This window comes from Vibrio sp. G-C-1 (assembly GCF_021728015.1).
In the GTDB taxonomy this organism is placed as follows: Bacteria; Pseudomonadota; Gammaproteobacteria; order Enterobacterales; family Vibrionaceae; genus Vibrio; species Vibrio splendidus.
Map to the genome: position 1 here is coordinate 1 of NZ_JAKKCR010000018.1, position 57,671 is coordinate 57,671.

At 45.5% G+C, this 57,671-nt stretch carries 49 protein-coding genes (1 of these 49 running past the window's edge); 21 read left to right on the forward strand and 28 right to left on the reverse strand.

Going from position 1 to position 57,671, the window contains the following annotated elements; translation table 11 throughout:
- Positions 1–350: 350 nt before the first annotated feature.
- Positions 351–1,646 carry a two-component system sensor histidine kinase EnvZ gene (gene envZ / locus L3V36_RS21225; protein WP_017080818.1) on the reverse strand — a complete coding sequence of 432 codons (1,296 nt, stop codon included), beginning with the start codon at positions 1,644–1,646 and terminating at the stop codon, positions 351–353.
- 308 nt (positions 1,647–1,954) lie between these two features.
- Entirely contained in the window at positions 1,955–2,674 is a 720-nt protein-coding gene (ompR, locus tag L3V36_RS21230; protein WP_004735642.1) for a two-component system response regulator OmpR, read from the reverse strand.
- A 178-nt stretch (positions 2,675–2,852) separates the two neighbouring features.
- Here ompR and greB point away from each other — a divergent pair, with 178 nt between their 5' ends.
- Both greB and L3V36_RS21240 read left to right on the forward strand, forming a co-directional pair.
- On the forward strand, positions 2,853–3,335 hold the full coding sequence (greB, locus tag L3V36_RS21235) for a transcription elongation factor GreB (RefSeq protein ID WP_208775647.1): 483 nt from the start codon (positions 2,853–2,855) through the stop codon (positions 3,333–3,335).
- 721 nt (positions 3,336–4,056) lie between these two features.
- Complete coding sequence (locus L3V36_RS21240) at positions 4,057–6,387, forward strand: Tex family protein (RefSeq protein WP_208775646.1); 2,331 nt, start codon at positions 4,057–4,059, stop codon at positions 6,385–6,387.
- 153 nt (positions 6,388–6,540) lie between these two features.
- Here L3V36_RS21240 and L3V36_RS21245 read toward each other — a convergent pair whose 3' ends face one another.
- Both L3V36_RS21245 and bioH read right to left on the reverse strand, forming a co-directional pair.
- The gene (locus L3V36_RS21245) at positions 6,541–7,014 is read right to left on the reverse strand and encodes a hypothetical protein (RefSeq protein ID WP_004735616.1); all 474 of its coding nucleotides are present in this window, start codon (positions 7,012–7,014) and stop codon (positions 6,541–6,543) included.
- Between the two features lie 339 nt (positions 7,015–7,353).
- Positions 7,354–8,130, reverse strand: a complete 777-nt coding sequence (bioH, locus tag L3V36_RS21250; protein WP_102448465.1) for a pimeloyl-ACP methyl ester esterase BioH — start codon at positions 8,128–8,130, stop codon at positions 7,354–7,356.
- A gap of 93 nt (positions 8,131–8,223) precedes the next feature.
- On the opposite strand from bioH, the gene L3V36_RS23980 reads away from it, so the two are divergent.
- The 5 genes from L3V36_RS23980 (at position 8,224) to L3V36_RS21275 (ending at position 13,796) form a co-directional block, all read left to right on the forward strand.
- Complete coding sequence (locus L3V36_RS23980; protein WP_198593266.1) at positions 8,224–8,937, forward strand: ComF family protein; 714 nt, start codon at positions 8,224–8,226, stop codon at positions 8,935–8,937.
- Positions 8,938–9,046: 109 nt separating this feature from the next.
- Positions 9,047–9,631, forward strand: coding sequence for a Fe-S biogenesis protein NfuA (gene nfuA / locus L3V36_RS21260; RefSeq protein WP_004735612.1), 585 nt, complete (start codon positions 9,047–9,049; stop codon positions 9,629–9,631).
- 313 nt (positions 9,632–9,944) lie between these two features.
- A complete protein-coding gene (gene nudE, locus L3V36_RS21265) occupies positions 9,945–10,496 on the forward strand; it encodes an ADP compounds hydrolase NudE (protein ID WP_017079321.1) in 552 nt (183 codons plus the stop codon).
- Positions 10,497–10,532: 36 nt separating this feature from the next.
- Positions 10,533–11,360 (forward strand): 3'(2'),5'-bisphosphate nucleotidase CysQ, encoded by an 828-nt coding sequence (gene cysQ / locus L3V36_RS21270; protein WP_004735610.1) that lies wholly within the window; start codon positions 10,533–10,535, stop codon positions 11,358–11,360.
- A gap of 228 nt (positions 11,361–11,588) precedes the next feature.
- The gene (locus L3V36_RS21275; protein WP_102448464.1) at positions 11,589–13,796 is read left to right on the forward strand and encodes a VWA domain-containing protein; all 2,208 of its coding nucleotides are present in this window, start codon (positions 11,589–11,591) and stop codon (positions 13,794–13,796) included.
- Positions 13,797–13,875: 79 nt separating this feature from the next.
- Here L3V36_RS21275 and L3V36_RS21280 read toward each other — a convergent pair whose 3' ends face one another.
- The 12 genes from L3V36_RS21280 to gspC form a co-directional block, all read right to left on the reverse strand.
- Positions 13,876–14,655: a type II secretion system protein N gene (locus L3V36_RS21280; RefSeq protein WP_102448463.1), complete on the reverse strand. Its 780-nt coding sequence runs from the start codon at positions 14,653–14,655 to the stop codon at positions 13,876–13,878.
- Between the two features lies 1 nt (position 14,656).
- Positions 14,657–15,145: a type II secretion system protein M gene (locus tag L3V36_RS21285; RefSeq protein WP_017081685.1), complete on the reverse strand. Its 489-nt coding sequence runs from the start codon at positions 15,143–15,145 to the stop codon at positions 14,657–14,659.
- 20 nt (positions 15,146–15,165) lie between these two features.
- Entirely contained in the window at positions 15,166–16,395 is a 1,230-nt protein-coding gene (gene gspL / locus L3V36_RS21290; RefSeq protein ID WP_102448462.1) for a type II secretion system protein GspL, read from the reverse strand.
- Positions 16,364–17,413 (reverse strand): type II secretion system minor pseudopilin GspK, encoded by a 1,050-nt coding sequence (gspK, locus tag L3V36_RS21295; RefSeq protein ID WP_102448461.1) that lies wholly within the window; start codon positions 17,411–17,413, stop codon positions 16,364–16,366. Before gspK ends, gspL begins: the two co-directional genes overlap by 32 nt.
- A complete protein-coding gene (gene gspJ, locus L3V36_RS21300; protein WP_208775649.1) occupies positions 17,397–18,164 on the reverse strand; it encodes a type II secretion system minor pseudopilin GspJ in 768 nt (255 codons plus the stop codon). Before gspJ ends, gspK begins: the two co-directional genes overlap by 17 nt.
- Before the next feature lie 40 nt (positions 18,165–18,204).
- Positions 18,205–18,600 (reverse strand): type II secretion system minor pseudopilin GspI, encoded by a 396-nt coding sequence (gspI, locus tag L3V36_RS21305; protein WP_017086958.1) that lies wholly within the window; start codon positions 18,598–18,600, stop codon positions 18,205–18,207.
- Positions 18,587–19,180, reverse strand: a complete 594-nt coding sequence (gspH, locus tag L3V36_RS21310; RefSeq protein WP_081230936.1) for a type II secretion system minor pseudopilin GspH — start codon at positions 19,178–19,180, stop codon at positions 18,587–18,589. Before gspH ends, gspI begins: the two co-directional genes overlap by 14 nt.
- Before the next feature lie 117 nt (positions 19,181–19,297).
- The gene (gspG, locus tag L3V36_RS21315) at positions 19,298–19,741 is read right to left on the reverse strand and encodes a type II secretion system major pseudopilin GspG (protein ID WP_004735601.1); all 444 of its coding nucleotides are present in this window, start codon (positions 19,739–19,741) and stop codon (positions 19,298–19,300) included.
- 88 nt (positions 19,742–19,829) lie between these two features.
- The gene (gene gspF, locus L3V36_RS21320; RefSeq protein WP_004735600.1) at positions 19,830–21,050 is read right to left on the reverse strand and encodes a type II secretion system inner membrane protein GspF; all 1,221 of its coding nucleotides are present in this window, start codon (positions 21,048–21,050) and stop codon (positions 19,830–19,832) included.
- A gap of 1 nt (position 21,051) precedes the next feature.
- Positions 21,052–22,554 (reverse strand): type II secretion system ATPase GspE, encoded by a 1,503-nt coding sequence (gene gspE, locus L3V36_RS21325; protein ID WP_004735599.1) that lies wholly within the window; start codon positions 22,552–22,554, stop codon positions 21,052–21,054.
- A complete protein-coding gene (gspD, locus tag L3V36_RS21330) occupies positions 22,554–24,578 on the reverse strand; it encodes a type II secretion system secretin GspD (RefSeq protein ID WP_102448458.1) in 2,025 nt (674 codons plus the stop codon). Before gspD ends, gspE begins: the two co-directional genes overlap by 1 nt.
- 41 nt (positions 24,579–24,619) lie before the next feature.
- Positions 24,620–25,516, reverse strand: coding sequence for a type II secretion system protein GspC (gene gspC / locus L3V36_RS21335; RefSeq protein WP_029222215.1), 897 nt, complete (start codon positions 25,514–25,516; stop codon positions 24,620–24,622).
- 317 nt (positions 25,517–25,833) lie between these two features.
- Between gspC and hslR the strand changes: the two genes are divergently transcribed.
- The 4 genes from hslR to L3V36_RS21355 all read left to right on the forward strand — a co-directional run bounded on the left by hslR (position 25,834) and on the right by L3V36_RS21355 (position 31,213).
- A complete protein-coding gene (gene hslR / locus L3V36_RS21340; protein ID WP_017090220.1) occupies positions 25,834–26,220 on the forward strand; it encodes a ribosome-associated heat shock protein Hsp15 in 387 nt (128 codons plus the stop codon).
- Positions 26,221–26,238: 18 nt separating this feature from the next.
- Complete coding sequence (gene hslO / locus L3V36_RS21345; RefSeq protein ID WP_017086961.1) at positions 26,239–27,132, forward strand: Hsp33 family molecular chaperone HslO; 894 nt, start codon at positions 26,239–26,241, stop codon at positions 27,130–27,132.
- Positions 27,133–27,469: 337 nt separating this feature from the next.
- Positions 27,470–29,095: a phosphoenolpyruvate carboxykinase (ATP) gene (gene pckA, locus L3V36_RS21350; RefSeq protein WP_004735593.1), complete on the forward strand. Its 1,626-nt coding sequence runs from the start codon at positions 27,470–27,472 to the stop codon at positions 29,093–29,095.
- A gap of 153 nt (positions 29,096–29,248) precedes the next feature.
- A complete protein-coding gene (locus L3V36_RS21355; protein WP_237296715.1) occupies positions 29,249–31,213 on the forward strand; it encodes an AsmA family protein in 1,965 nt (654 codons plus the stop codon).
- A 58-nt stretch (positions 31,214–31,271) separates the two neighbouring features.
- Here L3V36_RS21355 and L3V36_RS21360 read toward each other — a convergent pair whose 3' ends face one another.
- From L3V36_RS21360 to L3V36_RS21370, 3 genes are read right to left on the reverse strand one after another with little or no spacing between them, the layout of a single operon-like run.
- Positions 31,272–32,207, reverse strand: a complete 936-nt coding sequence (locus tag L3V36_RS21360; protein WP_017079333.1) for a bifunctional GNAT family N-acetyltransferase/hotdog fold thioesterase — start codon at positions 32,205–32,207, stop codon at positions 31,272–31,274.
- Positions 32,208–32,223: 16 nt separating this feature from the next.
- Entirely contained in the window at positions 32,224–32,658 is a 435-nt protein-coding gene (dtd, locus tag L3V36_RS21365; RefSeq protein WP_102448456.1) for a D-aminoacyl-tRNA deacylase, read from the reverse strand.
- A complete protein-coding gene (locus L3V36_RS21370; RefSeq protein ID WP_208775645.1) occupies positions 32,630–33,571 on the reverse strand; it encodes a virulence factor BrkB family protein in 942 nt (313 codons plus the stop codon). Before L3V36_RS21370 ends, dtd begins: the two co-directional genes overlap by 29 nt.
- Positions 33,572–33,776: 205 nt before the next feature.
- Here L3V36_RS21370 and L3V36_RS21375 point away from each other — a divergent pair, with 205 nt between their 5' ends.
- Positions 33,777–34,418 (forward strand): DUF2959 domain-containing protein, encoded by a 642-nt coding sequence (locus tag L3V36_RS21375; RefSeq protein WP_208775644.1) that lies wholly within the window; start codon positions 33,777–33,779, stop codon positions 34,416–34,418.
- Positions 34,419–34,438: 20 nt separating this feature from the next.
- Entirely contained in the window at positions 34,439–34,969 is a 531-nt protein-coding gene (locus L3V36_RS21380) for an AAA family ATPase (protein ID WP_102500173.1), read from the forward strand.
- Positions 34,970–35,310: 341 nt separating this feature from the next.
- On the opposite strand, the gene typA is transcribed toward L3V36_RS21380, so the two are convergent.
- Complete coding sequence (gene typA / locus L3V36_RS21385; RefSeq protein WP_017079337.1) at positions 35,311–37,143, reverse strand: translational GTPase TypA; 1,833 nt, start codon at positions 37,141–37,143, stop codon at positions 35,311–35,313.
- A gap of 564 nt (positions 37,144–37,707) precedes the next feature.
- Between typA and glnA the strand changes: the two genes are divergently transcribed.
- From glnA to L3V36_RS21410, 5 genes are all read left to right on the forward strand, one after another.
- The gene (glnA, locus tag L3V36_RS21390) at positions 37,708–39,117 is read left to right on the forward strand and encodes a glutamate--ammonia ligase (RefSeq protein WP_004735585.1); all 1,410 of its coding nucleotides are present in this window, start codon (positions 37,708–37,710) and stop codon (positions 39,115–39,117) included.
- A gap of 226 nt (positions 39,118–39,343) precedes the next feature.
- On the forward strand, positions 39,344–39,913 hold the full coding sequence (locus L3V36_RS21395) for a DUF4124 domain-containing protein (protein WP_208775643.1): 570 nt from the start codon (positions 39,344–39,346) through the stop codon (positions 39,911–39,913).
- A gap of 168 nt (positions 39,914–40,081) precedes the next feature.
- Positions 40,082–41,158 carry a nitrogen regulation protein NR(II) gene (glnL, locus tag L3V36_RS21400; protein WP_017079339.1) on the forward strand — a complete coding sequence of 359 codons (1,077 nt, stop codon included), beginning with the start codon at positions 40,082–40,084 and terminating at the stop codon, positions 41,156–41,158.
- Between the two features lie 122 nt (positions 41,159–41,280).
- Positions 41,281–42,684 carry a nitrogen regulation protein NR(I) gene (gene glnG / locus L3V36_RS21405; RefSeq protein ID WP_017081697.1) on the forward strand — a complete coding sequence of 468 codons (1,404 nt, stop codon included), beginning with the start codon at positions 41,281–41,283 and terminating at the stop codon, positions 42,682–42,684.
- A 109-nt stretch (positions 42,685–42,793) separates the two neighbouring features.
- Positions 42,794–45,412: an EAL domain-containing protein gene (locus L3V36_RS21410; RefSeq protein ID WP_208775642.1), complete on the forward strand. Its 2,619-nt coding sequence runs from the start codon at positions 42,794–42,796 to the stop codon at positions 45,410–45,412.
- 91 nt (positions 45,413–45,503) lie between these two features.
- Here the strand turns inward: L3V36_RS21410 and hemN are convergent, their stop codons facing one another.
- From hemN to L3V36_RS21435, 5 genes are all read right to left on the reverse strand, one after another.
- Positions 45,504–46,895, reverse strand: coding sequence for an oxygen-independent coproporphyrinogen III oxidase (gene hemN / locus L3V36_RS21415; RefSeq protein ID WP_004735579.1), 1,392 nt, complete (start codon positions 46,893–46,895; stop codon positions 45,504–45,506).
- A 346-nt stretch (positions 46,896–47,241) separates the two neighbouring features.
- Positions 47,242–47,730, reverse strand: coding sequence for a DUF2489 domain-containing protein (locus tag L3V36_RS21420; RefSeq protein ID WP_017079341.1), 489 nt, complete (start codon positions 47,728–47,730; stop codon positions 47,242–47,244).
- Between the two features lie 6 nt (positions 47,731–47,736).
- Entirely contained in the window at positions 47,737–48,294 is a 558-nt protein-coding gene (gene yihI, locus L3V36_RS21425) for a Der GTPase-activating protein YihI (RefSeq protein WP_004735577.1), read from the reverse strand.
- A complete protein-coding gene (locus tag L3V36_RS21430) occupies positions 48,294–48,932 on the reverse strand; it encodes a class I SAM-dependent methyltransferase (protein ID WP_004735576.1) in 639 nt (212 codons plus the stop codon). Before L3V36_RS21430 ends, yihI begins: the two co-directional genes overlap by 1 nt.
- A gap of 557 nt (positions 48,933–49,489) precedes the next feature.
- Positions 49,490–50,107 carry a c-type cytochrome gene (locus L3V36_RS21435; protein ID WP_004735574.1) on the reverse strand — a complete coding sequence of 206 codons (618 nt, stop codon included), beginning with the start codon at positions 50,105–50,107 and terminating at the stop codon, positions 49,490–49,492.
- Between the two features lie 148 nt (positions 50,108–50,255).
- On the opposite strand from L3V36_RS21435, the gene yihA reads away from it, so the two are divergent.
- Both yihA and L3V36_RS21445 read left to right on the forward strand, forming a co-directional pair.
- The gene (gene yihA / locus L3V36_RS21440) at positions 50,256–50,915 is read left to right on the forward strand and encodes a ribosome biogenesis GTP-binding protein YihA/YsxC (RefSeq protein ID WP_004735573.1); all 660 of its coding nucleotides are present in this window, start codon (positions 50,256–50,258) and stop codon (positions 50,913–50,915) included.
- Positions 50,916–51,145: 230 nt separating this feature from the next.
- Positions 51,146–51,745, forward strand: a complete 600-nt coding sequence (locus tag L3V36_RS21445) for a hypothetical protein (protein WP_017081700.1) — start codon at positions 51,146–51,148, stop codon at positions 51,743–51,745.
- A gap of 507 nt (positions 51,746–52,252) precedes the next feature.
- Here L3V36_RS21445 and polA read toward each other — a convergent pair.
- The 3 genes from polA to hemB form a co-directional block, all read right to left on the reverse strand.
- The gene (gene polA / locus L3V36_RS21450) at positions 52,253–55,066 is read right to left on the reverse strand and encodes a DNA polymerase I (RefSeq protein WP_104215058.1); all 2,814 of its coding nucleotides are present in this window, start codon (positions 55,064–55,066) and stop codon (positions 52,253–52,255) included.
- Between the two features lie 678 nt (positions 55,067–55,744).
- The gene (locus tag L3V36_RS21455) at positions 55,745–56,179 is read right to left on the reverse strand and encodes a GNAT family N-acetyltransferase (protein WP_061023652.1); all 435 of its coding nucleotides are present in this window, start codon (positions 56,177–56,179) and stop codon (positions 55,745–55,747) included.
- 78 nt (positions 56,180–56,257) lie between these two features.
- Positions 56,258–57,301, reverse strand: a complete 1,044-nt coding sequence (gene hemB / locus L3V36_RS21460; RefSeq protein ID WP_017081703.1) for a porphobilinogen synthase — start codon at positions 57,299–57,301, stop codon at positions 56,258–56,260.
- Between the two features lie 207 nt (positions 57,302–57,508).
- Here hemB and L3V36_RS21465 point away from each other — a divergent pair, with 207 nt between their 5' ends.
- Positions 57,509–57,671 carry the beginning of a TatD family hydrolase gene (locus L3V36_RS21465; RefSeq protein WP_017079345.1) on the forward strand. 599 nt of this gene lie beyond the right edge of the window, so the window shows 163 of its 762 coding nt (coding positions 1–163); the start codon lies at positions 57,509–57,511; the stop codon falls past the right edge of the window.

The following is a 57,671-nucleotide window of genomic DNA, read 5'->3' on the forward strand; positions in this document are numbered from 1 at the left end:
ATCTTCAATGGTCTCGTGTGCCATTGCTAATTCTTGTTCAAGCATAAAAAAATCCCCATCAACGTTGTTGATGGGGATTATCTGCTAACTGCAAGATCGTTCAAGTCTTCTTAAACGATCGGCATTATCCCTTAAGGAAGCCTTTTTAGTGTGCGTTACTTTCATCAAGCAAGAGCGAGATTCCCTATTCGCTCGTTCCTCACGATAGGGAATGACGATCAAAGCAAACTTTCATCATCAAAGTCCATGGTTAGCAATTCGTCATCCTCGAGAGGGAAGAATGACCGAGTCGGGGATCTCTATACCGCTCCCCGAACCGACCCCGTCGCCATAATGCAGACTGATGATATTTAAGGCTTCACAGGGAAACTGATCTGCGCTTTTAAACCACCTTCACTACGGTTATTAACCACTACCGCACCTTGGTGTTGGCTGACAATACGTTTCACAATCGCCAAGCCTAAGCCGGTACCTTCACTACCACGAGCGGTATCACCCCGCGTGAACGGTTCAAACAACTTGCCGACTTGGTCTTGCGGGATCCCAGGGCCATTATCTTCAACGGTCACCCAAGCCAATTTATTATCGGCCGTCATGCCAGTCGATACCTTGACCCAACCATTGCCATAGCGCAGCGCATTCACCACTAAGTTACTCACGGCACGCTTCATCGCGATCGGGTTACCTAGCGCAGGCTTCATCGATTCTGGAATATCGGTTTCAATTTGTACCTCGTAGCCACCTTCCGAGCTAGAAACTTCTCGGGCAATATCATCGACAAATACCTCTTGGAATGAATCTCGATCAACGGGCTTTAGGTAATCCATAAACTGGCTGATGATCTCATTACACTCTTCGGTATCACTGATGATTCCTTCCGCTAAATAGCTATCTTCTGGCGACATCATCTCGGTCGCTAAGCGAATACGCGTTAACGGAGTACGTAAATCATGACTGATACCTGCCATCAACAAAGCGCGGTCTTCTTCGAGTTCTTGGATACCTTTCGACATCTGATTAAAGGCTCGAGTTACCGAGCGGATCTCTTGCGCACCTTGCACTGGCAATGGTGGTGGAATATCACCACGCCCCACACCTTGGGCGGCTTTCTCTAGCGCTATCAAAGGCCGGTTTTGCAAGCGAATGAACAGCCAGCCACCCGCGACAATCAACATCGCCATGATCAGGCTGTTACGGAACAGAGGCGCAAAGTCTTCTTCTTGCAGCTCAGACAGAGGAATACGAATCAAGGAGTTAGGCAGCTGCGCGATGTCCATCCACAACACGTAGCTCTCTTTGCCTAAAATCAGCCGTACTTCGGTTTCAGAGCCCAACTCTTTAGTCATCTCCTCACTCATCAGATCGATTGCTACTGCATGGTAATACTCACCCGCAGCTTCGCTGTCCTTGGCGTGAACCGTCACTCCTAGCTGCTCAAGCACACGTTGACGCAGTGGCGCATCAATCTCGATATCACTGCCTTGATCCAAGACGAGGTTTAGCTCGTGAGCCAGAATCTTATTAAACTGCTGCAAACTCGGCATCAATGCATAGTTAAACACCGCGTAATAAGAAAAGATTTGGCTAGCAACCAACAAGGTTAAAAAGAGCACTATCGACTGAGTAAAGGAGCTACGTATGCGCATAGAAGACCTAAAGTGAGGGATGATAAAGGGATATAGTGGGAACTATAGCTGTAATACCAATCACAGTAAGTAAATGATCATAAATAGCGCCGGAAAAAGGCTTGAGAACAAGGCAGCAATTTTTGATAAGTAGTTATTCTACAATCAAAATTTCTAACGAAGTTATCGAGCGTTTTAACAAGCTAGGATGAGCAGTTATTTACTACGATTGGTATCTCTCATTGTGCTGAATACAAAACGGGCCATCGCATATTAATGAGATGACCCGTAAATAAAGAATTCTGAATCACAGAACGAGCAAAGCGAGATTACACAGCTTTGCCATCTGGAACGAATACATAACCCAAGCCCCACACCGTTTGGATGTAACGAGGTTTACTTGGATCTTCTTCAACTAGACGACGCAGACGTGAAATCTGAACATCGATAGAACGCTCCATCGCTGAATATTCACGGCCACGAGCCATGTTCATCAGCTTATCGCGAGACATTGGCTCACGAGCATTTGTCACCAATGACTTAAGTACCGCAAATTCACCTGAGGTCAGAGGCATTGGCTCTTCACCACGGAACATTTCACGTGTACCTAGGTTCAAGCGGAACTCACCAAAGGCAACCACAGATTCTTCCGTGCTTGGCGCTCCCGGAGCTTCAATCACTTGGCGGCGCATTACCGCTTTGATACGAGCAAGCAGTTCACGCGGGTTAAATGGTTTTGGCAGGTAATCATCAGCACCCACTTCCAAGCCCACAATGCGATCCACTTCATCACCCTTTGCCGTCAACATAAGGATAGGCAGCGAGTTGTTTGCGTTTCGTAGACGACGACAGATCGATAGACCATCTTCGCCCGGCAACATTAAATCCAATACCATCAAGTGAAAATTTTCACGGGTTAACAGGCGGTCCATCTGCTCACTGTTTGCCACGCTACGCACTTGAAAGCCTTGCTCTGACAGATAGCGTTCTAGTAATGCACGTAGACGAGCATCGTCATCGACCACTAAAATTTTGTAGTTTTCTTGCATGTAATGGTTCCACCTATTAAAGCTCAAACCTAAGGTTAAGCATTCTTGGTAAATTGTATATTGGTATAAGACATTAAAAATGTAACATTATTGGAGAAAAAGTCGCCTAAATAATTGTTAACGTATGTTGCCTTTCTATATATTCTATCTTAGAACATCATTTCATTAAGTCAGATTTATGAAAACCAAACTGATCACCCGAGAAGGTTACAACAAGCTCAAAGCAGAACATGACCACTTATGGCACGAGAAGCGTCCTGAAATCACTAAGATAGTCACTTGGGCAGCAAGCCTTGGAGATCGTTCAGAAAACGCAGACTACACGTTCAACAAGCGTTTGCTTCGTCAGATTGATCGCCGAGTGCGTTTCTTACGCAAGTTCCTGCCTGATGTCACGATCGTGGACTACTCACCGCAACAAGAAGGTAAGGTATTTTTCGGTGCTTGGGTCGAGATTGAGAATGAGGATGGGGAAATGAAGAAGTTTCGTATTGTCGGCCCTGAAGAGATCTACGGTGATGCGAAAGGTTATATCTCTATCGACTCGCCAATGGCTAGAGCTCTGCTGAAGAAGGAAGTGGATGATGAGTTTACGGTAACCACACCGGAAGGCGATAAAGAGTGGTTCATTAACTCGATTCGCTACGCAGACGACGGGTAAAGTTTATTGCTTATGGCTTACCTTATGCCTTGGCTTATAGCTTATCGCTTATCGCTTATCGCTTAGCGTGATTAACCGGCCATCACAGGTCGAGCAGACAAACTCAAACGCCAGATAAAAGAAAACCCCGCTAGGCTTGCGCCTGGCGGGGTTAAGTCTCTATCGCAGCAATCCGGCTACTGTTTATCTCTACGAGATAAGGTGCTCCCTGCATCTGTCCTTGATAGTGGCTAAATCCTTTAACCAATTTCCTTTTTGTTCATCGCCATCCTAGCGGTGTCCATTCTAGCCTGTCATCCTGACTGGCGAATCTCATCCAGAGATTATTACTTCCTTGCTGACCACTCATCCTAAGTAATCAAATCTTCGTCCTGAAGATACCTAGTCCATTAGGCTTTTTCCTGTTCCTGCCAACTCCCTGTCGACAAGTTAAATATTACGGTATTTGGGCGAGTTTCCTAGATAGTCCCAAAAAACATTTCGAGTGAGAAATACGCCCCAAAATACCATGTTATTAAAAATCAACAACTTACAGTTAAATTAAGACATATTGACAGGTTTAAGACGACTTAGGCTTACATCACGTGTGAGAGATCTCGCACAAAGCGGATATCACAAACGGAAATTCGACTTCTGACACGATAATTACACAGCCAAAGCTAGAAAAAGCGTACGCTCACCCCCATGTATTTGTCATGATATTAAATAAGAGATTCATCGGATGAGCCAAGCTATCTGTCGACTGATTGCTGAAGAACTGAATGTTCGTTCAGAGCAAGTCATCGCCGCAGTCAACCTAATTGACGACGGTAACACCGTTCCCTTTATTGCCCGCTACCGTAAAGAAGTCACGGGTGGCTTAGACGATACCCAACTGCGTAACCTTGATAGTCGCCTTTCATACCTTCGCGAACTAGACGATCGTCGCCAAACGATTCTTAAGTCGATTCAAGACCAAGGCAAGCTCACGCCAGAATTAGAGCGTGATATCACTCAAGCCGACAGCAAGACGCGCCTAGAAGATTTATACCTGCCATACAAACCAAAGCGCCGCACCAAAGGTCAAATCGCGATTGAAGCAGGCTTAGAGCCACTTGCCGATACACTTTGGAATGAACCACAACACGATCCTGAAACCGAAGCCGCTAACTTCATCAACAGCGATAAAGGCGTTGCTGATACTAAAGCGGCACTGGATGGTGCACGTGCGATCGTGATGGAACGTATTGCAGAAGACGCCAACCTACTTGAAAAGATTCGCCAACATCTCACGCGTAACTCAGAACTCGTTTCACGTGTCGTGACGGGCAAAGAACAAGCAGGCGAGAAATTCAAAGATTACTTCGAACACAACGAAAAACTCAACAAAGTACCTTCACACCGTGCGCTTGCGATGTTGCGAGGCCGAAATGAAGGCTTCCTAACGTTGGCGATGAATGCTGACCCAGAACAAGAAGAAGGTGTACGTGGTTCATACTGCGAAAACATCATCTCTGATCACTACGGTATTACCCTGAGCAGCGCACCTGCAGATGCATGGCGTAAGCAAGTGATTAGCTGGGCGTGGCGTATCAAGGTTTCTATGCACATGGAAACTGAGCTGATGGGCGCGATGAAAGAACGCGGTGAAATCGAAGCGATTGAGGTGTTCGCAACCAACCTTAAAGACTTATTGATGGCGGCGCCTGCTGGCCCTCGTGCAACGTTGGGCTTGGACCCGGGTTTACGTACCGGTTCAAAAATCGCCGTTGTAGATTCAACCGGTAAGGTTCTAGCAACAGAGACCATTTACCCTCACCCACCTCAAAAGCAATACGACAAATCTGCACACGTGGTTGAGCAGATGGTTCGCCAATACAATGTTGATTTGATTGCGATTGGTAACGGTACCGCTTCACGCGAAACAGACAGCTTTGTTGCGGATGTGATTAAACGCGGCAACCTAACAGCACAAAAGATTATTGTTAGCGAAGCGGGCGCATCGGTTTATTCCGCGTCTGAGTTAGCGGCGAAAGAATTCCCGAATATGGATGTATCGATTCGTGGTGCGGTGTCCATTGCTCGTCGTCTGCAAGATCCACTGGCAGAGCTAGTGAAGATTGACCCTAAATCGATCGGTGTGGGCCAATACCAACACGACGTGAGCCAAACTATGCTCGCTAAGCGCCTAGACGCGATTGTCGAAGACTGTGTAAACGCGGTTGGTGTTGATGTGAATACGGCCTCTGCCGCACTGTTAACTCGTGTTGCTGGCCTTTCTAACACCATTGCTCAGAACATCGTGGACTTCCGTGATGAAAACGGTCGCTTCGAAGCTCGTACAACACTCAAAAAAGTCGCTCGTTTAGGGCCAAAAGCGTTTGAACAGTGTGCGGGTTTCCTAAGAATCATGGATGGTAAGAATCCACTAGACGCATCTTCGGTTCACCCAGAAGCTTACCCATTGGTGAAAGCCATCGCCGAGAAAAACCAGAAAGACATCAAGTCTCTGGTGGGTAATACAGACTTCTTACGTGGTTTACATGCGGTTGATTACACCAATGAGAACTTCGGTGTACCAACGGTAACCGACATCATCAAAGAGCTGGATAAACCGGGTCGAGATCCTCGTCCTGAATTCAAGACAGCAACCTTCGCCGATGGCGTAAATAGTATGTCTGACTTAGAACCCGGCATGATCTTAGAAGGCGTGGTTTCAAACGTAGCTAACTTTGGCGCCTTCGTTGACATTGGTGTTCACCAAGACGGTTTAGTGCATATATCAGCGCTAACCGATCGTTTTGTGGCTGATCCTCATGAAGTCGTGAAAACGGGAGAAATCGTCAAAGTGAAGGTGATGGAAGTGGATGTTCAACGTAAACGTATTGCACTAAGCATGCGTATGAAAGATGAACCCGGCCAAGACAACCGTGCACAACGTTCAAGTGCACCTCGCACGCAAAATCGCCCGAATCAAAATTCGCAAGGTGGACAACGCCGCCGTGAGGAACCGCAACAAAACGCGGCGATGGGTGGTGCTTTTGCCGCTGCCTTTGCTAAAGCGAAGAAATAATAGGTCAATGAAACGACTGCGTGTCGTGAAATAAATAGCCTGTAAAAACAGAAAACCTGCATCCCTTAGGGTATGCAGGTTTTTTATTATGTGTTCAAAAAAGACATCGAAGCTTAGCTGTATTCTGCGTGTTCTAAACACAACACGATCATGCTACAAAACAACCAACATTCCTGATGGAGCATGAGGCGCAACAGCATGACCATAATGATATTTTATGACCTTACGTCGCTTCTCCATCTGTCCCTCTTGAATCGCCGCATCTAAAACATGCTTTGGCAGGCGGAAACGCATGGTATAGCCCTTTCCTTGATCAGCACTGTATGTTCTCAGTGCCAATAAGCTGAACAACCTATCAAAAGGATCTTGTGGCTCTTCTTGGCTAATCGAATTGGCCTCTGACTCGTTCTCCATTTCATAACCTGGATGGTCTGAAGGATCCCAAGCCGACTGCTGCCTTCGCTTATCGTCCGGTTTTACCTTTCGCTCTGCATTGGTTTTCGCCAATGCTACGGCGGGAGCGACAGGTTCTCGAACTCTATTATCACGCGCAACTTGCTCTGTTTGCACATTAACGGATGGGGCGATCAGTGGCACACTCACTGCAGTTGCAGGTGACACAATCATCGCGAACTCCTCAAGAATCGCCCATCGTTATTGCTATAACGCTGTTGTACTGTGAGTCAGTACAACAGGCATAGCCCAACTTACCGCAATCAGCTCAGGAGAGAGTTAGGTCTGAGTATCATGCTGTGCATTGGTGTTATACCAATCGTAGTAAATAACTGCTCATCCTAGCTTGCTAAAATGCTCGATAACGGCGTTAGAATTTTTGATTGTAGAATAACTACTTATCAAAAAGCTCTGCCTTGTTCTCAAGCCTTTTTCCTACGCTATTTTTGAACACTTACTTACTGTGAGTGGTATTAGGTTATATATCGACCAAGCCAGCGATAAATTTAGCGATTATTTTTGGGCGAAGCTAACCAGTTCGCTGCAAAAGGCATCCGCTTCCGTCATAAATGGCGCATGCGAAGACTGGGTAAAGATGTATTGCTCGGTATGAGGCAAGGCTGTACCTAAGTCTTTTGCAACCTTGATTGGCACCAATCCATCTAATCGACCATACAAGCGCAGCATTGGCACTGAAATCTCAGGCAGTTGTTCACGCAGATCGACATCCGACAGCATCTTTAATCCTGCCAATAATGATTCAGGGTTCGGCAACGGGCGAGACAGCACCGCTTGCTTGAGTTGTTTTACATCTTGCCTTGCTGAAGGGCTACCCATGGCTTGCAGTGCCATAAAGCGTTCGATGGTGGTTTGAAAATCTTCAACCAACTGTTCGGTGAATGCGCTTAATACGTTTGGCTGAATGCCTCGCCATAACACCGGTTCTTTTGCGGCGGCGAATTTAGGAGAACTGGCGACAGTCACCAATTTACTGACATAATCTGAGTGATGGAGAGCCATGTGCGTCGCGACCAAACCACCGAGTGACCAACCCACCCAAATCGCTTGCTTGGGCGCGTCGACCAATAGTTGCTGAGCAATCTCTTCAAGATCTTGAGCGTGGCAATGTGCGCTATGTCCATACCCTGGAAGGTCAACAACATGCATTCGGAAGTCAGCTTCTAAAGCAGTAACCGTTTGCTGCCATACGGCACCATTCATACCCCAACCGTGAACCAGAACTAAATCAGGCCCTTGCCCAGAAACATGCCAATACAACGCGTCACTCATTCTCGATATTCCCTACTTTTTCCATCAGCGATAATCCGCGCTTTTCAGTATGGTGAGTAAAAGGAACACCATAACCCAAAAGCATCACGAGCTATGTTATCTGATTGGCTACAAAAACACACACCACGTCTGGTCACACCTCAATGCCATCTGTGCAAGCTAGATAAGTCGCACAGTGATGCTCACCCTCGATGGTGTGATTCTTGTCTTAATCTCTTCGAGCCAGTGCCGCGCTGCCAGCGGTGTGGCTTAAAAACCCTGCTCACAATAGAGCAGTGCGGACAGTGCTTATCTCAACCTCCACCTTGGCATCGTCTCTATTGCGTTGGGGACTACACCTTTCCAACAGCACGTTACATTCAACAAATGAAGTACGCCGATAAGTTTTGGTTTGCACGCGATCTGTCAAAGTTATTAGCTTCACGTATCGAGCACCCTGCTCCGCTGATCACCAGCGTACCTCTGCATTGGCGTCGATATATTCATCGTGGCTTTAATCAAAGTCAGCTGCTCGCTAATTACACAGCTCAAGAACTTGGCGTTAAAGATGAGGTGCTGTTCCGTCGAATTCGCTCAACCGCTTCTCAGCAAGGGCTAACTAAATCCGCACGATTACACAATCTAAAGAGTGCTTTTACGCTTCGAAAACAAGACTTTCAAGGAACTGTCCCTTCTCACGTCGCGATAATTGATGATGTTGTAACCACCGGCAGTACTGTGTATCAATTATGCCAATTACTACTTGAAGTAGGCGTAAAAAGGATTGATATTTACTGCATCTGCCGCACTCCTGAGCCCTCTGGATAAAAGCTGTGAATCGCTACTTGTACAGCAATCCAACAAAAAAGGGCTGAATTACAAATCTGACAGGAGTAGAATGGCGCTAATAACCTACAAATTTACTCAGGTATTCGTCGTGTCAAATATTACTATTACAGAAACAGCTCAAACTCACTTTGCCAATCTGCTGTCACAGCAGCCTGAAGGTACAAACATTCGTGTGTTCGTGGTAAACCCAGGCACACAAAACGCTGAGTGTGGTGTTTCTTACTGCCCAACAGATGCTATCGAAGCGTCTGACACTAAGCTTTCTTTCGACGCTTTCTCGGCATACGTTGATGAGCTAAGCCTACCATTCCTAGACGAAGCTGAGATTGACTTCGTAACTGACAAAATGGGCTCTCAACTCACGCTAAAAGCGCCAAACGCTAAAATGCGTAAAGTATCAGACGACGCAACTCTGATAGAACGTGTTGAGTATGCAATCCAAACACAAGTGAACCCACAGCTTGCTGGCCACGGCGGTCACGTTAGCCTAGTAGAGATCACTGAAGAAGGCGCAGCTATCGTTGCATTCGGCGGCGGTTGTAACGGTTGTTCTATGGTTGACGTAACGCTTAAAGAAGGCATCGAGAAAGAACTTCTTCAACAATTCGAAGGTGAATTGACGGCCGTTCGTGATGCAACTGAGCACGATCGCGGTGAGCACTCTTACTACTAATCATTTTACGACTAAGCACTCATGCAGTCTTAGCCAGTAGAAAGTTAAAGATTCAATCAAAAGGTTGATGCGCAAGCATCAACCTTTTTTTGTATTTAAAACAGCAGAGCGCTTTCGAACCGTCTATTTCTCGTTCAATGCCCATAATGACGGGCGGGTTACCATTTGCAGTAAGGTATTCAAGTGATCGCAATCGGTTCCTGATCCAATAATTCTAGGATATGAAAACTCGGATCTAGGAACTCAACTCTATTTCCCCTATATTAGAATGACTTTATAAGAAAGAATTCCAATGAGCTAAGGAGCGAGCGCAATGACAAAAAGGACCAAGCCAGAAATTTTGGCTCAACAAACTGTCGCTCAATCAAAACTATTCTCTATCGAGTCTCTCGATTTACGCTTTTCAAACGGTGTAGAGCGTACCTACGAACGCATGAAGCCCAGCGGCCGCAACGCAGTAATGATGGTTCCGATTACTGAACAAGGCGATATTCTGTTGGTGCGTGAATACGCAGCAGGCACAGAGCGCTATGAACTCGGCTTCCCAAAAGGGCTAATTGATCCAGGTGAGCAGCCCAATCAAGCCGCCGTTCGTGAACTAAAAGAAGAGATTGGCTTTGGTGCCAACAAGCTTACTCCCCTAAAAGAAGTGATCCTTGCACCCTCTTATTTCTCTAGCAAAATGACGCTGTTTATCGCAGAAGAACTCTACCCAGAGAAACTAGAAGGTGACGAACCAGAACCACTCGACATTGTGCGCTGGCCACTTGCTCAAGCCGAAGAACTGTTAACGCATCTCGACTTCTGTGAGGCTCGCAGTATTACAGCCCTACTATTAGCCCTTCGTGTATTAAACAATAATTAGAACATTCAGGCTCGCTCGAAGAGTAAGAGAATATTTATGCCAATAACAAAAGATTTGTCTCACCTCCTACCCTCTATCATTGAGATTGCTCGCTCTGCAGGCCAACTCATCTTAGAGATTTACGAGAAAAAGGATTACGAAGAGTTCACTAAGAGTGACGACACTCCAGTAACCAGTGCCGATCTTGCAGCACATAAGCTGATATTAAAAAAACTCAGTGAATTGACGCCTGATATTCCCGTATTATCCGAAGAAGACGCCGACATCAGCCTAGAGCAACGCTCTCAATGGGATCGCTACTGGTTAGTTGACCCGCTCGATGGCACGCAAGAGTTCATCGCACGAAGTGGCGACTTTGCAACAATTATCGCCCTAATTGAGCATAACAAGCCAGTAATGGGCGTCGTGTACGCGCCTGTTTCAGGTGTGAGCTATTACGCTTACAGTGGCAAAGGCGCTTGGAAGATCCCAGACCTCAATGACAGTGTAAAAATCAAAACGCATCGTCACGAGCTGCCAAACCAATCGATCGCGATGGCAATCAGCCGTCGCCAAGACATCAATCGCATCACTAACCGTATGAGCTCTGCTTGGAACTATGATTTGGTTCCTTTAGGCTCTGCTGCGCTGAAGGCATGCTTGGTTGCCGAAGGCGCTGTCGATTGTTATCTACGTATTGGACCAACCGGAGAGTGGGATACCGCGGCAACCCAGTGCATTGTTGAAGAAGCGGGAGGCCGAATCCTAAGCACTCAATTAGAGCCACTCTCGTACAATGAAAGAGAGACGCTTGAGAACCCGAACTTCATTGTTCTTGGCGATGCCGACTTACCTTGGGCAGAAATCTTACAAGGTAAAGATTAACTTTATCTAAAGCACCACTATCGATGATGTGGTGCTTTTTCTTCTCAAAACCCTGAACCAAAATAACAATTCCATCAATAGAAACTGACTATTTTATCATTATCATTCATAAAGTTAAGTAGCTCAAAGTTCTTATTCATACCATACTTGTTTCATTGACAAAATTTATACCGACCGATAAAAGCATTCCTTATATGTATCTATATTAATTTCATATATCACAAGGATATGGTAGTGAACGTCAATGCTAGGCTTACTAAAAAAACTCTGATTGCTACGTCCGTAGCGTCTATTTTACTTTCTGGTTGTGGGAGCGATAGTGGTTCTTCAGATAGTTCATCAAATGAGGGGGCAGTACAGAAAGACGCGTTAATTTCTACGTTAACTCTCCCTGTTGGTGATTCGGAATGCACTAATGGTGGCTTGAAAGTTATTGCTGGTTACGATGATAACGAAAATAACGTACTAGAAGATAGTGAACATGTTTCCAACAAAACTATTTGTCACGATGGGACAAATAATACCCAGCAAGAAGGTAGCGATATCTTCAATCAAGCTCTAGTGTCGGTTGCTTTAATAGCTAAAACGGACACCAGATGTGATGCAGGAGGGCAACTTGTTACTCTTGGGGTAGATACTAACAATAATAGTATTCTTGATAGCAGCGAAGTTCAGTCATCAGAAGTATTGTGTAGTATCGGGGCAGATTTCGCGCCAAGTGCCGTAATCAACTCAATTACAGCTAATCCGGCCATCGTTGCTGCAAGTGCACAAACAACGCTAACTGCAACCATCAGTAACCTTCAGTCGAATGATAAAGTCACTTGGTATAACGAAAATGGTGATGAATTAACGACATCCGATCCGCTCCAAGTCACCATTCAGGCGGGTGCTGCAGTCGGCCAAGAGAAGTATCAACTCAGCATTGAAACGACCAACGATCAAGGTCAAACCGTACTACAAACCAAAGAGATCATCATCACCGTCGCGGAAGCTCCTGCGCCAACACAGTCTGTCGTTCTCGACAGCCAACAAGTGTTCTTACCTGAAGGTTATACAACCAGTGCTCTTACTGGTGATGTAACAGGTACTATTATCTACGCTGAGCCTGTGACTACCGCAGCGGCCGCTTCGACAAGAAGCTCACTTCCAACACCAGATAACACTGAACTTGCAGGGTTTGTTGCAGAGAGAGGGGCATTAACGGGACAAACAACAGCTCAAGAAATCCTTGTTGCTGGTGTTAGTGCTTTTGCATCTGAACTAAATAGTGCCCAAGTTGTACAAACCTCTCTAACCACTTTGGAAAATGGTGATGTTAATGCAACCTACAAAATCACATTACGAACTGGGTTAAAACTCACGGACATTCTGAATACTCTAATAAATCAAGTAGCAGTGAATAAAGTTGGGGGGACAGCAAGTGCCCTGGTTCCTGCTGCTTCTGAAGTAATACAAACTGAGTACCAACTTGATATTACAACTAGCTACAACAAGGTTGCAGACAGTGCAGTTATTACCAGTACATTGGTGCAGAACGACAAGGTTTTGAATTACTCAGATCTGATTGTCTCAACGACATCGGAAAGTATCCAAGCATCTAAAGATGCAACACTGCAACTGCAAAATGACACGTTTACCGCTCTTGATCAAACGACTTCTAAAGCAGATTTCCTATTTGTCATTGATAATTCAGGCAGCATGGGTAATGAGCAGCAAGCGATCAGTGATTTGACTGTAGCCTTTACTGACACAATTCAAAACGCGGGTGTGGATTTCATGGTTGGTACCATTACAACAGATTCAGATGAACTGCGTGGGAATGGGTTTACTAATGACTTAGTCCAAATTGCTGAAGATTTTAAACCTGGTACCAGAGGGAGCGCTACGGAACGTGGGATATATTACTCTGAACTTGCACTCCAAACCGATGGAACTGCAGAACTCGCAGGATACCCAAGATCTGGCGCTTCACTATCAGTCGTCATCATGAGTGATGAACCCAGTCAATACAAACAGTACAACACTTCAGAGTTTGATCCAAACAACAACTTATTCCTTGATAACGGCTATCGAGTTTACTCTATTGTCGACCCATCAGATGCGGCTCGCAGCCAATATGATGACCTTGCTATATCTACTCTAGGTAAGACCTTGAATATCAATGTTACTTCTGAGTACAAGGCGTTTGTTGAGGTGATGGCCCAAAATGCTGGGGCTTCAAGTGCTGGCTATAAGCTTTCTAAAGCTGAAGCACAACATATTCTTTCATCATCGATTCTAGTCACCGTTAACGGCACGAAAGTAAACCGTAACTCTTCGAACGGTTGGCAATATTACCCACTATCTGAGTCTATCGTATTTACAGGGGCAGCTATTCCGACACAAGGCGCTGATATTGTGATTGCTTATCAATATGTAGATGACGCAAAGTAACTATTAGTCCATAAACGAAAGGGCGATAGAATTTAATTCTACCGCCCTTTCGTTTACTCGTTCACTTTTTAACAAAGCACTAAAAGCGGCCTTGATAAGTAAATTGGTATTTACCTTGGCTATCAGGATTGCCCAACCACTTAAGTTGACTCTGCATCGCAGGCGGGAATTCAGCGCCCGGCTTAAACCATGCCGCCGAGGTGTAGCTTTGATTCGGCGTTACGCTCGCCGAGAACTCACTGTCCACTTGAACGCTCTTCTGAGCGCCTTTGGCTGCAATAGTACTGTCTTCACAAGTAATATCCGCAATCACAGGGCCAAGATCTAACGAACCCACTGGCGAGTCGACAGCTGCACCAGACCAAGCAAGCGTACCTTCGCCCGATTGGCACCAAGGTTGAGCATGAACCGCATGTTTGATCGTCAGTTCAACTTGTCCTGCAATAGACACTGGCACTGGGATAGCAGGCGCATATTTCATCACGTTGCTGGCTGGCATTGATGCCACTAAGTTTTCCGCATAAGCACCGCTCATGCTATACCCGACACGTCCTTTACCTGATAAGTTCATGTCGCTGTTACGGCCAAAGCGAACCGCAAGTTCTGCTTTGGCTTGGAATAGTTTAGAGAACTGGAAGTCCCACTGCACTGAGCCGTAATTGACACGCTGCCACGCAATATTGTTAGCGCGACCTTGCCAAACTGTGCCCTCAACGCCTTCAATGCTTAAACCACGCACGACGGGTGCATGCTTGAGAGCAAAAGCGGCAGGCAAATGCAGCAACAAGCTTACCGAGAAAAAAACGATAAAAATGACGCTGAATAACAGGCCATATTTGAAAGATAAACCGCGTTTCACATTAACCTCGTTTAAACTGTAGTCGGTTGATCTCAATAACCCCAGGACTATCAGAGCGATCAATATCCATAAACTCAACCTCAACACCCTGCTTTTCTTTCAGGTATGTCAGCCAGTCAACGAACTTATTAAATGGCACAGGCTTAATCCAAACTTGCAGCATCTCACCGCGTGGTTGCACGCGTATCAGCTCGATGTTAAAACGGCGCATAGAAGCAGGCACAGATTGGTTCAAAGGCTGACTGGCACTGATGCCGCCGCTGCCTCGTAGTTCAACCACTTGATTGGCTTTGTCGGTTACCCAAGCAAGAAGTTGCTTCTCACTTTGAATGCGGCTTTGTGCAAGCTCGGCTCGTTGGCTAAGTGGTTGTATTAATCCCCAATAGACAACGCCCAGTATCAATAAAATAGAACAACCAATGACTAATCGTTGTTCCCGCTGACTTATTGAAGTCCACCACGCTTGGAGTGGTTCAATCATATTTCTCATCACTGATCTCCTTACGCAGGTTATTGATGGGGTTTAAGAGTAAAACTGCCAAATACGGCATCGCCATTACGGTTCAATGGCCCTTGCTCAACGACAAACTTCTCTTCGAGCTTCACCCTTGCGGTCTCAAAGTGTTGGAAGTCAGAACTTTTAGCCTGCAGTCGAACCTCAGAACGGTTGCCATCGTAGCGAATGCTTTCAACTTCGATCGTCTTCACTTGCCCTAAGGTTTCAGGCAGCAAAGCTAACCAACCAAGTAAAGAATCACCTTCGCCTGAACCACCGTATTTCTTAGCTTCATCATTCATCTGACGCTTAAGGTAGCTTACTGTCGGAATTCGTTGCTTACCTGGCAGCACAGCTCTAAAAATACGTTCACTCTCAGCTCTGTAAGCTTCGGCTTGCGCTTCATACTGCTGAACCTTCAACACTTGTTGAGTCACAATCACAGCCACCAGCAAACAAGCAGCAATCGCGACTTTCTGCCATACGCGCCAATATTTACTGAATGAAGATTTGGTTTTAAAGGTGCCAGTCAGTAAATTTACGCCGCTTGTGATCGCTTGTTGGCTCAACAAAGACATCACCAATTCCGCAGGCTTTGCTTGCCACTCGAGACCGCTTTGCTGTTGAACGTCGTCGCTCGGCATCGCGGTATAGCTGAAGATAGTCGTCGCTTGCTCTTCCTCACCAGCAGCAACCCAATCACTTTGCAAAAACATCGGTAACCATGCTTCGCTGATTGATACGGCTTGATAGTTACCTTGACGTAATAACCAATGTTGGTCGATCTGTAATGCACTGATGCCTTGATCTTCCAAAGGCACGGCTAGTGTATCTGGTAGCACCTTACGGAAGATTATATTGGCTTCGCGAAACAGGTCTAAAGCTTGTTTTAACCATTCACGATCCACACCACACACGGTAGCGTGAGTGGCATCTTTATCTAAAATAGTCAGGTGTAAGTCTTCGATATCTTGTGCGACTTCGTCTTCTAATAAGAACGGCAGCATAGAATCAAACTGGCGAGCAGCACCTTTCGGGATCTCAACACGCTTAATTAAGCATTCACTTCCCGGCAATAAAGCGATACAGCTGCGCTTTTCAGCGTAAGGCGTTAACTCGTCAAGCTGTTCCCAGCTAGACAGTTCACCGCTTGCTATCACTTCTTGTTGGCTTGTCGACCAAACTAACCACTGCACAGGGCTTTGTGGTTCGCTACTCAGTCGAACGGTCAGAAACTCGCTCACTGATTCCTCCAAAACGACGGCGTACTACCGTCACTGTTTCTCGATTACTACTATAGAAAAGCGTCCGTATACGTACACGTGACTGCTCAACTAATACCTCTGCATCTAGCTCAAAATAGGCGCTATCTACAGTTAAATATGCTTTCGCTTTCTTGCTGACTTCGGCACTTACACCAACAATGGCAGGTTCAGCCATGAAAGCATCTACCGTATCCCAGCCATCAAATGGGCGTTTGTCTATCAGCTGTTTGGCATCCGATTCACTTAAGCCTGGCGCAAACATCGCTTCCAATAAAGGCGCTTGTTTTTCCGAGAGTGTATTCACATTCAAACGGAAATCATCGGTGGGTAAAGCGCAAACAAATGGGCGAACCTTATTCATCACTTCACCAGTGACCTGATAAACCGCTCGTAGCTCGGATTCATCGGCCATTAAGCCATTCGCCGCCAAATAAGAGGGCTTCATCGCTTCATACGTGCTGTCTTCTACGCCAGACGAAGAGGTGGTTCGTGTATCCGCATCAACAAATTCCCACGTTGAATTTGCGATAACCTCAGCTTGATAAGGCTCAACGTCTTGGTTTTCCAATAAGGTTTGCCAAACCGTGATTAAATAAGGAGTCTGGTTACTTGAAGTGGTCGCCACTCCGGCTAAGGCATTAAGATTAAAACATGCCTGAGCATCAACAATGCGGCCCTTAACTTGGCCATAATCCAATGGGTATACCTGCTCTTCTAACGCCCATGGTTGGCTTAGGTTCACGGTATCACTGTCTTTGTAACTTTGCCTAATACCGTCTTGCACAAGCGCTTCTACACCAATGCTGTACCAATAAGCCTGTTGGTAATTCAGTTGATTACCAACGCGTTTAAATTGTGTAAACAAACGCTCGGACATGCTGCCAGCAATGGTTGCCATGATCGCCAATAGCATCAAAATAATGATCAGCGCGACACCACGCTGCTTGCGCCCTAGAACAGGTATGCTCGCTGCACGCTTGTTAGTTCGATGAGTCATTATTCCCCTCATTACTACCTGAAGAGTCACTGTTTGAAGAATCATCGGCCTGATCTAGAGTGCCACCGGGAGTGAGATAAACACGCTCTATCTCACCATAGTCTTTTAGTGTCAGCTTGAGCCTCACTGCTTTCGGCAGTGATTTATCGGTTTGCCACTCTTTCCCCCAGCGGCTTCCGTCATAAAACTCGAATTCCAAGCTTTCAACATCATCAAGCAGAGGGGTAATCACACCTTCTTGGCCTGCAGGGGTATCGGGATAACGCCACCATACACGCTCAAGTGTTTCTTCTTTAATGCGGTAACCAACCTTCGTGACTTCACCGCGAGGAAACTGTTGTTGTGGGTTGTGCCAACCTAGGCGAGTAAACATGATGCCTACACTGTCAGAATCCAATAAATACTCTTTCATTAAGATCAGCTTAGATGATGCTTCTTCACCGTTGGTACGAAATTTTCGCACCGCCATCTGGCGAAAATCATTATCTAAAATGACTAAACTGCGTTGCAGTTGGTTCAAACGAGCACTGCGCTCAATAGAGATCTCGTTGCTTCGCTGTACCTGATTAACCACCTGATAAGCCGCCATGCTTAACGTGGCAAAGATAGCGATCGAGACCAAGACTTCTATTAGGGTAAAGCCTCTCCCTTTGGAAGATAGACCTTGTTTACGCGGCGTACGCTTATTTGCCGACATGCTCTTACTTAGCGACACGCTCTTAGTTAGCGAGCTGTTCTTAATTGACAACATGTTCTTAGTTAACCGCACGCTCTTAGTTGACCACACGCTTTTAATTGACCACATAACTGCGCACCGTAACGACTGGAGACGCTTTCTTACTGGTTGCCGCACTCACATCAAACGCCTTTAATAAATCATCGCTGGTATCGATAGGGGTAATCTTCCAGAACCACTCTCTTCCCGCTAACTCTTGCGTGCCCTGTGCTTTTTTAAGCTTCTCAGGATGTAGCATGACTAGGGCCATTTGATTATCAACGACCATCGCCGCGAAGGTTTTTTCTTCGAGATAACTGAGCGTATTGATGTGCTGGGTGACAGCACGAATCACACTGATCGCCGCCGTAGCGAAGATAGCCAGCGCAACCAATACTTCAAGCAGAGTCATTCCTCGTGAACCAAGAGGCATACCACGAGAACGATAAGGAGAACGGTTATTCTTCTTCATCTTCTTCTCCCGGCTCGAGTAATCGAATCACACCATTATCCAATACTCGAATGCGCCAACCATCTTGTATGGTGTCACCGGTATTTGGGTAAAACGACAGTACAAATGGCGTCATTTCAGCACTCGACAAGATGTAGACCTGTGGTGGCTTGGGCTTCTTTTCCTCTTCCAGATCCGCAAACATGTCTTCATCAAATAAGCTTCCCGGATTAAAAAGACGATCATCGTCTTCCCACGCGCCACCACCTAATGTCAGCGACAGTGCCAGTTCTTCCGGTAATTCAGTTGAAGAAGGGATCTTTTCGAACTCCGTTTCTTGCCAGCCATCAGACTTCAAAGTCATCAGAACGTAAGTCGATTTTTTTTCATCAACACGAACACCAAAATCTAAGCCACTCAAAATAGCCTCTTCATTGAGTAGCTGAATTCGCTGATAAAAGCTTTGAGCGTATTTTTTGGCGACATCTTTGCTATTGGTAGGGATGGTCGAGATCACCGCGACCGCCGATACTGACAGTAATACCAACACCAAAAGAATCTCAATCAAGGTGAAACCTGGCTGTGTTTGCTTAGTTTTCACCTTGTAGACTCCATTTTTTGCGTACTACCATCAATAACGTATCAAGCGACAATGACGTATCAAGCAACGATAACGAATCAAACAACAGGAACGTATCAACCGACAACAAGCCGAAGCTTATTGGAAGTCCTGCATGTTCCAGTTGCCAATATCCGCAGCAATACCTTCACCACCTTCTTGACCATCTGCGCCAAGAGTAAAGATATCAATTGTGCCGTTATCACCAGGACTTAGGTATTGGTACTCATTGCCCCATGGGTCGTTAGGTAGACGCTTGATGTAACCGCCGTCTCGGTAGTTACGAGGCTCTGGGCTGCTTGGCTTTGTCACCAACCCGTCAAGGCCTTGATCCGTTGTTGGGTACACGCTGTTATCCAGCTTGTACATGTCGAGCGCGTTCTCTAGCGCCACGATATCAGTGATGGCTTTTTGTTGATCCGCCTTCTCTTTGTTGCCCAACAGGTTAGGTACAACAAAACTTGCTAGAACACCAAGGATAACGACAACAACCATGACTTCTAATAGGGTAAAGCCTGACTGTTTTTTCATTTTATTTTTCATTATTTTCTCCAAATTACAGATAGCGAGTTAAGGGGAATGATGTCCTTCTTCTCGATAATCCAAAAACTAACGTCTGATGAGCGGCAGGTTAACCACTCATCAAATTGTTCATTTCAAGCATTGGCATCAGCGTCGCCATCACGATAAACAGCACTAAGCCAGCCATCAACGCAATAAGCGCTGGGGTAAAAATGCCTAACGCGATATTAACCGTCGATTCAAAGCTTTGATCCTGGTTATCTGCCGCTCTTGTCAGCATCTGTTCCAATTGGCCACTCTGCTCACCACTGGCGATCATATGCAGCATCATCGGGGGAAAGAGTTTGGTTTGATCAAGCGCTTTACGCAGGCTTGCCCCTTCTCTAACGCTATCTGATGCCTGTAATACTTGTTGTTTCACATGATGATTCGACATCACATCTACCGCGACCTTCATCCCTTCAAGGATAGGAATCGCACTAGAGGTACAGATAGAAAGTGTTCGTGCAAAGCGAGAGGTGTTGATCCCTTTCGCTATCTTGCCGATCAGCGGGATGCTCAATAATTTGCGATCCCAGCTCATGCGAACGCCCGGCTTTTTCAGTGCAGTCTTAACCAACACAATCACACCAATGGTCAACACCAGTAATTGGATGCCCCAATTCTGGATAAATTCACTCGATGCTAATAAAAATTGTGTCGACTGAGGAAGCTCTTGTCCCATTTGGATAATAGGCTCAACGATCTTAGGCACTACCGTTGCCAGTAGGAACGACACAATCGTCACCGCAAACACCACCAGCACGATTGGGTAGATCATCGCTTGCAGCAACTTAGAACGCATCTTCTGACGGTTTTCTGCGTAGTCAGCCAATCGTTCCAATACCGCATCGAGGTGTCCTGACTTCTCACCAGCAGCAACCATGGCTCTGAATAGCTCATCGAAGATATGGGGATAATCAGACAAGCTGTCTGCTAACGAATAACCTTCAGTCACCTTAGATCTCACCGCGAGTAGCATGGTGCGAATACGAGGTTTCTCAGACTGTTCGGCAACGGCTTTCAAACACTCTTCCAACGGCATACCAGATTGAACGAGCGTGGATATTTGACGAGTAATAAGCGCAAGATCGGGCGTACTGATGCCGCGTTTAAAGCTGGTCGATGGCTGAGCACCTTTTGCTGTTTTTGCTTTAGCCTCGGTCATCTCAACCGGCATCAAGCCAAGTTCTTTGATTCTTTGGCGAGCCTGACGAGCATTATCTGCTTCAATTGAGCCTTTTTTACTTTTGCCTTTGGCATCCAGTGCTTTGTATTCAAATGCCGCCATACTAGACTTCCTTGGTCACGCGCATCACTTCTTCTAGGGACGTTACCCCTTTCAGAACTTTGCTCAAGCCATCATCTCGAATACTTGGTGTTGTGCCACGAATTGCTTTATCAATCGCCTGCTCACCCGCTTCACTGTGAATCAGCTCTTGTACTGAGTCATCAATCATCAACAGCTCATGAATACCAGTACGACCTCGATAACCCTTATGGCCACACTCTTCACAACCTTTGGCATGGTAAAGCGTCAGGCTTTCTTTCTTCTTCAACCCAAACAGTTTCTTCTGCTCTTTATCGGCTTCATAAGGTTCTTTACATTCGTTACATAAAGTACGAACCAAGCGCTGAGCCAAAACACCCAGCAATGAAGAAGAGATCAAGAAAGGTTCAATGCCCATATCACGCAGACGTGTAATCGCACCGACGGCAGTATTGGTATGCAGAGTCGACATAACTAGGTGACCGGTCAAAGAGGCCTGGACAGCGATCTCTGCGGTCTCCAAGTCACGGATCTCACCAATCATAACCACATCAGGATCTTGACGAAGAATGGCACGTAAACCACGCGCAAAGGTCATATCAACCTTAGGGTTCACTTGTGTTTGACCAATGCCATCGATATCAAATTCGATCGGGTCTTCAACGGTTAAAATGTTTCGTTCATTGCTGTTGAGTTCTTGCAGGCCTGCGTACAGGGTCGTCGATTTACCTGAACCTGTCGGGCCAGTCACCAAGATAATGCCGTGTGGGCGCTGAATCAGCTTACGGAAGTTTTCATGGTTTTCTGCTGTCATACCTAAACTGTGCAAGTCTAGACGAGTGGCGTTTTTGTCCAACAGACGCATTACCACACGCTCACCGTGCGAAGAAGGCATGGTTGAAACACGAACATCAACCGCTCGGCCACCGATACGCAGAGAGATACGGCCATCTTGTGGCACGCGTTTTTCTGCAATATCCAGTTTAGCCATAACCTTGACACGTGAAACCAATAGCGGAGCCAGTTTACGGCTTGGCGCTAGAACATCACGCAGCACACCATCAACTCGGAAACGGATACAAAGTGACTTTTCAAAGGTTTCGATGTGTATATCCGAAGCACCCTCTTTGATCGCCTCACCCAGCATCGCATTGATTAACTTGATGATTGGTGCATCATCTTCTGATTCAAGTAAGTCTTCGTCTTGAGGCAGTTCTTCCGCTAGTGAGAAGAAATCATCACTATCAGCACCAATGTCTTCCATGAGCTGACGAGCTTCTGACGAGTCACGCTGATAAGCATCGGTCAGTTTTTTATCAAACTCATCGAGAGTAATCGCTTGTGGCGTGAAACCATTTTTCACCACTCGACTCACTTCAATGATCGCCGCCGATTTCAGTGGCTCAACATAATAAAGTATCGGTGCGCGCTCTGGATGTTGATACTCCAACACCATCTTATAGCGATTCGCAAAGCTAAACGGCAAGCGCTGATAAGTACGTGCCGCCCCTACCAATTCAGCCATTATTCTTGTTCCATTTGATCGATGAAGGCTTGAATTTCAGCCGGGTGATTCATCTCCGCACCAAATTTAGGCAATACTGGGATATTATCGTCGGCCAATAATTTCAGCCCTTGCTCAGCCTTATACAGTTGCTCCGCACGAATGAAATTGTATTTACGCTGCGTGATACCATCGGCTGTCATACCATCACGAATGATGGTTGGCTTGATGAATACCATTAAATTCTTTTTCTCAACCTGAGTACTGGTGGATTTGAACAGGTGGCCTAGAAAAGGGATATCACCCAAGAACGGTACCTTAGATTCACTTTCCAATGCACGCTCATCAATCAAGCCACCAAGTACCAGCATTTGACCATCTTGAACAATCACTGACGTATTTAGCTGACGCTTAGCAAAACGAACATCTACTGCCCCGTTTGCACCTAGTACGTTCGATACTTCTTGTTCTATTTGTAGCTGGACCGAGTCGCCTTCATTGATTTGTGGCACTACTTTCAGCTTGATACCCACTTCTTTACGTTCAACGGTTTGGAATGGGTTATCGTTGCTTGAACCTGCGGTCGAGCCAGTTAAAACAGGCACCTCTTCACCCACAATGAACGACGCTTCGCCGTTATCCATCACAGTGATACTTGGAGAAGATAGGATATTTGAATTTGAATCGGTCGCTACTGCACTGATCAAGGCAGTCCAGTCACCCATTACCACGCTCATTGCCGCGCCGTTCACGCCAGAAAGAGCAGAAGCTAAAGTTGAGTAGTCACCTTCTTTCGTAACGGTATTAAAACCAGTCACATTACCATTATCATCTGTTATGGTTGTGGTTTCCTCACTATCTTTTGCTTCTTCCAAACCAACCATTACGCCGCCAATCGATGCACCAGTGTTGCTGTACTGAATCATGGCACCCGTTTCTAGGTTACCCCATTGCACACCAAGATTAACACCGTCACCTTCTGCCATCTCGACAATCAGGGCTTCAATCAAGACTTGAGCACGACGAATATCCAACTGTGCGATCACATCCTGCAGCGCGTTCATAATATCCGGCTGAGCGGTAATAACCAGAGAGTTGGTATCGCTGTGAGCGGAGATCATCACTTGGTTACGTTGCGATGAACTTCCTTTGGTTGAAGATTGCTTCTCTGATTGCAGGTTATCCGACACGCCTTTCAGCACATCAACTAAATCTTCTGCTTTTGCGTATTTAAGGTAAATAACTTGGTTATTGCCCTTGGTTGCCATTTCAACATCAAGCTGTTCAATCAGCCTTCTTAAACGGCTACGTACCTTAGGGTCGCCTGAGATAAGAATCGCATTGGTACGCTCATCAGCAACTAATTTAGGTTGTAAGAAGGCAGGTGTATTTTTAGCATCTGTGGTTTTGCTTAACGCATCAACGATACGTACCATTTCTGCCGCAGAAGCATTCTTTAGCTCAACGACTTCAATCTCTTTATCACCCGCTTGGTCAACGCGCTTGATGATCTCGGCTAAACGATTAACAACGGCTGCACGGCCAGTAATTAGAATGATATTCGCAGGGTCGTAATGCACAACGTTACCCGCACCTGCATTGTCATTCAGCTGGCGAAGCAGAGGAGAAAGTTCACGCACCGAGACATTACGAACCGTTACAACACGTGTCACCACGTTGTCGCCTTTGATCGTATCACTGTCTCCAACGACTGGAATTGCCGATGTTTTCGAATCCTTGGCCTTGATGATCTTAAGAACACCCGAGTCCATTTCGACAACCGCGTAGCCATACACTTCCAATACGTTTAGGAAGAAGCTGTAATATTGCTCTTCATTGAGTACGTCGTAGCTGCGTACATCGATTTTTCCGCGCACCGAAGGGTCAACGATGATCGTCTTCTCTAGGTTACGACCAACAATATTAATAAACTCTTGAATATCAGTGCCTTTAAAGCTGGCACTAAAATCACTCGCGATGGCTGCGGGTGTGCAGATTAAGCTTCCTGCCAATAACCATGCACTTTTCTTAAACCAATGCTTCACGTACTTCTCCTACACTTTCGTCCTTCGTTAGACGCAAAGTTTTAAAATTCAATAAACACTTCATGTTGTTGACCATCTCTCTCGACGACGAGGTTTAGCTCTGTCAGCTCTGAGATAGAACGGAATATGTTGCCCATAGCAGCAGGGTCTGTCAGGTCTTGTCCATTTAACTGAGTGGCAATATCTCCGTTTTGGAGCCCAACAGAGTTAAAAAGTTCTGAATCTTTGCCAGGGCTCACACGATAACCAATCACTTTATCGTCGCGTTTCACCTGAGACAGTCGAACATATTGGAAGATTTGTTGCGGATCTTTCATTATCTTCGCTTTAATTTCATCTAGCTTCTCTTCTGCAGAAGCTGGGTTGTTGCCACGCACAGAAGAAGAGGTACGAGGTGGCGCAGGCGCTGATACAGACAAACGCTTGTACTCAATACCTTCAAGCATCAGGGTTTCGTCTCGCCCAGAGTTATCGATGATCACACGATCGACCAATACGGCCTTGAGCTTAGCTCTAGTGCCTTCAATCTCTTCGTTAATTCCGTAGGTCGCTTGTGTGCCGCGATTGGCAATCACAGCCAAGCTCAGTTTTGGATTAGAACTGGCTACTGCACCCACCAAAACGAGATTCAGTCGCGTCTTTGGCGCATCTTGGATAACTTGCTGCTCAACCACAGCAGGCGTGGTTGGGTTATAAGCACCAAACATGTTGCTCTGCTGCAAAGAAGAGATATCAAGAGTCGATTGAGGCGTTGAAGACGAGGAAGCCGTTGCTACCCATGGCACCACGGTTTGCTCAGCAGGTTCAATAAACCATGCAAGCTGTCCTAAAATCCATGCGGAAGCTGCGATCAACACACAACAAAGAACAAGGCTCAGTTTCTGCTGGAGTAAAAATCCATTCTCTAAAAATCGGCTCAGCACCGGAGAGTTATCCATGCGAAGTTTGAGCTCTAAAAAGTTCACGTTCCCTAACCCTTTCTATAACGAATAAAGCTGTAACCTACTAAACTATCAGCTTTTTTGTTCATACATTCTGTTCCAGCTTATTAAAAGCATAAGATCCTGAACTATATCATAGCAAATCTATAAATCGGCATTACCTGAGCTATTTTGTAATCTTCCTTGAAAAAAAAGCCAATCGCCTCCACATAAGCTTCTACTAAATGTGATAAGCGTCATCAAACAAAATAAGTTGCATACTGTGAATAACAGTTAAACCGCATTCATTTCTAACTGAAAAGGCACTGTCCTATATGAAAACGACTAATGAAGCTGTCAGACTCGATAAATGGTTGTGGGCAGCACGCTTTTATAAAACTCGTTCAATTGCTCGCAACATGGTCGATGGTGGCAAAGTCCACTATAATGGTCAGCGCAGTAAACCCAGCAAAATCGTAGAACTTGGGGCAGTGGTTACCCTGCGCCAAGGGAATGAAGAAAAGACGGTCACCATAGAGAAAATATCCGCACACCGCGGCGGGGCGCCAGTCGCTCAAACCCTCTATGAAGAAACCACCGAAAGCTTGGCAAAAAGAGAAGAGTTTGCACAACAACGCAAGCTAAATGCTCATAGCCCAGCACCAGAACGTCGCCCAGATAAAAAGCAACGTCGTGACATCATCAAGTTCAAGACTCAATAAGCTAGAAGGAATAGCCAAATGGCAGACCCAATGTCTACAAGTAATGTTTTAAATCGCTACCTATTTGAAGACCTATCAGTACGTGGTGAATTGGTACAGATGGACGAAGCGTACCAACAGATTATTTCTAGCAAGGAATACCCAGCTCCAGTACAAAAGCTGTTGGGTGAGCTACTGGTTTCAACGACGCTACTAACGGCGACGCTAAAGTTTGAAGGTTCTATCACGATGCAACTGCAAGGTGATGGTCCAGTATCTCTCGCTGTTATTAATGGCGATAACGATCAGAAGATTCGTGGTGTTGCGCGCTTTGACGGTGATATTGCTGACGACGCTGGCCTGCACGACCTTATAGGTAAAGGCCACCTAGTAATCACTATCGATCCTAAAAAAGGTGAGCGTTACCAAGGTATCGTTGGTCTTGAAGGTGACACTCTAGCTGAAGTCCTTGAAGGTTACTTCGCAAACTCTGAACAGCTAAAGACTCGTCTATGGCTACGTACGGGTGAACATGAAGGCAAAGCACACGCTGCAGGTATGCTACTGCAGGTTATGCCAGACGGTACCGGTACGCCAGATGACTTCGAGCACCTAGAGCAGTTAACTGACACGGTTAAAAACGAAGAGCTGTTCTCTCTAGAAGCGAATGATTTGTTGTACCGCCTATATAACCAAGAGAAGGTTCAGGTATTTACCCCTCAACCTGTCGAGTTCTTCTGTGGTTGTTCTCGTGAACGCAGTGGTGCCGCTATCATTACCGTTGCTCAAGAGGAGATCTACGACATCCTGAGTACGGAAGGTAGTGTTGCTCTTCACTGTGATTACTGTGGCACAAACTACTCGTTCGATAAGGGCGACGTTGATGCACTGTACGCAGAAGCAGCAGATAAAGGCGACAATACGGTTCATTAATTTACAGCGTACCAAAAACACGTAATTTACCCCAAAAAGGTCAGCACTAAGCTGGCCTTTTTTGTGATCAAAATAGCGCAAAGCCCGTAACATCTCGTAATAAAATCACCGCTTAATTTTAATCAATTAATAATGTTCTCGCCCCTAGCGCAAAGGTTTGCGTACAGGATAGACTAGTCGGGCCAATATGTGACGAGACGCTTAAAACCTCACGGTTAATATGGATATTTTTTGAGCTGTATCCCTGTTTCCCCCGAGCCTCGTTGTTAGCATGGTGAGCAGATAACAATAAAAAATTAATACAAAATCCCTACAAAATATCCTACAAGGAGCACCTATGACCGTTATGGAACATACTAAGGCTGCACAAATTGATCTAACTAAGCACGGACTGACTGGCGTTACTGAAGTTCTTCGTAATCCTAGCTACGAGCAGTTATTCGTTGAAGAAACACTGCCAGGCTTGGAAGGCTACGAAAAAGGCGTAGTAACGGAACTAGGCTCTGTTGCGGTTGACACTGGTATCTTTACTGGACGCTCACCAAAAGATAAATACATTGTTAAAGATGACACTACGCGCGATACCATGTGGTGGTCAGATCAAGGCAAAAATGACAACAAACCGATTACAACTGAAGTATGGAGTGAGCTGAAAGAGCTTGTGACAACTCAGCTATCTGGCAAACGCCTGTTTGTCATCGACGGTTATTGTGGTGCTAACCCAGATACGCGTTTAAGTGTGCGTATTATCACTGAAGTAGCGTGGCAAGCGCACTTCGTTAAGAACATGTTCATTCGTCCAACTGACGAGGAGCTAGCAACGTTCGAACCTGATTTCGTGGTAATGAACGGTGCTAAAACAACGAACCCTAACTGGGAAAAGCAGGGCCTAAACTCTGAAAACTTCGTTGCTTTCAACCTAACAGAGCGCGTTCAAATCATCGGTGGTACTTGGTACGGCGGTGAGATGAAGAAAGGCATGTTCGCAATGATGAACTACCTGCTTCCTCTGCAAGGCATTGCTTCAATGCACTGTAGTGCAAACGTTGGCGAAGAAGGCGACGTAGCTGTATTCTTCGGCCTATCAGGTACCGGTAAAACAACCCTATCAACCGATCCTAAACGTGAGCTAATCGGTGATGATGAGCACGGTTGGGATGACGATGGTATCTTCAACTTCGAAGGTGGTTGTTACGCGAAGACGATTCGTCTATCTAAAGAAGCAGAACCAGAAATCTACAATGCAATCCGTCGCGATGCTCTGCTAGAAAACGTAACGGTTCGTGGTGATGGTTCTATCGATTTCGATGACGGTTCAAAAACAGAGAACACTCGTGTTTCTTACCCGATTCACCACATCGACAACATTGTTAAGCCAGTATCAAAAGCAGGTCACGCTCAAAAAGTTATCTTCCTAACAGCGGATGCGTTTGGTGTGCTACCACCAGTATCTAAGCTGACTCCGGAGCAAACTAAGTACCACTTCCTATCTGGCTTCACAGCTAAGCTAGCAGGTACAGAGCGCGGCATTACTGAACCAACACCAACGTTCTCTGCGGCGTTTGGTGCGGCATTCTTAACTCTTCACCCAACTCAGTACGCTGAAGTGCTTGTGAAGCGTATGGAAGCGGCTGGCGCTGAAGCTTACCTAGTGAACACAGGTTGGAATGGCACAGGCAAACGTATCTCAATCCAAGATACTCGTGGCATCATCGACGCTATCCTAGATGGCTCAATCGACCAAGCTGAAACTAAGGTTATCCCAATGTTTAACCTAGAAGTACCGCTAGCGTTGCACGATGTTGACCCAGCGATTCTTGACCCGCGTGATACTTACACTGACCCACTACAATGGGAAAGCAAAGCGAAAGATCTAGCAGAGCGCTTCATCAACAACTTTGATAAGTACACAGACAATGCTGAAGGTAAGTCACTGGTTGCGGCAGGTCCTCAACTAGACTAACCCAACATCTGCTCGGGCTTAGCCAAAAGCGAACGCCCAATTTAAAATGATATTTTTGTAGCAAGCCCCTCTTTTGAGGGGCTTTTTTGTTGCTGCTTGCCCCTTTTTGTTCCACTCTGTTTTGAGACTATTGAAATTTAAGGCTTTCAGGGAATGAAAAAGGTATTCATGGTGATTGGCATTGTGGTGGCCATCATCGTTGCGACTATCGCAGCGTTGTTATTAAGCCTACAAGCTCAATACCGATCGGATGTTGCTAACTTTTTTATCAAGCATACGCTTGAACAACCTGTACTCATTGAAGACGTTGAGTATCAGGCGCCTTATCACATCACCTTGATGGGCATTACCCAAAGCCAACCTGATAAACAAAAACCTCTCTATATCGACAAGATCGATCTTTGGTTCAGTCCCAGCTCGATTACAGAAGCTAAACTGGTCTTGGACTCCGTCTTGATCAGTGGCCTACAGTTGGAAATAAGCGATCTAGAGGCATTCACGCCGTTATTCACCCAACCAAACATCAAGCTCCACCAGCTAGCAATCAATAATCTCGACTTTTCGACCCCAGACTTTAATGCGCGAGGCATCGACCTCCAGATCTCCGATCCAACGTGGGATGACAACAACACATTGCTGCCTTATGGCAAAATCCAACTCTCAGCCACGCAGCTGTATTGGCAAGGAGAAGCCTTCGATAACCTGTTGTTTGACCTAGACTTAAAACCTAGCGACAGCACGCTTTATGGCGCTTCATTTGACTGGCGCGGTGCCAAGATTTCAGGACAAGCAGAGCAGTATCAGCAAGATTGGTCGTTGGTGAATGTGACCGTCGATGGCTTGCGACTCAATCAGAAACAGACCCAAAGCCTACTAAGCAAAGAGTGGGATGTAGCCGGTATTCAGATCAATCACATCAATAGCTTAGATATTCTGCGCAGCGACGTGGAATGGCAAGATGGTCACCTCGCAGCTTTTGATGCCTCACTAGAAAATATCCAATTGCCTTTTGAGCTGTGGAAGCAACAGAAAGCCATTTTCTCTCTGCAAGCTGAGGGAGTGACCATTGATGATGACATCTTCATAGAGCCAAGTATTAAGCTCAATTTAGATCCGAACCAGATTCTGATTGAAGACTTCTATACTCAATTCTTACAAGGCAGTATTCAACTTAATGGCGAAGTAACCCCTAGCAGCATTCAATTAACGCAGCTCGACCTACAAGGCATAAAGTGGATTACGGAAAGCCAAGATAAAGTTCTACCATCCGCTCGCCTATTGCCTTGGCTGACACAGCTTCAGCAAGCCTCTATTGACCGACTTAATATAGAACGTAGCCAACTTATACAACTCGCAAACAAACCTTACTGGCAGGTCTCAGGGCTGCATGTTGAAGGACATCAAGTTCAACTGCTGCAACAGAGAAAGTTAGGACTGTGGCAAGGCAAATTGATGGTTAGCGCCAACGATGCCAGCTATCAAAATATTGTCAGTGTTCAACCAGTGGTTGAAATGAATAGCGAACAAGGGAAATGGACGCTGACACGCCTGTTTATGCCACTAAAGCACGGCTACATTGAAGCCAACGCGACACTCGACTTCAACCAAATCAGTAAGCCATGGAGCTTAGATATCTCTGCCGATGGATTACCCATAGCACCCATGCTGCAGCAACTCGAATTACCGCTCGATGCAACCGGCTATGGTGAGTTTGAACTTCAAGCCGCAGGCTTATATGGCGATTCGTTGATGCTCGGTTATTCAACCACTGGGCAACTCACTGGCAGTGTTCGCCAAGGTGTGATGACCTTTAACGATAAGCTTTCTGAAACATCGACTGATAACGTGTTTGAAATCCCAGAGCTTAATGCGAATTTTGACCGTGGTCGCTTCACTCTCGAACCAATGCACATTATTGGTGCGTCCGCAGCAGAGCAAGGTACACAAAGAGTTCAAACGCTCAACGGTGAGGTTTCTGGAGAACTCGACTTGCTTAAGATCGAGCAACACACTCTATCCATTTCGTTATTGGACCCATGCCATCAAATCTCAGGAAAGCTCACCCAAGCTGAGTATTCCGAGATTAACGACTGCCAACAAAAAAGCGCCACTCCATAGGAGTAGCGCCTTGTATCTTTAATCTGTATCTGTATCTGTATCTGTTAGCCAGTGTCAGCTATACGTTTACGTTGGAGTCTGTTGATAATCGCTTTTTGTAGTCAGGGATCAGCATATAGGTTCCCGTAAACTCAACCGCTTCCACATCGCCACTGTTAATGGTCACATGAATGATGATGCGAGCTTTTCTGCCAGACGCGAGGCGATCTAAATCACCACTGATCCCATCCAATGACGTAGATGCGACTGGGTTTTGTTCGACTGGGTGACGATAACGAATATTACTGTCTGCCAGTACGATATCACCGGTCAGCCCACGTTCTTTCATCAGTAGCCAAGTCATTCCCCAACCCGTTAGAGTCGCCAAGGTAAAAGCTGAGCCAGCAAACATGGTGTTATGAGGGTTAAGGTTGGGATTCAACTGAGCACTACACTCAAACTGATAACCCGTGTATTGGTTAATCTTGATGCCCATTTTGTCACTGATCGGGATCTGATTTTCCCAACGCTGCTGAAGCTCATTACACCATTCTGGTTTGCGCAGTACATCAGCCATTGGATCAAGAGGTTTCACCATCTGTTGGTGACGCACAGGGCCGCGTTGATCGTTAATTTCACCACGACGTTCAAACTCATTCTTCTCATAGAATGAGATCGCATCTTCACGTGCATTACACACCAAACGCTTCGCCCCTTCTTGACGTGCCAGTGACTCTAGCGCAACCAAGATAAGTGAGCCCATACCTTTACTTTGGCGAGATTTCTTCACCGCCATATAGCGAATCTGCCCCTCTAGATCTGGGGTGATATAGAGACGACCAATCGCCATCGGGCGACCTCGACCATCGACAATCATGCGATGGTGACTCATGGCATCGTATTCATCGCGCTCTGAACCTACCGGCATTCGCCAAGGTTCACGGAGCATCTGCCAGCGAAAATGGTAATACTTGTTCAGTTGATTTTCGGTGGTCGGTGTTATGAGTTTAAACATGCTTATTCCTTTAAGCCTAAACCTGCAGCCAGAATGTTACTGGGCCATCATTAACCAAAGACACTTTCATGTCGGCTGCGAATCGGCCACGTTCCGTTGGCAACACTGATTCACACTGGTCAGAGAAATAGTTGTAAAGACGCTCTGCATCTTCTGGGTGAGCACCACGAGAAAATCCTGCTCGTGTGCCTTTCTTGGTATCAGCTGGCAGAGTGAATTGAGAAACCACTAATACCTTACCTTCTACCTGCTTTACATTGAGATTCATTTTATCGTTTTCATCTCCAAAGACACGATAAGTGGTCACTCGTTCCATCAAACGTTTGGCTTTGGCTTCGTCATCACCTTTTTCTACACCTAACAGAACCAATAAGCCTTGCTCAATCTCACCCACTACTTCGCCATCAACACGGACGGCAGCTTCACTTACTCTCTGGATCAGTGCTATCACTGTTGTTTCCTTGCTCTGTGATTTTTTCTTTATCCGACGAGTGTACCATTTCTTGAGAGTCACTCCACTGTTCCTGCTCGCCCAACGCGGCCGTCACCTCAGCACCCACCAACACAATCAACCAGCACAAATACACCCAGACAAAAAGAATGGGAATCGCCGCTAATGCGCCATAAATCAATTGGTAAGAAGGGAATTGAGTAATGTAAGCCGCGAAGCCTTTCTTACTGAGTTCGAACAACAGAGCCGCAACCAGAGAGCCCGCTGCCGCATGAGAAAAGTGTATCTTTTTGTTGGGAACCAACAGATACAGACCAAAAAACGCAAAGAATGAGGTAATCAAAGGGAGCTTGCGAATCACGGTATTAAAGGCACTCGACACGACTTCGTTTTGTAACAAGTTCAATGATGTCACATACGACGTTGCTGCAATGCTCGCCCCAATCAAAATAGGTCCAAGCGTTAGCACCATCCAATACATTGAAAAGGACAACACAGCCCGACGCTTTTCTGTTACTCGCCAGATGTAGTTAAGGTTCTTATCGATGTTGGAGATCAGCATCAGAGCTGCAATGAATAAGAACACACTGCCTACAGCGGTCATTTTTCCGGTATTGGCGACAAACTCAAGCAAAGCACCATGCACTGCATCCCCTGACGCAGGAACAAAGTTGGTAATGACAAAGTTTTGAATCACGAGACCGACATCAGCAAAGATTGAGAATGACGATAAAATCGATAGCAGAACCGTCAGCATCGGCACAATGGAAAGCAGAGTAATGTACGCTAAATAGCCCGCGTTCACGTTGACTCTATCGTGCGTCATCCGCGTAAGAAGATAGCGGGAAAACTGGATGCTTCCTGTGGCTGCCTTTTTTATCTTCAACTTGTAACTCCCTGGTAACTCGTTCATAGTCCTAGTTAATATTCCGTTGTATTAATCACAGTAAGTAAATGTTCAAAAATAGCGTAGGAAAAAGGCTTGAGAACAAGGCAGCCTTTTTTGATAAGTAGTTATTCTACAATCAAAAATTCTAACGCCGTTATCGAGCATTTTAACAAGCTAGGTTGAGCAGTTATTTACTACGATTGATATTATTTAACTATAGGAAACTAGGATGCCTTATTTAATAGTTATAGTCCTCTCTATTTTTGCTCTAACTGGATGCCAGTCCGCTTATTACTCCGCCATGGAGCAAGTGGGTTACCACAAGCGCGATATTATGGTCGATAGAGTAGAAGACGCGAAAGAGTCGCAGCAGGATGCTCAGGAAGAGTTTACCAGCGCACTTGAAGCCTTGAGTAGCCTGACGAACTTCAGTGGCGGCGACCTTGAAGACATGTACAACCAAATCAACGATAAATACCAAGACAGCGAGAAAGCCGCACAAAATGTCAGTGATCGGATTGCTGCGATTGAAGACGTGTCAGATGCGCTGTTTGCAGAGTGGCAGAGCGAGTTAGACCTCTACACCAGTGCTTCACTGCGCCGTTCGAGTGAACAAAAACTGCGAGAAACCCAATCGTCTTACAAGACCATGCTTTCAGCAATGAAACGCGCTGAGAAGAAAATGGACCCGGTACTCAATACCCTTCGCGACAATACGCTTTATCTAAAGCATAACCTCAATGCGAGTGCTGTCGGTTCGTTGCAGGGCGAATTTATGAGCTTAGAAAAAGACATCGCCTACGCGATAGAACAGATGAATGCTGCAATAGCAGAATCGGATAAGTTCCTAGCTCAACTGAACCAGAAGTAGCGCTACAGATAAAGAACACGATGCAACCGATCATTATTACTGGCGGCCCCGGAGCCGGGAAGACAACACTGATTAATGCCTTGGGCGACATGGGTTACCCAACCTTCGCTGAGTCCTCTCGCCAGTTAATAGAACAGCAGAGCCAACTTGAGAACGGTATCTTACCTTGGTTCGACCTACCGGGCTTTGCTCGCCTGTGTCTCACTGTCATGAATGAACAAAAGGAACAGGCCAACCAGCATCCGGTTGCGTTTCTCGATCGCGCCATTCCAGATATCTGCGGTTACTTAACTCAGGCGAACCTTGATATTGACGAAATCTACCGAGAAGCTAGCCAAGGCTATCACTCACAAGCCTTGTTCTGTCGCCCTGATGCATCGATTTACGTACAAGATGATGTGAGGCCTTATCCGTTTGAAGAGGCATTAGAGATTCACCACGCGTTGGTCAGAATCTATCAAGAGCTTGGGTATGAGATTGTCGAGGTGCCATTTATGTCAGTCGAAGAAAGGGCTCTATTTGTTAAAAGCCACCTAAGTATCAAAAGCTAGATTCCCACTCGGTCGCTCCTCTCTCTTGAGGATGTCGAACACTTGAATGCTCTTCGTATCTCGCCTCTCGTTTACCCGTATCTAAACAAACTTACCGTCATTCCCTACAGTGAAGAACGAGCATGATAGGGAACCTCTTGGATGCCGTAAAAGAAAGATTCCAGATATCTCGTCCCTCGATTCTGGAATGACGATTCGATGAATAGATATGGAACATGCTCTTCGTATCTCACATCTCGTTTACTCGTATCTACTCCAACACCACATAAAACAAAAGCCCCGAGCAGCTAGGCTACTCGGGGCTTTCTTATCTACTTAGCTAGAAGCTAGTCAGCTGGCAATTAAGCCTTAGCTGGACGTGCTGCACGCTTACGGTCGTTTTCAGTAAGAAGTTTCTTACGGATACGTACGTTTAGTGGCGTTACTTCTACTAGTTCATCTTCATCGATAAACTCAAGAGCTTGCTCTAGAGTGTGCTTGATCGGTGGAGAAAGAACTTGTGCTTCATCAGTACCAGATGCACGAACGTTCGTTAGTTGCTTACCTTTCAGACAGTTTACTGTTAGGTCGTTTGAACGGTTGTGAATACCGATTACTTGGCCTTCGTAAACTTCATCAGCGTGCTCTGTGAATAGACGACCACGAGCTTGAAGGAAGAACAGTGCGTAAGTCAGTGCTTTACCCGTTGCGTTCGAGATTAGAACACCGTTGTTACGTTGACCAATGATACCGCCTTTGTGAGGACCGTAATGATCGAACGAGTGGTAAATAAGACCAGAACCAGACGTCATTGTAAGGAATTCAGTTTGGAAACCGATAAGACCACGAGAAGGCATCATGAAGTCCATGCGAACACGGCCTTTACCATCTGGTGCCATATCCGTTAGCTCACCCTTACGTAGACCGATGCTTTCCATGATCGCACCTTGGTGCTCTTCAACTACATCGATAGTAACCGTTTCAAACGGTTCCATTCTCTGACCATTTTCTTCTTTAATGATTACTTCTGGACGAGATACTGCAAGCTCAAAGCCTTCACGACGCATGTTTTCGATCAGGATAGAAAGGTGAAGCTCACCACGGCCTGATACGCGGAAACGGTCTGGGCTTTCAGTTTCTTCAACACGTAGTGCAACGTTATGAACCAATTCTTTTTCTAGACGCTCAAGGATGTTACGTGAAGTAACGAACTTGCCTTCTTTACCCGCGAACGGAGAAGTGTTTACTTGGAAAGTCATTGTTACTGTTGGTTCATCAACAGACAGTGGTTCCATTGCTTCAACATTGTTTACGTCACAGATAGTGTCTGAAATTTTCAGCTCACCAAGACCCGTGATTGCAATGATGTCGCCAGCGTTAGCTTGTTCTACTTCGTGACGCTCAAGACCTAGGTAACCAAGTACAGTACCTACTTTACCGTTACGTTTCTTGCCTTCAGCATTCACGATAGTTACTTGTTGGTTTGGCTTAACAGAACCACGAGTAACACGAGCAACACCGATAACACCTACGTAAGAGCTGTAATCAAGTTGAGAAACTTGCATTTGTAGTGGACCTTCAAGGTCAACTGCAGGCGCTTCTACTGTATCAACAACAGCTTGGAACAATGGTTCCATGTCTGTGCCAACTTCGCCTTCTTCCATTGTTGCCCAACCGTTTAGAGCTGAAGCGTAAACAACAGTAAAGTCTAGTTGCTCATCAGTCGCGCCTAGGTTGTCGAACAAGTCAAATACTTGGTCCATAACCCAATCAGGACGAGCACCAGGACGGTCAATCTTGTTGATAACAACGATTGGCTTAAGGCCGTGTGCGAAAGCTTTTTGCGTTACGAAACGAGTTTGAGGCATTGGGCCATCAACTGCATCAACGATCAGAAGAACTGAATCAACCATAGACATGATACGTTCAACTTCACCACCGAAGTCCGCGTGTCCAGGGGTATCTACGATGTTGATACGGTAATCATTCCAGTCAATTGCTGTGTTCTTAGCAAGGATTGTAATGCCACGCTCTTTTTCGATGTCATTCGAATCCATGACACGCTCTTCAGCTTCACCACGAGACTCAAGAGTGCCTGACTGTTGTAGTAGTTTATCAACCAAAGTCGTTTTACCGTGGTCAACGTGCGCGATGATCGCGATATTTCTTAACTTATCAATCTGTGGAGTAGACATGGATTCTCGATTCACTCATAAAAGGTAGCCGTCAATTATCTCAAAAGTTTGGATAATAACCGCTAGCTTGATTTAAAAAACGGTCAATAATATACCAGATTTTAGACAAAAACCCAGAAATATGTGATCTCAACCAAGGCTTTTTTCTTTATTAGCGATTCATATCCGCTTAACTTTGATTCAGTACAGTATCTAACAGCCTAATTCGTAGGATTCTAGAAAAGCATCCGCCGCAAGATGGGCAGCCAAATCTCCGGCAAAATAACAAAAGTGGATTGACAACTTAGGCAATTCATTGCTGAATGGTGCTCGCTTATGTTTCATATTGGTGCACAGACAAGCAATTGCACCAATAAGGTGCGCTGGAAGATCATTTTGGTGCAAAAACCAAAGTGAACGAAACAAGAAAACAAGTAAATCATTGAAATTAATGGAATAATTTTATTGGCACGTTTTTGGCTATAGATAAATCAGCATCGATTAATGCACTTATAGACATTAATCAATGCTAGTTTCAACCGAATCGAGCTAATACCGAATTAATAACACTGGAGGTTATCCAAGATGTCAGTAGAAAATGTACTATCCCTGATCCAAGAGAACGAAGTTAAATTTATCGACTTACGTTTTACTGATACAAAAGGTAAAGAGCAGCACATCTCTATTCCTTCTCACCAAGTTGATGCAGACTTCTTCGAAGAAGGTAAAATGTTTGACGGCTCTTCAGTAGCTGGTTGGAAAGGCATTAACGAATCTGACATGGTAATGATGCCAGACGCAGCTTCAGCTGTACTGGACCCATTCACAGAAGATGCAACGCTAAACATCCGTTGTGACATCCTTGAGCCTGCAACAATGCAAGGCTACGATCGTGACCCACGCTCTATCGCTAAGCGTTCTGAAGAATACCTACGTTCTACGGGTATCGCAGACACAGTTCTAGTTGGTCCAGAACCAGAATTCTTCCTATTCGATGACGTTAAGTTCTCAAACGACATGTCTGGTTCTTTCTTCAAGATTGATGATGTAGAAGCAGCTTGGAACACAGGTTCTGACATCGAAGGCGGTAACAAAGGTCACCGTCCTGGCGTTAAAGGCGGTTACTTCCCAGTAGCTCCTGTAGATTCATCTCAAGACATCCGTTCAGCAATGTGTCTAGTAATGGAAGAGATGGGCCTAGTAGTTGAAGCTCACCACCACGAAGTAGCAACTGCGGGTCAAAACGAAATCGCAACTCGCTTCAACACGCTAACAACAAAAGCGGATGAGACTCAAATCTACAAGTACGTTGTACACAACGTTGCTCACGCATTTGGTAAAACAGCGACATTCATGCCTAAGCCACTAGTTGGTGACAACGGTTCTGGTATGCACGTTCACCAATCTCTAGCAAAAGACGGCGTTAACCTGTTTGCTGGTGATAAGTACGGCGGCCTATCTGAAATGGCGCTTTACTACATCGGTGGTGTAATCAAGCACGCTCGTGCAATCAACGCATTTGCTAACCCGTCAACGAACTCGTACAAGCGTCTTGTACCTGGTTTTGAAGCTCCGGTAATGCTTGCTTACTCAGCACGTAACCGTTCTGCTTCTATCCGTATCCCAGTAGTACCAAGCCCGAAAGCACGTCGTATCGAGCTACGTTTTGGTGACCCAGCAGCGAACCCATACCTATGTTACTCAGCAATGCTGATGGCTGGCCTTGACGGTATCAAGAACAAGATCCACCCAGGCGAAGCTATGGATAAAGATCTATACGACCTTCCAGCAGAAGAAGCGGCTGAAATCCCAACCGTTGCTGAATCTCTAGAAGTAGCGCTTAAAGCACTAGACGACGATCGTGAGTTCCTAACAGCTGGCGGCGTATTCTCTGACGATTTCATTGATTCTTACATCACACTGAAATCTGACGACGTACAACGCGTGAACATGGCAACACACCCACTTGAGTTTGAACTGTACTACTCAGTTTAATCTCCTGTAGAGATAAGCCATTTCTTACTGCAACCTTGTAAGAATCGCTGACTAAATATTAGGCTCGCCTCGCAGGCGGGCCTTTTTTATATACTCCCTCTCCCAGCTTCCTCGTACCATACCTTAGACAAAAGCCCTCAGAGGCTGCTGCTATAAATACAATAAAATCAATAACAAAACCAACGCCAAACGTGAAATCACCTAGCGGTGAAAAGAGGCTAAAGATATGAAAAATATACTGTTCCTGATCGGGTTAACAGTCGCGCTCTCGTGCTCTGCTCAAACGGTGTATACCTGGGTGGATGAGGATGGTGTTCTCCACTTTAGTGATAACCCTAGCGCTCAAGATGCCAAATCTCTTCGCCTACCGGATGTGCAAGCATCAGCGCCGGCTCCTAAATTTGAAGCCTCGACGCCCGTTGATGCTGCAGCTTCATCTACAACTAAAACGGCAACGCCCGCTCAGGAGCAGGAAAAAACAAAAACCACGGAACGCGAGGCACCAGCTCAGCTAACACTTATTATGCTGACTCCCGTTCATGACCAAACCATCCGTAGCAACCGCGGCTTAATCCCTGTTCAAATAGAACTTAGCCGCAAGCTTGGTATTGGAGAACAGTTGCAATTGATGCTCGATGGTCGTCGTTATGGCGCCCCACAAACCCAACCGAATTGGGAACTGAAAGGTATCGACCGAGGTACTCACACCATTGCAATTCAAGCACATAGAAGCGGCAAGCTTATTGCATCTACTAGTCCAGTCACCGTGTATTTACATCGAGCGACGCTCAAGTAGGCCAATGTGTTAAAAGAGACTGAATTACCTCTACTTTTCACCTAATCGAAGCAGCTTTCAGCGACTCTAATGAATTATCTTTAGCTTCTGGTTGATATGCGCCATACTTGAACTTAGCTACGCACCAATTTGGTGCAGTGAGAAAAACACCAGTTCAAGGACGAAATAGTGAATCGATCAGCCAAAAGCGACAGCATAGATACACATCATCTTTCCAGCGCCATTCTCGACAATATGGTGACCTCAACATTGATGCTCGATGAGCAACTGTATGTCCGATACGCCAACCCGGCGGCTGAACAACTCTTTTCACAAAGCGCGCGACGCATCGTCGATCATCCATTGAGCCAACTTATCCAACATGCCTCACTGGATTTGGCGCTTCTGACGCAACCGCTACAAAGTGGCCAGAGCATTACCGACAGTGACGTTACCTTCGTTGTTGATAACCGCCCACTGATGCTTGAAGTCACGGTTAGCCCAATCTCCTGGCAACGAGAGACGCTGTTATTGGTTGAGATGCGCAAGATAGACCAGCAAAGACGCCTCAGCCAAGAGCTCAACCAACACGCACAACAACAAGCAGCTAAGCTGTTGGTGCGCGGGTTAGCACATGAGATTAAGAACCCACTCGGTGGCTTAAGAGGTGCGGCGCAGTTACTTGGGAAAATGCTTCCTGATCAGTCTCTTAATGAATATACACAGATCATTATTGAGCAAGCTGACCGCCTAAGAGCGTTAGTCGATCGCCTGCTTGGCCCTCAAAAACCGGGGACGAAGTCAGAAGAGAACCTACACCAGATACTTGAGAAAGTCAGGCAGCTCGTAGAACTCGAGTCGGGTTCAACGCTCGCCATCGAACGAGATTACGACCCGAGCTTACCGGACATTCTGATGGATTCAGCACAAGTTGAACAAGCGATGCTCAATATCGTGAGCAACGCGGCGCAGATTTTAAAGGCCCAAGAATCAGGAAAAATCACCATTCGCACCAGAACGGTGCATCAAGCCAATATTCATGGGCAGCGACACAAACTCGCAGCGCGCATTGAGATCAGCGATAACGGCCCCGGCATCCCCGATGATTTAAAAGACACGCTGTTTTACCCAATGGTCAGCGGACGAGAGGGTGGCACAGGGCTAGGACTATCGATTTCTCAAAACCTGATCGATCAGCACAATGGAAAAATTGATGTTGAGAGCTGGCCGGGTAACACCACATTCACGATTTACCTACCCATTTAGGTCAACAGAACCTCGCGATTCGACAGCGAGACGAAAGGCTTAACTCGGTAACACAAAAATTAAAGACATCATAAAAACAACAATGATTATCACAATAGATTTGGCTGCAAAGGAATTGAATTATGAGTAAGGGATACGTTTGGGTCGTCGATGACGACAGTTCTATACGCTGGGTCGTAGAGAAAACACTGTCATCTGCGGATATAAAGTGTGAAACATTTGCTGATGCTGAGAGCGTATTGCTTGCTCTTGAGCGCGAGACACCAGACGTTTTGGTGTCCGACATTCGCATGCCTGGCATTGACGGGATTGAGCTGTTACACCAAGTTCACCAGCGCTCTCCCGACCTGCCAGTGATCATTATGACCGCGCACTCAGACCTCGATGCAGCGGTGAACGCTTATCAAAAAGGGGCTTTTGAGTATCTGCCTAAGCCGTTTGATATTGATGAGACACTGACTCTAGTAGAGCGAGCCATCGCACACAGCCAAGAGCAAAAGCGAGAACAAGCCAGCGAAGTAGCCGAAGAGACCAACGCACCAGAAATCATCGGTGAAGCACCAGCAATGCAGGAAGTTTTCCGCGCTATTGGCCGTTTGTCTCGTTCATCCATTTCGGTTCTTATTAATGGTGAATCGGGGACTGGTAAAGAATTAGTCGCGCACGCGCTGCATCGTCACAGCCCAAGAGCTAAAAAGCCATTCATTGCGTTAAACATGGCGGCAATCCCTAAAGACTTGATCGAATCAGAGCTGTTTGGCCACGAGAAAGGCGCTTTTACTGGCGCTAACAGTGTTCGTCAAGGACGATTCGAACAAGCCAACGGCGGTACTCTGTTTCTTGATGAAATAGGCGATATGCCACTCGATATTCAGACTAGACTACTGCGCGTGCTTTCTGATGGCCAATTTTATCGCGTAGGTGGGCATTCTGCGGTTAAGGTTGATGTTCGTATCGTTGCAGCAACCCACCAAGATCTTGAGCGCTTGGTGCATGACGGTGGTTTCCGTGAAGACCTTTTCCATCGACTGAACGTTATCCGAATCCATATTCCGGCACTGCGCGAACGTAAACAGGACATTGAAAAGCTGACTCACCACTTCCTAGCATCCGCCGCTGAAGAGCTTGGTGTAGAAGTGAAGACACTGCACTCAGAGACCATCATGAAGCTCAATCAGCTAAATTGGCCGGGTAACGTACGTCAGCTTGAGAACATCTGTCGTTGGCTCACAGTCATGGCGAGCGGCAGTGAAATACTCCCTTCAGACTTGCCTCCAGAACTGTTGGAAGAAAAAGTGGTGACGACCTCAGGGACTGGAGACAACTGGCAACAACTGCTCGCTAATTGGGCAAAGTGTGCGCTTGATTCAGGAGAAAAAGAGCTACTAACTTATGCGCTGCCAGAGTTTGAACGTATACTGCTAGAGGCTGCACTCAACCATACCAATGGTCATAAACAGGATGCAGCCAAGGTTTTAGGTTGGGGAAGAAACACCCTAACTCGTAAACTAAAAGAACTGTACTAGACCTTATATGACTCTCGATGCAGCTACTTTTTTAACCAAAAAAGGGTCGCTTGGTTTGAATAGTGTCGGTACAATTAAGGTATGCCATCCACTAAAGTTGTAGCTAAAGATGTCTTTGAAAACACAAATTACCTTGAGAACTGCTGTGGTTCTGCCATTCGTGATGATTTTTCTGTTCACTATGAGCGTAATGGTTTTCACTCAAAAGCAAAGCTACAAAGAGATGGTGAGTGATGTTAGTGCACGCCAACTAACATCACTTACTGACCATGTTCATCAAAGCCTGTCCAACTTTTTAGAAAAGCCATTTCACGCGAACCTCTCGCTCAGCCATAACATCGGCTACCACCACCTTTACCAAGCGGGAAACCTTAGCAAGGTCCAAGACTACATTCTTTATACGTTTTCAGACCATTTCACTGCTATACCTCAACTCGATGTGATCGGCTTTGGTTCTGAAGATGGTAACTATGTCGGTTTTCGTAAAGAAACTAACAACGGCTATACCTTGATGGTACAAGACGAGCGTACTAGCGATCAGCTGGTCATTTACCGTGGAAGCAAGATCAGCGAAGACATTCGATCTGTGATTTCAGGTTACGACCCGAGAGTCCGCCCTTGGTACACACCCGTTTCGACGCAAAAAAAGGCTGTATGGTCGCCAATTTATGCCAATGCAGATGAACGCCAAGAGATCACCTTATCTGCCCTCGCCCCTATCTATGATGACAACGAATTCAAAGCCGTCGTCGTTAGCGACATTAAGATCAATACCTTCAATGCATTTCTCAAAGAACTCAAAGATAAAACGGATGCCTCTGTTTATATCATTGATAAACAGCAACGCTTGGTCGCTCACTCGGGCGGAGGTAGCGTGGTCTCTTGGGGAACAGGGAAAACCAATAAGGGCCAACGCTTACTGGCATCAGAGAGTGCTAACCCGGTAATACGTGAAAGTGCTAGCTACGTAGACCAATTTCACCTAATCGATAATTTGGGCGTGCAGCGCTTTAGCTTCCGCCTAGACAACGAACGATACTTCAACCAGATCACCCCTTATGAAGATGAGCACGGCATCACTTGGTTTATTGGTATGTCGATCCCTGAAAGCAACCTACTCGGTGAGTTACCTGAAAACCAAAGAAACAGTTGGTTGCTCGGGCTAGCGCTGAGTTGCATTGGTGTCATTGCTGGGTTAATTGCCTTTAATCGCGTAACCCAACCCATCACCTCAACAGCGGATGCGGCAAAGCGTCTTGCTAAAGGCGATTGGGACACGAGCATGCCAAAGACGGGGCATATCTATGAAACCAGTATGTTGGTGGAGTCATTCAATGAAATGGCCAACAACTTAAAGGCTTCCTTTCAAGCATTGCAGTCTCAGCTTACCTATGACTCATTAACCAAGCTATACAGCCGCGAAGGCTTTATCGACGCTGCCAAGAAAAACCCAGCAAACGAAAAAGGCACACTTTATTTAGTGGGTATTGATCGCTTCCGAGACATCAATGACAGCCTTGGTCATTACAATGGTGACCAATTGCTTATCATTGCGGCCGCTCGTTTAAGAGGCACATTGCCATCCGAGTACCTATTAGCTCGCACTGGCGGTGATGAATTCGCCATTTACGCCCCGAACGTCATCCAAAGCGAGGAAGCTCAACTACTGACGAATCGCCTGCTTCAAACCTTTGCTTCCCCATTTTCAATGGAATCAGAAAGTGTCGTTATTAAGGTATCGATGGGCGTCGTCGGTGTATCTAACGTCCACGACATTGCGCTATTGCTGCGTAGTAGTAGCATTGCTTTGAGCAACGCAAAACAGGACAAAGCTAGTGTCAGCATTTACAGCCCTGAGATGGGTAAAGCATCAAGACATCGCACTAAGATGCTGGCGCGGATGAACCGAGCGATTGAACTTCAACAGTTCGAACCCTTCTATCAACCTATTATTGATCTAGAATCCGGATCGACCATTGGGGCTGAAGCTTTAGCACGCTGGATAGCCGATGAAGGCGTAATTTCACCACTTGAATTCATTCCTCTCGCTGAAGAGAGCGGGCTGATTTACGATATCGGCAAGCAAATTCTACATAAGTCGTGTCGAGATACAGCCATCGCGATTGAGTCAGGAAAATGGAGCAAGGACTTCTCTATTCACGTCAACCTGTCGGTCGATCAACTGAGTGAAAGTGGCTTTGTTGAACAAGTAAAAGGCACGCTACGTGACACCAAGCTACCAGCAAGTAACCTGACACTTGAGATCACTGAGTCACGCATCGTCGACAATGACCCAGCCATCATCGATAACATGCTGACGCTAAAAGCATTAGGCATCTCGATTGCAATTGATGACTTTGGTACCGGCTATTCGTCACTGGCTTATTTACACAAACTGCCATTTGATTGCTTAAAGATCGATCGTAGCTTCGTCAGCAAGCTCGAAAAAGAGAACCTAGACAGCTCGATCGTCGCGGCCATCGTTAACATCACCAAAGGTTTCAAAGTGAGCTTAGTGGCAGAAGGCGTTGAAACACAGCAACAGGCAGAACTCCTCAAGCAACTAAAATGCCCACTGGCTCAAGGCTTCTTATACAGTCGTCCAGTTCCGTTTGATCAGTGGCCAACCGATCTCATCAATGTTCAAAAGAATACCAACGCTCAACCGAATAACGAAGACAAACAAATTACCAAAAGTAAACAAAGCACCAAAAAGGGTGTCACCTAGTCAGGTAGAAAGTCTTCCGTTAGCAAGACACAGATACAAAAATGCCAGCATGATGCTGGCATTTTTTATGTTTTTATTCTCAATCGAACGATTAAATCACACGAGAGAACTGCTGTTGGCGAGCCTTAGCACGTAGGTATTTATCGAAACACATACAGATATTACGAATCAACAAACGGCCACGCAAAGTCACGCGGATTTCTTTGTCGTCGACTTCAACCAACTCATCGTTGATGAAGGTTTGCAGTAGCCCTAAATCTTCTTTGAAGTAACGATTAAAGTTAACCGAGAACTCAGATTCGATCATGGTTTTATCAAGCTTAAAGTTACAGATAAGCTGTTTGATCACTTCACGACGTAGAAGGTCGTCACTGTCTAGAGCAACACCTTTCCAAAGCGCGTGGCGCAAGTCATTCACTTGAGCGTAGTACTTCTTCAGCTCTTTCTGGTTTTGAGCGTAAGCATCACCGACCATTGAGATAGCAGAAACACCGAAACCAATTAGGTCAGCTTCACCTTGGGTCGTGTAGCCTTGGAAGTTACGATGCAGAATACCTTCACGCTGTGCTACTGCTAGCTCGTCTTCTGGTAAAGCAAAGTGATCCATACCAATAAACTGGTAGCCCGCGCCCGTTAAAGTCTCAATGGTATCTTGGAGGATGGCCATTTTCTCTTTTGGTTCAGGTAGGTCTTCATCTTTAATCTTACGCTGCGCGGCAAACAGTTGCGGCATGTGTGCGTAGTTAAATACCGATAAACGACCCGGTTTCATTTCTAACACTTGCTTCAATGTTTCCGCGAACAAAGCTTGAGTCTGCTTTGGTAGGCCGTAGATCAAGTCAAGGTTGGTAGAACGGAAGCCTAGCTCTTTCGCACGTTTAACCATCGCAATGATGAACTCTTCATCTTGCTCACGGTTAACCAGTTTCTGCACTTCTTTATTGAAGTCTTGCACACCAATGCTCAGGCGATTGAAGCCTTCGTTACGCAGGTGGTCAAGTACGTCTAGCTCAATCTCACGCGGGTCAACTTCAATACTGATTTCAGCGTCAGCAGTGAAATTAAATTCCTCACGCAGAATCATCATCAAGCGAGTAATTTGTGTTTTGGTCAAGAACGTTGGCGTACCACCACCGAAGTGCAATTGCGTCACTTCACGGCCATTCAACAAAGAGGCGCGCTGGCGGATTTCATGTTCAATCACATCTAAGTACTCATCCGCTTTATGCGAGTGACGAGTAATGACTTTATTACAACCACAGTAGTAACAAAGCTTATGACAGAACGGGATATGCACGTAAAGAGAGAGTGGACGCTCAGGGTACTGAGTACACGCCATGTCGTAATCAGCGACGGTAAACGCTTCATGAAACTCCAACGCTGTTGGATATGAAGTATAACGAGGTCCCGAATAGTTGTACTTGTTTAAGATCTCTTGATCCCAAACGATTTGCTGATTCGTTGTTACTGGCTTGCTCGACATAGCGGTAATTCCAATTTAGATCCGCGAGAACCTAAGGTCTCTCAAATCATTTTACATACATTAAAATATAGACGGGTTATTTTGCCACACGACCAGTAAGGTCGTTCCAAGACAAAATCAATTTTTCAGACAAAAACTCAGAACTGCTAGCTTGATCACTAACAAAGCGTCGGGATTAACGAGACGCAAAAGGTAAGAAGGCTCATTTAACATCGTCTATTAAAAGACAAGGCTACTTAAAAACAAGATGCATTTAGGAAAAAAAGTCTTAAATGCATAGGTATTAAAAGCAGCGCGTCTTAAAACGGAATGTTAAACAAGCCTCTATATTTAAAAGTCTTAGTGACTAGATCATCTGAATGTTGATTTGGTTGTTGAGAGGCTTAACCTTCTCCTGCAACCTTTTCAAATCTTCAATGACCGCATCATTCAAGCGAGTCTCCGCCTTATGGCGTGTGAGATTCTGCTGCATGCGCTCTTTCTTCGTCAGTTCCTGCCTTCCGTCTCCGCGAGCCATATCTTTTACGATATGGTACAGCTCAGAAAGAGCAGGATACTCAGAATCAAAATCGACACGCTCATCACCCTGAACGTTATCCATAATGATACACACTCGGATACTGATCTCAGGTAAGTCACACTGGCCTTGAATACCCGCTAAGCACAAAGTATTTACGTTTTCGTAAATCGTCGCGTTACGTTTTTCAATGGCAAGTGCTTGATGCTGCTTTTGCAACTCCGTCTGCTTCTTCACTTGAAGTAGAAGGTAACCTGCGTAAGAGCCCAAGCCGAGAATGATAATTCCACCAGCAATTGCTAATAAGGTTACGTTCATTGGCTATTAACCTTTAAAGCTGTCTAAGTCGAAATCTTCGAATTGAGATAGCAAGTCTTCGTCAGAGCTTGCTTTCTTCTTAGAGGCAACCGGTGCTTCTTCGAAGATCTCTTCTTCATCGTCTTCTGGTTCTAGCAGACCTAAGCGGCCCATTAGGTGTTCGATACGATCAAGTTTCTCATCAACAAACTTCTGCAGACCAGCACCTAGGTTTTCACCATTTTCGATACGATCTAGCAATGTGTTCAATTGAGCATCATTCTCAAGCATCTCTAACTCTTGTTCGTTAGATAGCTTGCGCTCTTGTTTCGTCGACTTCTTCGCTGGTTCAACAATCAGCGGGATTTTTTTCTTGCTGCCTAAACGAGGGTCGCGAGCTAGTGCAGCTTTACGCTGTTTTGCTTCGCTACCATCTGAGTGACGGCTGCCAGACTTAAGGCCTTTACGCTTTTTAACACGCTTACGTTCACGACCTTCAACATCAGATTCACTACGGTTACGAGTAACCATAGGTTCCGGAGCGCCAAGTGCTCCCGGTTTTCTTGATTTCTTACTACGACCCATTACTGCACTTTCCTCAGTAAAATTACATCATTTCCAAAAAATTCTAGTTCGAGCTTATCCCGCTCTGCCAAAAACTGGAATGTTTGACGACTAAAGAAGACGACATGTGTCGGGTCATTCTTGTAGTGCCAACCAGCAAACGCGTCTACGTCTATTACTAGTTTAGTCATAAGACCAATCCAGCCCTTGGGTTTAACTAAATTCAACCATTGCTGCCACACTTTGTCTGGGTGATAAAGATGCTCTATCACCTCCGTGGCAGTCATAAAGTCATACGTTTTTTCCAACACAGAAGCTTCTGGGTGGTAATAGATATCGTACAACTCCATGGTGTGTCCGGCTTCTTCTAACATAATAGATAGCGTAGGGCCTGGGCCACAACCAAAATCCAACCCGTGTGAGTTAGATGAAATTTTGTCTGTTAGTGGATCCGCGATGCGAGATAGAAAACGGCGATAGCCTGCATCACTAGGATCGTTCTCATGGAGATCATAGTGTGCTTTCTCTTCTTTTGCTTCTAACCTTTGTTCAGGTTTAACAAATACCAGTTCACATTGCTGACATTGCAGATAGGCTCTGCGTTTGTCTTCAAAATAGTGATTCACGCCTTGGTGATGGCATAAGGGACAAGTATACATAGCACATCCTTAAACAGGGATGCGAAACATACCAGAAACTGAGTTTATAGTGGAGAGGTATTGGGTGTTTTTTCATCAAATCAATAAAAAAAGCGATAGGAAAACCTATCGCTCTCTAAATCTGCCTATATCGGCCAAAATTTGCATACTCAACTTGGTACACAAATCTCCATTTGTTATTGGTGCTTTCCATGCCAAATTTGTTTGTTGTTCATCGTCCTGATGAGTTTTGGCTATCCTTTTCTAACACCTTGTTGCTGGGCTGTCCTAGCCTGATCCGTTTCTGTCTATACCGTTAGACTAGATGACCATCCGTATCTAAGTCAGCTCCTAGCTGATGGCCGTTACTTTACCGTGTTACAAAAAGACTACAAGAGTTCAAGTTCACACTTTTGTACACAAATCGATCACACATTGATAAATCAGACATCAGCAACAAACATATTAATAAAACCAATACAAAAGAAAACGCCCCGACCATTACTGATCGGGGCGTCTCTTCAATCTCGCTCGAGCGTACATTTCTTTACTCTGGCTAAGAGCAAGAAACCGACATATTAGTGTAAACCACCAACGTACTTCGATAAGGTATCAATATCTGCGTCTGTTAACTTTTTAGCTACATCACGCATCATCGCATTCATGTCGTTATTACGGCTACCATCGCGGAATTTCTCAAGTTGAGCCTTGATGTAATCTGCGTGCTGGCCTGAAATCTTAGGGAAACCAGAAAGTTCGGTACCGTTACCACGTGGACCGTGACAAGCAATACACGCCGTTACGCCGCGTTCTGCGTTACCCGCGGTGTAAAGAACCTTACCTTCATCTACTACGTTCTCAGGAGTAGAGTTACTAGAGATAGGTAGCGATGCGTAGTACGCCGCTAGGTCAGCCATATCTTCTTCAGATAAAGACATCGCCATTGCACCCATTACAGGTTCATTACGACCTTGCTTACCACCACTAGTCATACCGAGCTTAAGCTCTTTTAACTGCTTCTCTAGGTACTTCTCATGTTGACCAGCCAGCTTAGGGTACTGAGTGATCAGACTGTTGCCGTCAGCACCGTGGCAGGCAACACATGTTTGTGATTTGGCTTTACCAGCTTCAATACTACCTTGAGCCCATACTGAGCAGCTGGCTAAAAGACTCAAAATTAGCGCTAATTTCTTCATGACATTCCATTATAATTATCAAGCTTCCAGTACCACTCTATGTTGCCACTCATGGTACAATAGGCGACCTTATGCCGAGCACGGTTATTTTACACAAATTCACAAAAAAGTAATCAATCGACTACACAAAGTCGAGATGGAGTTAACAGTGAGCGTAAAAATTCATTATCAAAACACGCATTTCATTACCAGTGCACCTGATATTCGTCATTTACCAGAAGACGAAGGGATCGAAATTGCGTTTGCAGGACGCTCCAATGCTGGTAAATCTAGCGCGCTAAATCGCGTTACAAACCAAAAAGGCTTGGCGAAAACCAGTAAAACACCCGGTCGAACTCAGCTAATTAACCTATTTAAGGTAACGGACGGTTGTCATATCGTCGATTTACCAGGATATGGCTTTGCTCAAGTTCCGCTTGAGATGAAGAAAAAATGGCAGAAGTCGCTAGGCGAATACCTACAACGACGTGAAAGCCTGAAAGGTTTAGTGGTATTGATGGATATCCGTCACCCAATGAAAGACCTTGACCAACAAATGATCTACTGGGCTATCGATAGCCGCATCCCAGTACAAGTTTTGTTAACAAAAGCAGACAAACTGAAAAGTGGTGCGCGTAAAGCACAGCTACTGAAAATCCGTAATGATGCGAAATCTTTCGGTGGTGATGTTGCGGTTGATGTCTTCTCTTCAATGAAGGGTATCGGCGTTGATCAACTGCGTGCCAAGATGGATGAGTGGTTTGCCCCAGTGTTTGCTGATCAAATCATTGATGAGCTAGCGGACGAAGAGCACAACGACTCAGAGTAGCTCTTCTATCTATAGCTTTATCTATAATTAGAAGTTAAAGCACTTACAGCAAGTGATTTAGCCTTATTAATACCCTTCCTTATATAGGTGGGGTATTTTTTTGCCCAAAAATTAGTGAGTTAAACCTAAGTATTGAGAATTAAAGACAAGATTAATCAGTTAGAAACGAGAGAAGTGAACCATACTAAAAGACACATCTAAATAAACAGAACAATGAGAAAGGAATACTCATGTGGAAAACACCGTTGGCCATCATTGCACTAATGCTGGTCTCATTGACAGGGTTCGCCTCTGAAGCAGAACAAGAACAAGCCCCACTGATCAATGTTGATATGACCTTGGACTTGGATGGTATGGAAAAATACGCTCAAGATGCGAGTGAGTCTCTTGAGGTGATATCGCAATCTTTGCAGGCGATCGTCAACAACCCCAACCTTAGTGAAGACCAACAACAAGCTCTGAACCAAACCGTTGAAAGCATCAACAAGCTTGCGAGCTCTACCAAAACATCACTCAATCAACTCCCACAAGCCTTAGACCAATCTCGACTCGCCTTTAAAAAGACCAGTCAAATGCTGTTGGATGATATTCAGACCAAGATCATCATTGCGTTAGCAGCCGTTATCGCTGTCATTGTTATCGCTTTGACTGCCATCTACCTACTTATCCTAAAACCCATGCAGCAAACCTTGGTGAAAGCGACCAACAATATCTCTTCTATGGCGCAATCCATCCAAATCACCGCCGAAGCGCTGAAATACAGTACTGAGAAACAACAAGAAATCATGGATTACATTGAGCATTCACCCACTCAATACACTGATAAATAAGGTGTAAGCGATCAATCCTTTATCGGCAACTTGTAAAATAAAAGTTATTTTAAATGATAAAACAATCAAATGAGAGACGGATTTAAATTACCAAATGCTGATCGAGTTCCAGATCTAAGGCAAATCAGGTGTTTATCACTGTGCTTGAGAAAGCGTAAGAAAAGACACTAAAAAGGGCGGGTTTATGGGAGTAATAGTAGGTTAGAAATATTTTTCTTTCGCACAAGAAAAAACGCCCCAGTCAAATACTGACTGGGGCGGCTGAATCAGCCTAATCCAATAACGTGAAACAAAAGGTCTGAAAGATAGAACATCTTACCTCTGTACCCTACAAGATTTAATGTACAACAATTGCTCAGAAATGAAAACAATTTTTGTAGTTTTTTTTCATGAATGTTTTATTAAAACACTTAAATTCTTCTTACGGCTCAACTTTATTCGAGACAAAAAAAAGCCAGTGTTTGTGCACTGGCTCATACTAATTCACTCAATAAGGTCAAAAACTGATTAGTGGGCTTGATCCCAGTTGTCACCGTGGCCAGCTTCCGCGACTAACGGTACTTCTAGATCAGCGGCTGACTCCATCAATTGTTGTACTTTACTTTCAATTTCGGCTAAAGCTGACTCTTGAACTTCAAATACCAATTCATCGTGTACTTGCATCAATAGCTTCACACGACCATCGCCTTCGGCTTGAATCCACTCATCCACTAACAACATCGCTTTCTTGATAATGTCTGCCGCCGTACCTTGCATTGGCGCATTGATCGCCGCACGTTCAGCGGCTTTACGACGCATGCCATTACGAGATTGGATTTCAGGCAGGTGCAAACGACGACCGTAAATGGTTTCAACGAAGCCTTGCTCTGAAGCAGCGCTGCGTGTGTCTTCCATGTACTGCATTACACCAGGGTAGCGCTCGAAGTAAGTATCCATGTAGTGTTGTGCTTCACCACGAGGAATACCCAGTTGCTTAGCCAAGCCAAAGGCACTCATACCGTAGATAAGACCGAAGTTAACGGCTTTAGCACGACGACGCTGTTCAGTGGTAACTTGATCAATAGCCACGCCGATAATCTCAGCAGCCGTTGCCGCGTGAATATCTTTGCCTTGTTGGAACGCTTCCAGCAGCGCTTTATCACCCGATAGGTGCGCCATGATACGCAATTCAATTTGAGAGTAATCGACCGCTAGGATCTTCCAACCATGTTGTGCAACGAATGCTTGGCGAATACGACGACCTTCTTCATTACGAATTGGGATGTTCTGTAGGTTTGGATCAGTCGAAGACAAACGACCGGTTGCCGTCACCGCTTGGTGATAAGACGTGTGAACACGACCCGTTTCAGCGTTGATCATCTTCGGCAGTTTATCCGTGTAAGTAGACTTCAGTTTCGCAAGGCCACGATACTCAATGATCAGCTTAGGCAACGGGTAATCAAGGGCCAGCTCTTGCAACACTTCTTCGTTAGTTGAAGGCGCACCTGATGGCGTTTTCTTGATAACTGGTAGACCCATTTTTTCAAACAGGATCGCTTGCAGCTGTTTTGGCGAGTTCATGTTGAACTCTTGCTCTGCAATCTCGTAAGCTTTCTGCTCTAACTCATCCAGACGAACCGCAATCTCTTGTGATTGAGCCCCTAACAGCATGTCATCGATGAATACGCCAGTACGCTCAATGCGAGACATCACAGGAATCAGTGGTACTTCGATTTCTTCATAGATGGTTTTAAGCTTTTCATCTTGCTCGATGTTTTCCATCAGGCGGTTATGCAGACGTAGTGTCACGTCAGCATCTTCTGCGGCGTATGGAGAGGCTTCACCTAGTTCAATCTGGTTGAAAGTAAGTTGTTTCTTACCTTTACCTGCGATTTGCTCAAATGAGATGCAGCTATGCTGTAGGAAGCGTAGCGCTAGGCTGTCCATATCGTGCTTGCCACCTACGCTATTGAAAACGTAAGAAGCCAACATAGTGTCGTGTTTGATGCCCTTCATCTCGATACCGTAGCGCGCTAGCACACTCATATCGTACTTCAGGTTTTGACCCACTTTTGCTTGAGCATCATCTTCAAGAATCGGCTTAAGCTGTTCAAGTACCCAATCACGATCCAGCTGCTGCGGTGCATCTAGGTAATCATGAGCAACCGGCACGTAAGCGGCAACGCCTTCTTCGGTTGCGAATGACAAGCCAACGAGGTTCGCGACCATGTAATCTAAGCTGTCTGTTTCAGTGTCGAAAGCAAACAATTCAGCTGCTTTAAGCTTTTCTAGCCAAACATTGAATGACGCTTCATCTAGAATCGTTTCGTAGTTACTGCGATCAATCGTCACAGCGGAAGTATTCATCTCCACGGTAGACGTTGCTGCAGAAGCACTGCTGCGTACCGCCCCAGCTCCCGCTGCTGCAGATCTTTCATCCGCTTCAACCACACCACTGCCACCTTCAAGCAGCTCGTTCAACCAAGATTTAAAAACAAGTTGGCCGTATAGTTTGATCAGCTCGTCGATATTTGGCTGAGCTTTAACGAGTGACTCTGGTGTCTCTTCGAGTTCAACATCTAACTTAATCGTCGCAAGCTGGTAAGACATATCAGCATTGTCTTTATTATCAGCCAGCTTCTTAGCCATGGTTTTCGAACCACGGAAACCAAGCGCCGCAATATCATCAAGATTTTGATACAACTTTTCGATACTACCGATACCTTGCAGCAATGCCGTCGCAGTCTTATCGCCAACACCTGGAATGCCCGGAATGTTATCCACTTTATCGCCCATCAACGCGAGATAATCGATAATAAGCTCAGGCGGAATACCAAACTTCTCAATAACACCTTCACGATCCATCACCACGTTGGTCATGGTGTTGATCAGAGTAACGTTGTCATCGACCAGCTGCGCCATATCTTTATCACCGGTACTGATAAGCACAGGCATACCCATCGCAGAAGCTTGAGAAGCCAACGTACCAATCACGTCATCTGCTTCAACGCCAGGAATAGAGATAAGTGGCAAACCCATCGCACGAATCACGTTGTGCAATGGTTCTATCTGGCAACGAAGATCGTCAGGCATCGGTGGGCGGTTTGCTTTGTACTCTGGGTACATATCATCACGGAACGTTTTCCCTTTCGCATCAAAAATAACCGCAATACGATCAGAAGCAAATTGACGCATCATGCTGCGTAGCATGTTAACCACACCATAAACAGCATTCGTTGGGATATCACCATTGCTCATGGTGCCAGGGTAAGCATGGAACGCGCGATATAGGTAAGAAGAGCCATCGATCAGAATCAATGGATTATCAGGAATACGAGCCATAATGTTTGTGAATCCAGTAAGTACAGAAATTATCTGTTAAGAATGCCACGTCTGTTGGTTGGATTCTACGTTGTCGATCTGTATCCGTTGACTCGGTTGTGTTCGTAATAATCGATTTGTTGTTATTTTTTGTTCTTAGACACAAGCGTTCTGTGGATAACTCTGTTTATATTATTTACCCACCCTGTTGAGAACTAAGGTAAACCACCAAAAAAACGCAAATAAACCACTGAAAATAAACGATAAAATTACAGATCGAACATATGATCAACGATCTTTTCTCGATCTTGCATTGTGGAAAAGAATGCTGATGGCGTTTTATTCATAAAAAAACGTGCCACTAAATATGCATCTTGTTGAAATGGAGGTATAAAAAAAGCGACACCCGAAGATGTCGCCTAGCAAAAACCGGTAAAGCCATTCAAATTGAATACCACAGCTTTACCTAAAAGCTATAAATTACACTGGAAGCAATGTGAGCAATGTCGTGTCAAAAAGAACTTAGTACAAGTTCGCGAGAATTCTGTTGGGTAACCAAGTAAATACTTGAGTACTTAACATCCTTGTGAACATTTCCTCATTCCCTAAGACGAAGTTAATAATAATGATTCTCATTTAATAGTCAACACTTAAATGATAATAAATCTCATTTAATTTATAAACCGTTAACCGCAGTGCTCAAATTTGCTTCAAAAAATGAATTCTATGGGCATTAATGTCTTCTTTTTCTTCAAATTTTTCGATTAGGTAACCGTTTCTCAATAACAGGCGCAACATTGCAGGGAACTGGTTACGAGACTTAACCTTTAACTGCTTGTAGCCCTGCTCTTGCGCCCACTGTTCTTGAGCGTCTAATTGCGCCTGTGCAACGCCTTTGTTCCTCGCGAGCGGTGATACGCCACCAAACCAGCTATAGAACGTGTTTTCATCCAATTCATAACCGATCTTAAAACCCAGTAACACACCCGCCTCTTCAGCAACGAGGAGCAGGCTTGTTTTACCCGCTAATCGCTCCGATAAAGACGCTACACTCTCTTTTTTGGCGAACTCGGTAATCTGTTCAACAACAGAAACAACCTCTTCTAATGAGCCTTCACGCACAATGACAGACATCTTGTTTCATCCTCATAAAACAAAAGGGCTGGCACAACGGCCAACCCTTTGGTGATCATATGGTTTGCTTGATCGTACTTACCTGCCTTGCAAGTGCTCAGCAGCTTGTGCGTTATCTTCAGCAAGCCACTCTGCGACATCTTTAGCGAAATACGTCAGGACGCCATCAGCGCCAGCACGCTTAAAGCACAACAGTGATTCCATTACGGTTTCGCGCTCTTTCAGCCAGCCGTTTTGAATCGCCGCTTTGTGCATCGCGTATTCACCAGATACTTGGTAAGCAAACGTAGGCGCTTGCAGTTCGTGCTTAACACGACGAACAATATCAAGGTAAGGCATGCCTGGTTTCACCATCACCATGTCCGCACCTTCATTAAGATCCATCGCGACTTCATGAATTGCTTCATCGCTGTTGGCTGGATCCATCTGGTAGTTCTTCTTGTTACCACCTTTCAGGTTCGAAGCACTGCCAACTGCATCACGGAATGGGCCGTAGTAGCACGATGCATATTTTGCAGAGTACGCCATGATTTGAGTATGAATGTAGCCAGCTTCTTCTAACGCTTCACGGATTTTACCAATACGGCCATCCATCATGTCTGACGGTGCAACCACATCAGCACCCGCTTCAGCGTGTGATAGTGCCTGCTTGATTAAGACTTCAGTCGTCTCGTCATTCATCACGTAACCATCTTCATCGATGATGCCGTCTTGACCATGAGTAGTGAACGGATCCAGTGCTACGTCAGTAATCACACCCATATTTGGCACGTGCTCTTTGAGTAAGCGTACTGCTCGTTGTACCAAACCTTCTGAGTTATGAGCTTCAGCCGCGCATAAACTTTTAGCATCTTGGTTCACTACCGGAAACAGAGCAATCGCAGGAACACCCAATTTTGACAGGTAATCCGCTTCCTCAAGCATAAGATCGATAGACAGGCGTTCAACACCTGGCATTGACTCGACAGGTTCACGACGCTCTTTACCCATAAGAATAAACATTGGGTAGATGAGGTCATCCACAGACAATTGATTTTCTGCCATTAGGCGACGGCTAAAGTCGTGCTTACGCATACGGCGCATACGACGACCTGGGAATTGACCTTGAATTGAAACAGACACTAGATTCTCCTTGCCTAGTCTAAGCACCAAAATGCTCAGATATGAAAGTGCTAAATACAGGCAAAAGCATATCACTGATGGCTCAGGACGCTAACAGTAAAATATAAAACCCACTCAAAAACAGGGATAAATGGCAAAAAATGACCTTCTCCTCACACTGCCGTATACTCATGACAACTCAGAAAAGACCGCTTTCAGGACACAACAATGATCGACACCCATGCCCATATTTACGCGAGCGAATTCGATGAAGACCGCGAACAAGTCGTGCAACGCGCGCTTGCTCAAGGTATTGATACCATTCTGCTGCCGAACATCGATTTAGAATCTATCGAGCCAATGCTCGCGACGGAAGCTCAGTTTCCTGAGG

Bases quoted from the DNA above. Each gene is read 5' to 3' on its own strand.
- envZ (WP_017080818.1), bottom strand. From the start codon at position 1,646: ATGCGCATACGTAGCTCCTTTACTCAGTCGATAGTGCTCTTTTTAACC.
- ompR (WP_004735642.1), bottom strand. From the start codon at position 2,674: ATGCAAGAAAACTACAAAATTTTAGTGGTCGATGACGATGCTCGTCTA.
- greB (WP_208775647.1), top strand. From the start codon at position 2,853: ATGAAAACCAAACTGATCACCCGAGAAGGTTACAACAAGCTCAAAGCA.
- L3V36_RS21240 (WP_208775646.1), top strand. From the start codon at position 4,057: ATGAGCCAAGCTATCTGTCGACTGATTGCTGAAGAACTGAATGTTCGT.
- L3V36_RS21245 (WP_004735616.1), bottom strand. From the start codon at position 7,014: ATGATTGTGTCACCTGCAACTGCAGTGAGTGTGCCACTGATCGCCCCA.
- bioH (WP_102448465.1), bottom strand. From the start codon at position 8,130: ATGAGTGACGCGTTGTATTGGCATGTTTCTGGGCAAGGGCCTGATTTA.
- L3V36_RS23980 (WP_198593266.1), top strand. From the start codon at position 8,224: ATGTTATCTGATTGGCTACAAAAACACACACCACGTCTGGTCACACCT.
- nudE (WP_017079321.1), top strand. From the start codon at position 9,945: ATGACAAAAAGGACCAAGCCAGAAATTTTGGCTCAACAAACTGTCGCT.
- cysQ (WP_004735610.1), top strand. From the start codon at position 10,533: ATGCCAATAACAAAAGATTTGTCTCACCTCCTACCCTCTATCATTGAG.
- L3V36_RS21275 (WP_102448464.1), top strand. From the start codon at position 11,589: ATGGTAGTGAACGTCAATGCTAGGCTTACTAAAAAAACTCTGATTGCT.
- L3V36_RS21285 (WP_017081685.1), bottom strand. From the start codon at position 15,145: ATGAGAAATATGATTGAACCACTCCAAGCGTGGTGGACTTCAATAAGT.
- gspK (WP_102448461.1), bottom strand. From the start codon at position 17,413: ATGACTCATCGAACTAACAAGCGTGCAGCGAGCATACCTGTTCTAGGG.
- gspJ (WP_208775649.1), bottom strand. From the start codon at position 18,164: ATGTTGTCAATTAAGAACAGCTCGCTAACTAAGAGCGTGTCGCTAAGT.
- gspI (WP_017086958.1), bottom strand. From the start codon at position 18,600: ATGAAGAAGAATAACCGTTCTCCTTATCGTTCTCGTGGTATGCCTCTT.
- gspG (WP_004735601.1), bottom strand. From the start codon at position 19,741: ATGAAAAATAAAATGAAAAAACAGTCAGGCTTTACCCTATTAGAAGTC.
- gspF (WP_004735600.1), bottom strand. From the start codon at position 21,050: ATGGCGGCATTTGAATACAAAGCACTGGATGCCAAAGGCAAAAGTAAA.
- gspE (WP_004735599.1), bottom strand. From the start codon at position 22,554: ATGGCTGAATTGGTAGGGGCGGCACGTACTTATCAGCGCTTGCCGTTT.
- gspC (WP_029222215.1), bottom strand. From the start codon at position 25,516: ATGGATAACTCTCCGGTGCTGAGCCGATTTTTAGAGAATGGATTTTTA.
- hslR (WP_017090220.1), top strand. From the start codon at position 25,834: ATGAAAACGACTAATGAAGCTGTCAGACTCGATAAATGGTTGTGGGCA.
- hslO (WP_017086961.1), top strand. From the start codon at position 26,239: ATGGCAGACCCAATGTCTACAAGTAATGTTTTAAATCGCTACCTATTT.
- pckA (WP_004735593.1), top strand. From the start codon at position 27,470: ATGACCGTTATGGAACATACTAAGGCTGCACAAATTGATCTAACTAAG.
- L3V36_RS21355 (WP_237296715.1), top strand. From the start codon at position 29,249: ATGAAAAAGGTATTCATGGTGATTGGCATTGTGGTGGCCATCATCGTT.
- L3V36_RS21360 (WP_017079333.1), bottom strand. From the start codon at position 32,207: ATGTTTAAACTCATAACACCGACCACCGAAAATCAACTGAACAAGTAT.
- L3V36_RS21370 (WP_208775645.1), bottom strand. From the start codon at position 33,571: ATGAACGAGTTACCAGGGAGTTACAAGTTGAAGATAAAAAAGGCAGCC.
- L3V36_RS21375 (WP_208775644.1), top strand. From the start codon at position 33,777: ATGCCTTATTTAATAGTTATAGTCCTCTCTATTTTTGCTCTAACTGGA.
- L3V36_RS21380 (WP_102500173.1), top strand. From the start codon at position 34,439: ATGCAACCGATCATTATTACTGGCGGCCCCGGAGCCGGGAAGACAACA.
- typA (WP_017079337.1), bottom strand. From the start codon at position 37,143: ATGTCTACTCCACAGATTGATAAGTTAAGAAATATCGCGATCATCGCG.
- glnA (WP_004735585.1), top strand. From the start codon at position 37,708: ATGTCAGTAGAAAATGTACTATCCCTGATCCAAGAGAACGAAGTTAAA.
- L3V36_RS21395 (WP_208775643.1), top strand. From the start codon at position 39,344: ATGAAAAATATACTGTTCCTGATCGGGTTAACAGTCGCGCTCTCGTGC.
- glnG (WP_017081697.1), top strand. From the start codon at position 41,281: ATGAGTAAGGGATACGTTTGGGTCGTCGATGACGACAGTTCTATACGC.
- L3V36_RS21410 (WP_208775642.1), top strand. From the start codon at position 42,794: ATGTCTTTGAAAACACAAATTACCTTGAGAACTGCTGTGGTTCTGCCA.
- hemN (WP_004735579.1), bottom strand. From the start codon at position 46,895: ATGTCGAGCAAGCCAGTAACAACGAATCAGCAAATCGTTTGGGATCAA.
- L3V36_RS21420 (WP_017079341.1), bottom strand. From the start codon at position 47,730: ATGAACGTAACCTTATTAGCAATTGCTGGTGGAATTATCATTCTCGGC.
- yihI (WP_004735577.1), bottom strand. From the start codon at position 48,294: ATGGGTCGTAGTAAGAAATCAAGAAAACCGGGAGCACTTGGCGCTCCG.
- L3V36_RS21430 (WP_004735576.1), bottom strand. From the start codon at position 48,932: ATGTATACTTGTCCCTTATGCCATCACCAAGGCGTGAATCACTATTTT.
- L3V36_RS21435 (WP_004735574.1), bottom strand. From the start codon at position 50,107: ATGAAGAAATTAGCGCTAATTTTGAGTCTTTTAGCCAGCTGCTCAGTA.
- L3V36_RS21445 (WP_017081700.1), top strand. From the start codon at position 51,146: ATGTGGAAAACACCGTTGGCCATCATTGCACTAATGCTGGTCTCATTG.
- polA (WP_104215058.1), bottom strand. From the start codon at position 55,066: ATGGCTCGTATTCCTGATAATCCATTGATTCTGATCGATGGCTCTTCT.
- L3V36_RS21455 (WP_061023652.1), bottom strand. From the start codon at position 56,179: ATGTCTGTCATTGTGCGTGAAGGCTCATTAGAAGAGGTTGTTTCTGTT.